We start from the raw sequence: 55,909 nt of genomic DNA on the forward strand, positions 1-55,909 counted from the left end.
TTGGCATCGATTACTTGGCACACTGTTGAGTTCTCAAAGAACGGACACTACCTTCAAAACCCTTCCGGGCCTCTCCGGGCGTTTCCCTTCGGTGTTCTGAACCTTACCAGACCTTTTTCGGTGCGAATTACCGCTCCGGATCAGGCAGTTCAGAGAGTGCTCTGTCGCGGAGTCGTCGTGCTCTCCTGCTCGAGCGACGTGAACAGTACCAGGTCAACCGCGGGCGATGCGAATCGCCCTCAGGCGTCCAGGGAGTTGGGCGGGGTGTCGAGTTCTTCGAGTTCGACACCGGGGGCCGCCAGGACCACGTCGCCGGCGAGGTGGACCTCGCCCCGATCGCCCGTTTCCAGGTCGCTGACCTGGTAGTTCACCACCCGCAGCGGCCCCGTGTCGGCCTCGTGGGTGTCCTCCCCCGTCCGTCTCCACGCCTGGTCCAGCGTGCGCGGGGCGAGGACCGGGCGGGTGAGGGCCACGAGGCGGAGGCGTTGGGGAGCCTGGGTGGGAGGGGGCCCGAGGAGGCGGGTGGTGGCGATGAGGAAGGCCGGGGAGGTCCCGGTGAATCCCTGGGCGCGGGCGTTGCCCTCGCGGGCCTGCTCGCCCGTGGGGTCCGAGCGGACCCAGGTGATGCCGTCGAGTGCCGCGCCGCGGACCTGCCAGCCGGCGGCGTGGAGTTCGAGGCGGACGGGGCGGCCGAGGTGGTCGATGGTGAGGTCCACGGAGCCTGTGGCCGTGCCGTCGGGGGCGGTGGTCCTGGCGGTGTAGCGCCAGCCGGAGGCGCCGGGGGCGCAGTGGAAGTGCTCGTCGCCCAGCGGGGTGCCGTCGTACGGGTCGTAGAGGGAATAGCGTCCGCGCGGCATGTGCCGCACCCTACGCGGCGTGCCCTCCCCCGACGCGCGGCCGCCCGCCCGGGGGTTCCCGGGCGGGCGGTGGTGGTGGTGCCGGGCTCAGTACCGGTAGTGGTCCGGCTTGTACGGGCCCCCGACCTGCACGCCGATGTACGACGCCTGCTCCGGCCGGAGTTCGGTGAGCCGGACGCCGAGGGCGTCGAGGTGGAGGCGGGCGACCTTCTCGTCGAGGTGCTTGGGCAGCACGTAGACGCCGGTCGGGTACTCGGAGGTCTTCGTGAACAGCTCGATCTGGGCGATCGTCTGGTTCGCGAAGGAGTTGGACATGACGAACGACGGGTGGCCCGTCGCGTTGCCGAGGTTCAGCAGGCGGCCCTCGGACAGGACGATGAGCACCCTGCCGTCGGGGAAGGTCCAGGTGTGCACCTGCGGCTTGACCTCGTCCTTGACGATGCCGGGCAGCTTGGCGAGGCCGGCCATGTCGATCTCGTTGTCGAAGTGGCCGATGTTCCCGACGATCGCCTGGTGCTTCATCCGCTGCATGTGCTCGGCGAGGATGATGTCCTTGTTGCCGGTGGCGGTGACGAAGATGTCGGCGGTCTCGACGACGTCCTCCAGCCGCGCCACCTGGTAGCCGTCCATGGCTGCCTGGAGGGCGCAGATCGGGTCGATCTCGGTGATGATCACCCGGGCGCCCTGGCCGCGCAGGGACTCGGCGCAGCCCTTGCCGACGTCGCCGTAGCCGCAGATGACCGCGGTCTTGCCGCCGATGAGGACATCGGTGGCGCGGTTGATGCCGTCGACGAGGGAGTGGCGGCAGCCGTACTTGTTGTCGAACTTCGACTTGGTCACCGAGTCGTTGACGTTGATGGCCGGGAAGAGCAGCGTGCCGGCCTGGTGCATCTCGTAGAGCCGGTGGACCCCGGTGGTCGTCTCCTCGGTGACGCCGCGGATCTCGGACGCGAGCTGCGTCCACTTCTGCGGGGTCTCGGCGACGGTGCGGGTGAGGAGCTGGAGGATGACGCGCTCTTCGTCGCTCTCCGCGGTGTCGGGCGAGGGGACCTTGCCGTCCTTCTCGAACTCGACGCCCTTGTGGACGAGGAGCGTGGCGTCGCCGCCGTCGTCGAGGATCATGTTCGGCCCGCCGGTGTCGGTGCCGGGCCAGGTCAGCGCCTGCTCCGTGCACCACCAGTACTCCTCCAGCGTCTCGCCCTTCCAGGCGAAGACGGGGACGCCGCGGGGGTCGTCCGGGGTGCCGTCGGGGCCGACCGCGATGGCCGCGGCGGCGTGGTCCTGGGTGGAGAAGATGTTGCACGAGGCCCAGCGGACCTCGGCGCCGAGGGCGGTCAGCGTCTCGATGAGGACCGCGGTCTGCACGGTCATGTGGAGCGAGCCGGTGACGCGGGCGCCGGCGAGCGGCTGGGCCTCGGCGTACTCCTTGCGGATGGACATGAGGCCGGGCATCTCGTGCTGGGCGAGCTGGATCTCCTTGCGGCCGAAGGCGGCCAGGGACAGGTCGGCGACCTTGAAGTCCGGGCTCGTGGCGGTGGTCGTGGAAGTCACGTCGCAACTCCTTGAGGGTGGTCGGATTCCCTGAGCGCAGACGGGACGTGCGCGCGGCGCCCCTGCGCACGCACGCGTGCGGACACACCGGTCCCTCTGCGGCTCAGTCCGCCGGAGGCCCTCTCTCCCCCTCGGCCGGCCCGCTGGCGGGCCACCCGATCGCCATCAGCAGCGACGTCTGGCTCTGCCCCACGAATCTACCGCAGGCCGCGCTCGCCGCGTGGGCATGTGGAGAACGGGAACTGGCCATCCCGCGGACCGGACAACCGGTGAGACGCCCGGCCCCTGGTGGGGGCGCGGCGGCCGCTTTCAAGCCGGACCCGGACTCGTTACTTGTCCGCCTGTGCGCGGGCGATGTCCGGCTCCAGGTAGATCATCCTCGCCACCGGCACCGCCTCCCGTACCCGCGACTCCGCGGCGTCGATGGCGCGCGCCACCTCGCCCGCGGTGTCGTCGTGCTGCACCGCGATCTTCGCGGCGACCAGCAGCTCGTCCGGACCGAGGTAGAGGGTCTTGAGGTGGATGACCCGGGTGACGGCGTCGCCGTCGACGAGCGCGGTGCTGATGGCCTCGACGTCGGCCTCGCTGGCGCCCTCGCCGAGCAGGAGGCTCTTGGTCTCGATGGCGAGTATGACGGCGATGATCAGCAGCAGGACGCCGATGCACACGGTGCCGACGCCGTCCCAGACGCCGTCGCCGGTGGCGAGGGCGACGCCGACGCCGAGGAGCGCCAGGATCAGGCCGACGAGCGCGCCGAGGTCCTCCAGCAGCACCACGGGCAGTTCGGGCGCCTTGGCGCGGCGGATGAACTGCCACCAGCCCTGGCTGCCCCGTACCTCGTTGGACTCCTTGATGGCGGTGCGGAAGGAGAAGGTCTCCGCGATGATCGCGAAGACGAGGACGCCCACCGGCCAGTACCAGTGGTCGATCGCGTGCGGGTCCTCGATCTTGTGATAGCCCTCGTAGATCGCGAAGAGGCCGCCGACCGTGAAGAGGACGATGGAGACGAGGAACGCGTAGACGTACCTCTCGCGGCCGTAGCCGAAGGGGTGTTCCTTCGTGGCGGCGCGCTTGGCGCGCTTGCCGCCGAGGAGCAGCAGCGCCTGGTTGCCGGAGTCGGCCAGGGAGTGCACGGCCTCGGCGAGCATGGAGGACGAGCCGCTGAAGGCCCATGCCACGAACTTCGCGACCGCGATCGACAAGTTGGCGCCGAGCGCCGCGAGGATCGCCTTCGTACCGCCGCCTGCAGCCATGTGCCGCCGGTTCCCTTCCGTCCGCCGCCGCGGGGCGCGGCGGGAGGCCGCGCCCTTCACGGCGGCACATTCTGTCAGCACCGCGGCCGGTGGGCGCAAGCCCTGCCGGCCGCGGTTGTGGACGACCTGCGGCGGAGCGCGGAGATCCGTCCGGCGGCGGTCAGTTGTCCGTGGTGGCACGGAAGAGCGTGCCGGAGCCGGTGGCGTGCAGCGTGCCGTCGGCGACCGGGACGAAGGCCGACTCGCCGCGGTGCAGGGCCAGGTGCTCGCCGGCGGCGTTGGTCAGCTCGGCGCTGCCGTCGGTGCACAGCAGGATCTGCGGGCCCGCGCCCTCCGTCTGGGCGACGGTGACGGGGCCGTCGTCGAGGTCGTGGCGGTACAGGCGGAAGTCGTCGACGGGGACGGGGTAGCGGCCGTCGGGGCCGGCCCGCAGCACCTCGGGGGCGCCCGGGGTGAAGGAGACGATCTTCAGCAGCTCCGGCACGTCGACGTGCTTGGGGGTGAGGCCGCAGCGCAGCACGTTGTCGGAGTTGGCCATGATCTCGACGCCGACGCCGTCCAGGTAGGCGTGCGGGACGCCGGCGCCGAGGAAGAGCGCCTCGCCGGGCTGCAGCCTGATGACGTTGAGCAGGAAGGCGGCGACGACGCCGGGGTCGCCGGGCCAGGAGCGGGCCAGGGCGCCGTAGGCGGCGTAGTCGGCGGCGTACGGGCTGTCGGTGGTGCCCAGCTTCTCCGCCGCCCGGCCCGCGGCCTCGACGGTGGCCGCCAGCTCGTCGCGGTCCGCACGCAGTACGCCGGCGAACACCTCGCGCAGCGCGTCCTCCTGGGGCTGTGCGCGCAGGGCGTCGGCGTACGGCTTGAGGCCGTCGACGCCGAGGCCGTCGAGCAGGCCGGCGGCGTCCGCGGGCGGGCGGAAGCCGCACAGGCCCTCGAAGAGGGTGAGGGCGCAGATCAGCTCGGGCTTGTGGTTGGCGTCCTTGTAGTTGCGCTCGGGGGCGTCGGCGGGGACGCCGTGCTCCTCCTCTTCGAGGTACCCGACGCGGGCCTGGGCGAGGTCGGGGTGGACCTGGAGGGAGAGCGGGGCGGCGGCGGCGAGCACCTTGAGGAGGAACGGCAGCCGGGGCCCGAAGCGCGCCACCGTCGCCGCGCCCAGCTCGCCCTCGGGGTCGCCGTCGATCACCTGGTCCAGGGGGACGGGCCCGGCGCCGCGGTCGAGGCGGGAGGGCGCGCCGGGGTGGGCGCCCATCCACAGCTCTGCCTGCGGCTCGTCGGTCGGGTCGGTGCCGAGCAGCTCGGGGATGGCGGTGGTGGAGCCCCAGGCGTACGGGCGGACGGTGTTGTTCAGGCGATCCATACGGCCATCTTGGTACGGGTCAGGCGGAACCTGCAGCCAGGGCGAGGTAAACGGCGGTGAAATCGGCGGTGGCGATCAGCTCGCCCGCGGCCTCCAGGGGATCCCCGTCGGACGGTTCCAGCTCGCTGACGGGGGTGCCCTGGGCGGAGGCCAGCTCGCGGGCCGCGGGGGCGGCCTCCCGGGGGGTGCGGGCGGTGTCGGCGGACTCGTCGTGCAGCAGGACGATCCGGGCGCGGAGCGCGGCGGGCTCCTCGACGCGGTCGCGGAAGATGTCGTCCGGGTCGGCGCCGGAGGTGAAGGCCCCGGACAGCAGCATGCCGTGGGCGGCGAGCGCGTCGGGCAGCGTCGCGGGCAGCGCGGGGCGGCCGGCGACGGCGGCCAGTTGGCGGGCGAAGTAGCGCGCGGCGACGCCCGCGAGGGGGCCCTCGCTCCACAGCAGCGGCAGCGACTCGGCCAGCTCGGCGGCGAGCGTCTTGGCGGGGTTCGCGTACGTCTCGATGGCGGGCCCGCAGCGCTCGGCGACGATGTCGAGGCGGTCGGCGACCCGGGAGAGGGCGTCGTCGGGGGCGTCGATCAGGTCGATGCGGTCGGCGAGCGCGAGCAGCGGGGTGAGCAGCGGCCACAGGCCGCCGGTCTCGATCTGCTCGCCGGGGGCGCGCAGCAGCGGCATCGCGAGGCCGCGGGAGGTGACGATCTCGGTGACCGCGGAGGTGCGGGGGGCGACGGCGGCGACGGTGCAGCCGCGCCGGTACGCCTGCTCGACGAGCGCGGTGAGGCCCGGCTCGCGGCCGTAGTCGGTGGCGATGAGCAGCAGGTCGTACGGGCCGGCCCAGCCGGGCAGCGTCCAGTTCAGGGCGCTGGGCTCGGGCCGGGCGCCGGTGGGGCGCAGGGCGGTGACGGGGCTGGCGCCCGCGGTCAGCGCGCGCAGCAGGTCGGCGGTGGTGTTCGCGACGGGTCCCGGGGCGGCGACGAGCACCGCGCGGGGGCGGCCGTCGGGCCGGACCCGGGCGAGGTCGGACTCGGCGGCCTGGCGGGCGGCGATGCGCATCTGGGCGCCGGCCTGGGCGGCGCTGCGCAGCAGGCCGCGGGCGTCGGCGCGGGCGAGTTCCCCGGGGTCGTCGAGCAGCGACTCGTCGAGCATGGCGGCGGGGCCTAGGCGGGGCGGCGGGCTTCGTCCACGAGCAGGACGGGGATTTCGTCGCGTACGGGATAGACGAGGCCGCAGGTGTCGGAGGTGCACTGCAGCTCGGGCTCGCCGGGGGCCTCCGAGGCGCCGCCGGCCGCGCCGTCCTTGCTCTCGCGCAGCGGGGCGTGGCACGCCGGGCAGGCGAGGATCTCCAGGAGGCTGGCGTCGACCGGCATGTGCGTCCCCTTCGGCTGGCTGCTGCGGTGCTGGGCTCGGCTGTGCGTACGAGCAGCAGGCGCCAGCCTACCGCCGGGCGTACGGGCCCGCCTGCCCGCGTCGGGGCCTGTGGACGGGCGCGGGGGCGGGCGGCGTCCGGGCGGTGGTGAGGGCGGTGCGGGGCGGGGGTAAGGGCCGTACGCCTAGGGACGCTGCCCCTTACCGGCCCGCCTGCCGCGCCCCGCGGCCTCAGCCGCGTACCAGCGCCAGCGCCTCGTCCCGCACCTGCGCCATCGTGTCCGCGTCGTCCGCCTCCACGTTCAGCCGCAGCAGCGGCTCGGTGTTGGACGCCCGCAGGTTGAACCACCAGCCGTCGCCGGTGACCGTCAGCCCGTCCAGCTCGTCGATCGTGACGCCCTCGCGCCCGGCGTACGCGGCCCTGACCGCCGCGAGCCGGGCGTCCTGGTCGTCGACGGTGCTGTTGATCTCGCCGGAGGCCGCGTACCGGTCGTAGGCGGCGACGAGCTGCGACAGCGGGCCCTCCTGGCCGCCGAGGGCGGCGAGGACGTGGAGCGCGGCGAGCATGCCGGTGTCGGCGTTCCAGAAGTCGCGGAAGTAGTAGTGCGCGGAGTGCTCGCCGCCGAAGATGGCGCCGGTCTTGGCCATCTCCTCCTTGATGAAGGAGTGGCCGACGCGGGTGCGCACGGGCGTGCCGCCCTGCTCCTTGACGACCTCGGGCACGGTCCAGGAGGTGATGAGGTTGTGGATGATCGTGCCGCCGCCGTTGCGCTCCAGCTCGCGCGCGGCGACCAGCGCGGTGATCGCGGACGGCGGGACCGGGTCGCCCTTCTCGTCGACGACGAAGCAGCGGTCGGCGTCGCCGTCGAAGGCGAGGCCGGCGTCGGCGCCGGTCCTGCGGACCTCGGCCTGGAGGTCGACGATGTTCTTCGGATCGAGCGGGTTGGCCTCGTGGTTGGGGAAGGTGCCGTCCAGCTCGAAGTACATGGGGACGACCTCGACGGGCAGCGGCTCGAAGACACTGGGCACGGTGTGGCCCGCCATGCCGTTGCCGGCGTCGACGACGACCTTCAGCGGCCGGATGGCGCCGAGGTCGACCAGGGAGCGCAGATGGGCCGCGTAGTCGGCGAGGAGGTCGGTCTCCGTGACGCTGCCGGGCTTCGCGACCGGGACGGGCGCCCCTTCTGCCTGCCACCGCTCGACCTTGGCGCGGATCTCGGCGAGCCCCGTGTCCTGGCCGACGGGGGCGGCACCGGCGCGGCACATCTTGATGCCGTTGTACCGCGCGGGGTTGTGGCTCGCGGTGAACATGGCGCCGGGCAGGCCGAGATGGCCGCTGGCGAAGTAGAGCTGGTCGGTGGAGCACAGGCCGATGAGGACGGCGTCCGCGCCGCGGGCGACGGCTCCGCGCGCGAAGGCGGCGGCCAGCGCGGGCGACGAGGGGCGCATGTCATGGCCGACGACGATCTTGCCGGCGCCGGTGGTCTCGGTGAAGGCGGCGCCGAAGAGCTCGACGAGCGGCTCGTCGAGCTGCTCGGGGAAGACGCCGCGCACGTCGTACGCCTTCACGATCGTCGAGAGATCGGTCACGGTTTACCGCCCTTTCGCACGCTGCTGAGGCTTGCACAGTACGCGATGGGGCGGACACACGCCGTCCGGGGCCGGGGCGGCAGGGACCGTACGGGAGCAGCCCGGCGGGCGGGCGGCGGTCAGCCTTCGGGAGAGCGGAGCACCCGCAGGTGGGCGCGGCGCGCGACCTCCATGGGGTCGGCGTCGCGGCCGCCGGGGGCCACGGCGCGCGGGGCGGCCATCCCGTCCCTGTCGGCCGCCGCGCGGGGCGGGCGGGCCGCTTCGCGCACGGCGTTGGCCAGGGCCTCCAGGTCGTCGCTGCTGGGCCGCGCGGGTCCGGTGGGGACCGCGAGCCGGACGACCTCCCAGCCGCGCGGGGCCGTGAGCCGCTCGGAGTGCTCCGTGCACAGGTCGTAACAGTGGGGCTCGGCGTACGTCGCGAGAGGGCCGAGGACGGCGGTGGAGTCGGCGTAGACGTAGGTGAGCGTCGCGACGGCGGCTCGGCCGCATGCGGTGCGCGAACAGCGACGTACAGGGCTCACGACGTTGGACGGTACCGCACTCCTGAGCGGGCCGCGACGACTCACCATCGCGTCACCCACCCGTGTCGCCCGCCGTGCGGTGCGAAGCCGGTCGCGTATGGCCGAGTTGACCTGCGACGTCGGTCACATCGGCGGTGGCTACGACGTTGCAAGTGATCAGCCCTGGCTGCAAATCATGTCAATCCAACCGGTTTCGGCGGACTTCGGCCCGTTCATCTGCGAGCCGATTCCTGTGCCGACCGTTCACTTCGCGACATTCCCGGGGTTGCCCCGGGATGGTCTGCGGCGGGCCCGGCGCGGGCTACGCTCATCGGTGATGGAGCACACAGAACGACCGGCGCCGCCCCCAGGGCCCCCGCCGCGCCCGCGCGGCCGCACCCGCGACCGTCATGGCCGCGGCATGCGGGGCCCCGTGGCGCCGCCGCAGGTACCGCTGGCGGTCAGCCGCTCGGACGCCTTCGTCGACCTGGTGCACGAGTCCGCCACCCGGCTGGAACGCCGCTGGCCCCAGCTTGCCGGCGTCGAGTTCGCCGTCCTCGACGTCCCCGGCGGCGGCAACGGCCCGGCCGGCTGGGAGGACGACGGCGCGGTGCCGCTCGGCCGGCTCGTCACCGGCGGCGGGGGCCCGGACCGCATCGTCGTCTACCGCCGCCCCGTCGAGATCCGCACGAAGAACCGCGACGAGCGCGCGCTGCTGGTGCACGAGGTGATCGTCGAGCAGGTCGCGGAACTCCTCGGCGTCGCCCCGGAGTCGGTCGATCCGCACTACGGCCAGGACTGACGGCGGCACCGTACGTCAGTCCGTGAGGACGCCCAGGTCCTGCTCGGCGTCCGGGACTTCGACCATCCCCTTGTCGTCGGGGAGGGTCTGGATCGTGAACATCGGGATGCCGCTCTCCTTCGTCGCCAGCGTCCGCGAGGCGTAGAGCTCGCCGCCCGAGACACGCTCGACGGTGAGCGCGAAGGTGCCCTCGGTGCCGGACGTCTTCGGCGGCTCGATGGTCAGCGTGGTGCGCGGCTTGACCGTGTACGTCTCCTCCGCCGCTTCACCGCCCTCGCTGCCCGGCGACGCGGTGACCTTGACCTCGACGGCCTTGCCCGGCGCGGCGAGCGACAGGCTCGCGGCCTTCGGCCAGTTCCCCGAGGCGGTGGTGCGCTCCTCGACCGGCGCGGCGGAGGGGATGAACGCCATCTCCTGCTCGGTGTTCTTGCCCCGGGTCACCCGCAGGGCCGCGACGATGGGTGTGCTGCTGCCGTCCTCCGGCTCCAGGATCAGCGAACCCACCTCGCCCTGGGTGAGTTTCTGCATGTCGATCGCCGTCGTCATGCCGCTCTTGGCGTGTATCGACTCGTACCCGGCGGGGGTGATCGAGCCGTTGGGCCCGGCGAGCTTCACGGCGAGGTCGGCGTCGTCCTCGCCCGGGACGTAGACGACGAGGCGTACGGAGGTGGCGTCACCGGGGATGCCGGGGAGGACCGCGCCGGGCGCGGGTTCTGAGACGGGCTGGAGCCAGTCGCCGCCGACCTGCTCGTCGGCGGCGTGCACGGCGGCGCCGACGCGGCCGGAGCGCACGGCGACGTGCAGCGCGACGTTGATCGACGGCTCGTCGGCGAGCGTGGAGAGCAGCACCGAGACGCTGGAGCGGGCGGGGACCTGGATGCCGTTGCCCGTCTCGCTCTCGACCGGGCCGTCCTTGTCGAACAACTGAAGGTCGACGACGGCGGCCTCGTCGTCGGGGTTGGTGAGCTGGACGTAGTCGCGGCGCTCGTCGATCGTGCTGGCGCCGGCGAACCAGAACTCGCTGTCCGGGGCCGTGCAGCGCGCGCCGGACAGGCCGCGGCCGTCGCCCGCGGTGACGAGGGTCGTCTGCTGCACGCTCCAGCCGGGGGCGAAGTCGCCCTCGGCGGTGCCGACGAGCGCGGGGGCCTCGGCCTCGTCGGTGGTGGCCTCGGCGGGGGTGCCGGCGCGCTTCAGGGGGGCGACGGGGTCGGGTCCGTCGTCCTTCTTTTGTCCGTCGCCCTCGTCCTCGCCGTCGCCCTTGTCCTCGCCGTCGTCCTTCTTCTCTTGCTGGTCCGCGGCTTCGGACTCCGTGGTGGCGGGAAGCAGTTCGGCGCTTCCTTCGTCGCCCTCGCCGCCGGGCACGAAGGAGGTGTACGTCGTCTCGCCGAGCTCCGTATCGCCCGGCTGCGGGCACAGCAGGGAGGAGCGCTCGACGGCGATGCGCGCCGCGGCGGGCGCGGCGTTGCCGCCGTCGTCCTCGTCACCGGGGACGGTGAGGGTGGCGACGCCCGCGGTGACGGCGAGTGCGGCCGCGGCGGCGATCAGGGAGAGGGGGCCGGTCTTCACGCGTTGTCGCTCCCGTCCCGCTCGGCGCCCGCGCCGTGGTTCCGTTGGTCGTAGTACGGGCCGGAGTACTGCCCCGCGCCGTACGGGTCCTGCCCGCCGTCGCCGTAGCCCTGGCCGCCCTGCGGCGGCACCGCGGGGGCGCCGGGCCGCTGTTCGCCCTCGTACGCATCCGGGTCGTACTGCGGCTCGTAGGGCGCCTCGTACGCCGTCCCGCCGTACTGCCCGCCGTAGCCGGTGCCCTCCCACTCGTAGCCCTGCGGCGGGGCCGCGTACGGGTCGGCGACCGCCGTGTCCCCGTAGCCCTGCTCCACCTGCCCGGCACCGGCCACCGGCGCCGCGGCCCAGGCCGGCTGCTCGTCGGGCGAACCGGTCGCCCCGGAGGACCCCGGCGGAGCCGGCGGCATCGGCGGCGCCTCGGGCACGGCACCCGGAGCGCCCTCGCCCGCGCCCTCGGCCTCCGCCGCGGCGGCCTGCGCCCGCAGCCGCCGTGCGCGCCGCCCGTCGCCCTCCAGCGCCTGCGCCGGGATCGCCGGGACGCCCGCCTCCGGCAGGTCGTCGTCCACGTCGCGCCGCCGTCCGGGCAGCGCCAGCACCAGCAGGACGAGCAGCGCCGCGCCGCGCGCCCAGGTCCACGCCGTGTGCGTCACGGCGGTGTCGTACGTGACGTCCAGCCGCCCGCCGCCCGCAGGCAGTTCGAAGCCCTGCGCCCAGCCGTCGACCGTCGTGGCCTCCAGCGGCTCGCCGTCCAGGGTGGCCTGCCACCCGGCGCTCGCCGCGTCCGCGAGGCGCAGCACGCGGCCCTCGGGACCCTCCTTGAGGTCCGTGTGCACCTCGACGGGTCCGGCGGCCACGGGCACCGGCTCGGCGGCACCCCGGGCCTCGTCGTCACCCGCGACGACGGTCGCGCGCGAGACCCGCGCGTCGACGCGCCAGAGCGCGCCGCCGTCCTGCTGGCTGAGCCGGGTCAGCCCGGGGGTGGCGTCGAGTACGCGGCCGAAGGTGCGCGGGGCGTCGTTGCGTACGAGGACGTAGCGCACGGCGTACGCGCCCAGCTCCGCCGACTGGTCGGCGCCGGAGCCGGCCACGAGCCCGGAGACGGTGCCGGACAGCCGCGGGTTGCCCCCGTCGGCCGCGGCCAGTTCGGCGTCGCCGAGGCGGGTGCCCGCGCCCCGTACGAGCATGTACTCGACCTGGCCGACCGACCCGCCGACGACCAGCGTGCGCGGCTGGTCAGGCGTGCGGCTCTCCTCCGCGACGAACGCGGGCACCTGGTCGGCGCCGCCGCGCTCCAGCGGGCCGTCAGCCCCCCGCCACATCCAGCCGACGGCCAGCACCAGCGGCCCCACGGCGCAGGCGACGGCGACGAGCACCGCGGCCGGCTGCCGCCAGCCGAAGGACTGCTCGGCGACGCGGTGGCGGGCGCCGTCGGCGCCGATGACGGCGGCGGCCAGCAGCGCGATCCCGTAGACGAGCGTCTGCGGCCCGGTCCAGCCGTCGCCCGCGCCGGCCGCGGCGAGCAGCCCGGCGACGGCGGCGACGACCCACGCGGCACCCACCGGCAGCCGCCGGTCGGAGCGCAGCAGGGCGGCCAGCGCGGCGAGCACCACGCCGGCGAGAAACACGCCGCCGCCCGCGTTGGGGCCGCCGGGCGAGGCGAGCAGCAGGCCCAGCGGGGTCACGTCGTCGGCGGCGGTGTCCAGTCCGGCCTCGGTGAAGAAGCCGGACGGTGCCGTCAGCAGATCGAGGGACCAGGGCGCCAGCAGCACCACGGGGGTCACCAGGACGGCCAGTTGACGCAGGACGGGCCCGAGGGGGCTCCGGCCGCGTACGACGGTCCAGACGACCAGCGCACCGGCCAGCAGGGCGGCCAGCGGCCAGACGACGGGGGTGAAGGCGGTGGTGACGGTCAGCAGCAGCGCGTACGCCCAGGCGCCGCGCCAGCTCGCCCGGCCGCGCAGCCCGCCGGCGGCGACGGCCGCGCGGGCGAGGAGCGGCAGCAGCACGGCGAGCACCGCGGTACCGATGCGGCCGGCGGCGAGCGCGCCGGTGGCGGCGGGCAGGAAGGCGTACGCGACGCTGCCCCAGGCGCGCAGCAGCCGGGAGCTGACGAGCGGCCGGGAGGCGAAGTACGCGGTGAAGCCGGCCAGCGGCACGGAGCAGACGAGCAGCAGGGTCAGCGCGGCGTTGGTGCTGCCGAACAGGATGGTGCCGAGACCGGCGAGGAACGCCAGGTAGGGCGGTGCGTCCTGGGTGCCGCCGGTGCCGACGGGGTGCCAGGAGTCGGCGTACGACGACCAGAGGTCGCCGGCGTCGGCGGGGGCGGGCAGGAGCGCGCCGCCGATGAGGGCGCCGCCGCCGATCAGCTCGCGGCAGGCGATGAGGGCGACGAGCAGCAGGACGGCGAAGAGCACCGGGCCCGGCTTGCGCGCCACCCGCTTCATCCGGGCGAACTGCTCGACTTCGAGAAAGTCGGCATCGTCGTCGCCCGGGCCGGACTCGACGGCACCGCCGTGCCGGCCGCCGCCGGACAGCTCGGGCTCAGAGCGGCCGCTGAAGTTGCTGAGCACCTGCTCGACGGTGGCGCGTACGGTCGCGCCGCGGCCGGGGAAGAGCGGCTTGAGGTCGCCGGGCGGCACGGCGGGCTTGCCGCGCCTGCGGCGGGCGGCGGCGATGCGGTGCGGCCGCAGCAGCACGGCGCCGAGTCCCGCGACTTCGTCGAGGGCCTGCCGCGGGACCTTGCCGACGAGGTACGCCAGCGTGCGCAGCAGGGTGCCGAGGACGAGCCGGAACGCGATGTACGGCAGGGCCGCGGTGCTGGAGTTGACGAGCAGGGTGTAGGCGGCGCCGGCCTTGTCGACGCGGTGCGGGCTCGCCCCCTTCGCGGTCTGCCCCGATCTGCCCATGCAGTCGATGGAGCGCCGCTCGCGGGCGGCGGCCTCGGCGTGCCGCATGACGGCGTCGGGCTGGACGACGACCCGGTGGCCGGCCTTGTGGGCGCGCCAGCACAGGTCGACGTCGTCGCGCATGAGGGGCAGCCGGGCGTCGAAGCCGCCGAGTTGGTCGAAGACGTCGCGGCGGATGAGCATGCCGGCGGTGGAGACGGAGAGCACGTCGCGGATGCCGTCGTGCTGGCCCTGGTCCTGCTCGCGGCGGTCGACGCCGGTCCAGCGGCGGCCGCTGTGGGCGATGGAGACGCCGGCCTCCAGCAACTGCCTGCGGTCGTACCAGCTCCGCAGCTTGGGGCCGATGATCGCGGCGGAGGGCATGTCGTCGGCGAGGCGGAGCATGGCGGCGAGCGCGTCGGGCTCGGCGGCGCAGTCGTCGTGCAGCAGCCAGAGCCACTGGACGGGCTCGCCGTGCGGGAACTCCGGCATGTCGTACGCGTCGTCGCGCCAACTGCGGCTGACGGGGTCCCAGCCGCTGGGGCGGCGCAGGTAAGGCAGTTGGTCGGGGGTGAGCACGCCCGCGGTGCGGGCGGCCTCGGCGGCGGCGGTGCCGAAGCCGGTGCGGCGGGCGAGGTGGAGCACGCGCTCGGCGCCGAGGGCTTCGGTGAGGATGCGGGCGGAGCCGTCGGCGCTGCCGGTGTCGGCGGCGATGACGCTCTGCACGGGGCGCTCCTGCGCCGTGAGCGCGGCGAGCGCGTCGGGCAGCCACCGTTCGCCGTCGTGCGAGACGAGCACGGCGGTGACGACGTGCCGCGGGAAGGCGGGGGTGCCGCCGCCGGGGGCGGCCGCGGTCGTCCCGGGCCGGCCTGCTCCGTCGGCTGCGGCGGCCGGGTAGCCGGCCGCGTAGTCAGCGTTGCTGTGCTCGGACATCGAGGTGCGGACCCCTGGTGGAGTCCGGGTCACCTCCCGGGAATGTGGCGGCTGTCGTGGACGGTGCCCCACACTAGAGGGTCCCTCCGTCACAGGGCGACTTGGCGGACGATCCCCGGGCCGCCGCCGGGTTCCGCCGAGGTCACGTACGCCGTACGGGCGCCGGGCGCACGCCCGCGCGAATCCCGTGGCGCCGCGCTCGCCGCCGCGGGCCCGCCCGGCGCGCGGCTGCGCCGCCGGTGACAGCGCCCGCTACGGCACGGTCACGGCACCGGCTAGAGGGCCGCCTTCTTCAGCCGGCGCCGCTCCCGTTCGGACAGGCCGCCCCAGATCCCGAAGCGCTCGTCGTTGGCGAGGGCGTACTCCAGGCACTCGGACCGGACTTCGCAGGCGAGGCAGACCTTCTTGGCCTCGCGTGTGGATCCGCCCTTCTCCGGGAAGAAGGACTCGGGATCGGTCTGGGCGCACAGCGCGCGCTCCTGCCACCCGAGCTCCTCGTCCGCCTCCTCGACCAGCACCTGCTGGAACAGCTCGGTCATGTGCGCCCCTCGTCTTTGCTTCCCCGTGATGTTGCCGTTACTGAATCGCCTGAACGGACACGTGTGAAATTACAGGTACGCCGCTCTGGCACAGTCAAGCCGGGATCTGCTATTGGACCTCTTATTCACCCTGCGGCACCAAGCCCTCGTGAATAGTGTTCATATCGGCCAAGACCATGACAGTCCGATAGACCGCGATCCCGGCAGGCACCCCTACCGGGGGAGACGATCGGGGCTACGGCGCCGTTGCGGCCCGCCCGGCAAAGCGAAGAAGATCACAGTCGCGTCACGGATGCACAACGGCACCCCGGCCCCGATGGTCGCCCTGCGGTTGGTCGCCGTCTCTCCGTACAACGGGGTGAATAAACCTTTCGCCACGCCCGGCAACCGGAAGGTGTGAATCCTTGCGGTCAACCCGGACATCCAGTTGACAACCACCCCCCGGATCCGCTCTGCTGATGCGCATGTCGGGCCCGTGGCCGTACCGGCCGAGCGAGGAGTGTCCGAGCTGTTGTAGCCGCTGAGGCTCCAGCTCCGCTCCCTGCTGCCTGCCCCGCAGGCCACCCCTTCGCCACTCTCCGCACTCCTCGCGCACCACAGACGCCAAGGACTCCCGAGCCCCATGCTCAGCGACATCCAGATCGGCGGCGACCCGCTCGCCTTCCCCCACCTCCTCCCGCCCGCGCCCGCCCACCCCGTCACGGTCGCCGACTTCGCCGGCCTCGCCCGCGCGCTCGCCGCCGACCGGGACGCCTGGGCGCTCCTCGTCGGCTACGACCCCGTCACCCGCTGGTACCACCGGCTGCGTACCGGCCCCGGCTACGAGGTGTGGCTGCTGAGCTGGCTGCCGGGACAGCGCAGCGGGGCGCACGGCCACGGCCCGTCCTCCGGCGTACTCACCGTGCTGGAAGGGGAGTTGACGGAGCGCGCGAACCACACCGCGCGCACCCTCACGCCCGGCGCGCAACGCGTCTTCGCGCCGGGGTACGTCCACGAAGTCGTCAACGACGCGCTGACGCCGGCCGTCAGCCTGCACGTCTACTTCCCCGCCCTGACCGAGATGCCGATGCACGAGGACCGTCCCGCCGAAACGACGGTCGCCTGCTGCGCCGCCCGCCAGGGGTACGAGCCCGCCCGCCGCTGAGCCCGGCCTGCAAGACTGGGCTCCATGCGCATCGTTGTACTGGCCGGCGGGATCGGCGGCGCCCGGTTCCTCCGCGGCCTGAAGCAGGCAGAGCCGGACGCGGACGTCACCGTCGTCGGCAACACCGGCGACGACATCCACCTGTTCGGCCTCAAGGTCTGCCCCGACCTGGACACCGTGATGTACACGCTCGGCGGCGGCATCCACGAGGAGCAGGGGTGGGGCCGGGCCGGCGAGACGTTCGCCGTCAAGGAGGAGCTGGCCGCGTACGGCGTCGGGCCCGGCTGGTTCGGGCTCGGCGACCGCGACTTCGCCACCCACATCGTGCGCACCCAGATGCTCGGCGCCGGCTTCCCGCTCAGCGCCGTTACCGAGGCGCTGTGCGACCGCTGGCGGCCGGGGGTGCGGCTGGTACCGATGACCGACGACCGGGTCGAGACGCACGTCGCCGTCGAGTTGGACGGCGAGCGCAAGGCGATCCACTTCCAGGAGTACTGGGTGCGGCTGCGCGCCTCCGTGCCCGCGCTCGCCGTGGTGCCCGTCGGCGCCGAGCAGGCCAAGCCCGCGCCCGGCGTACTGGAGGCCATCGGCGAGGCGGACGTGGTGCTCTTCCCGCCGTCCAATCCCGTCGTCAGCATCGGCACGATCCTCGCCGTGCCCGGCATCCGCGAGGCCATCGCCGACGCCGACGTGCCCGTCGTGGGCCTGTCCCCCATCGTCGGCGGCGCCCCGGTGCGCGGCATGGCGGACAAGGTGCTGGCCGCGGTCGGCGTCGAGTCCACCGCCGACGCGGTCGCGCTGCACTACGGCTCCGGGCTCATCGACGGCTGGCTGGTCGACGAGGTGGACGCGGGGGCGGTGCCGGCGGTGGAGGCCGCCGGGATCCGCTGCCGGGCGGTGCCGCTGATGATGCGGGACACGGACGCGACCGCGCGGATGGCCGCGGCGGCGCTGGAGCTGGCTCAGGAGGTACGGGCATGACGGCGGACGCGGGTACGGGCACGGAGGCCGGCGCGGCCACCGCCACGGCGGTGGCCGCGGGCGAGGCGGCGGCCCCGGAGTTCCGAGTGCGGGCCCTGCCCGGCATCCCCGAGGTCCGTCCCGGCGACGACCTCGCCAAGCTCGTCGCCGCCGCCGCGCCCGGCCTGGCCGGGCCCCCGCTCGCCGACGGGGACATCCTCATCGTCACCTCCAAGATCGTCAGCAAGGCCGAGGGCCGGGTCCGGCAGACCGCCGTGCCCGGCGACCGGGAGGCCGCCATCGACGAGGAGGCCGTACGCCTCGTCGCCCGCCGCGGCCCGCTGCGCATCGTCGAGACCCGGCACGGCCTGGTGATGGCCGCCGCCGGTGTGGACGCCTCCAACACCCCGGCCGGCACCGTCCTGTTGCTCCCCGAGGACTCCGACGCCTCCGCCCGCGCGCTCCGCGCCGGGCTGCGCACGGCCCTCGGCGTCAACGTCGGCATCCTGGTCACCGACACCTTCGGCCGCCCCTGGCGCAACGGCGTCACGGACGTCGCCATCGGCGCCGCCGGCGTCCGGGTGCTGGACGACCTGCGGGGCGCCCCGGACACGTACGGCAACGCCCTGGAGGGCACGATCGTCGCCGCCGGGGACGAACTGGCCGCCGCCGGCGAGCTGGTCAAGGGCAAGGCCGACGGGCTGCCGGTCGCGGTGCTCAGCGGGCTGCCGCAGCTCGTCGCCCCGGCCGGCGAGGACGATGGTCCGGACGCGCGGGCGCTGGTGCGGGAGCCGGCCGAGGACATGTTCCGCCTCGGCACCTCGGAGGCGGTCCGCGAGGCGGTCACGCAGCGGCGCACGGTGCGCGAGTTCAGCGCGGAGCCGGTGGACCCGGCGGCGGTGCGGCGGGCCGTGGCCGCCGCGGTGACGGCGCCGGCGCCGCACCACACGACGCCGTGGCGGTTCGTGCTGCTGGAGTCGCAGGCGGCGCGCACGGAGCTGCTGGACGCGATGCGCGAGGCGTGGATCCGGGACCTGCGGGAGCTGAGCGACTTCACGGAGGAGTCCATCGCCAAGCGGATCCGCCGCGGGGACGTGCTGCGCAAGGCCCCGTATCTGGTGGTGCCCTGTCTGGTGATGGACGGCTCGCACACCTACCCCGACGACCGGCGCAACGCCGCCGAGCGGGAGATGTTCGTCGTCGCCACCGGGGCAGGGGTGCAGAACTTCCTCGTGGCGCTGGCCGGCGAGGGGCTGGGCTCGGCGTGGGTGTCGTCGACGATGTTCTGCCGGGACGTGGTCCGCGAGGTGCTGGACCTGCCGGCGGACTGGGACCCGATGGGTTCGGTGGCCGTGGGCCACGCGGCCGCCCCGCCGCGGCAGCGGCCGCCGCGGACGGCGGACGAGTTCACGGTGGTGCGCTGAGCGCGGCGCGCTCCCCGAGGCGTACGACGGCGGGACTCCGGCCCACCGCGGGCCGGGGTCCCGTCCGACTGATCAATCTGCTCGGTTGGCCGGCGCTCAGTCCGCCGAGACGGTGACCTTGTCGTCGTTCTTGAGCTGCTCGAAGAGCTGCTTGGCCTTCGCCTCGTCCCACTTCTGTACGGAGCCGAGCCGCGGGTCCGTGCCGCCGGAGACGACCGGCAGGTTCATCGACTTGCCGTCGCCGCCCGAGACGCCCTTCATGGCCCAGAACATCTGGGCGACGTTGAACAGGCTCATGTCCTTGTCGACGATCAGCGAGTCCAGGCCCGCACCCATCGTCGGGTAGAGCTTGAACGGGTTCATGATCGTCGTGAACTTCGCCGACTCGCTGGCCAGCTTCGACAGCAGCTTCTGCTGGTTCTTCGTCCGGTCCAGGTCACCGCCCGGCAGCGCGTAGCGGTTGCGGACGAAGGCAAGGGCCTCGGCGCCGTCGAGGTCCTGGCAGCCCTTCTCGAAGTCGGCGCCGGAGTTCTTGTCCTTGACCGCCTCGTCGAAGCACATCTCGACGCCGCCGAGTTCGTCGACGATGTTGGCGAAGCCGCCGAAGCCGATCTCGGCGTAGTGGTCGATCTTCAGGCCGGTGTTGTACTCGACCGTGCGGACCAGCAGTTCCGGGCCCTCGATGGCATACGCGGCGTTGATCTTCTGCGTCTGCTCCGGGATGCGGTTGCCGGTCTCCGAGCCGGTGAAGGACGGGATGGTGACCATCCAGTCACGCGGGAGGCTGACCATCGTGTTCCCGTTGTCACCGGTGTGCAGGATCATCATCGAGTCGGTGCGCTTGCCCTCGACGGAGCCGGTGTGCAGTTCCTGCTGCCGCTCCTTGGACATGCCCTCGCGGCTGTCGGAGCCGACGATGAGGTAGTTCGTGCCCTCCCCGCCGCCCGGGCGGTCCTCGACCTTGCTGAGGTCCACCTCGCGGCGCAGCTTGGAGTCCGCCCAGAAGTACGTGGCGACGGGCACCACTATGAGGATGACGAGCGCGACGATGGCGCCGATCTTGATCCGCTTGCGCCAGTTCGGCGGCGGCTTGCCGTAGCCGCCGGCCTGGCGGCTGCCGCCGTCGTCGCCGTACGGTCCCGAGGGGTCGCCGCCGCCGCTGCGGTAGACCTGTCCCTCGTTGTAACCGTCGCCGTACGGACCGTGCCCGTCGTCGTCGTAGCCCCGGGATCGCTGCGGCGGCACCCCGCCGCCGCCCACGACGGGCATGACGCGGTGGGGCTCCGGATCGGACGCGCGGCTGCCGCGCCCGTACCGGTCCCGGCTGTCTGCAGTCCATCCCTCGGGCCAGTCATTCATGCGGGAAGTGTGCCCTGCCCGCCCGGCCGACCTGAAGGGGGGTTCCGAATCGGGCCGGGCTTGTAGCGGTTCTGATGCAAAGCGGCGCGCCGCATACAGTGACACACATGAACGATCAGGCACGGCTGCCGGCGGGTGAGGCGAAGCCCACCTCGGCCTCCCGCACCACGTTGTCGTCCATCATGACGGCGAACGACGCGAACCTGCTGGGCACCGTGCACGGCGGCGTGATCATGAAGCTGGTGGACGACGTGGCGGGGGCGGTCGCCGGGCGGCACTCGGGCGGGCCCGCGGTGACGGCGTCCATGGACGAGATGGTGTTCCTGGAGCCGGTCCGCATCGGGGATCTGGTGCACGTCCTGGCGCAGGTCAACTGGACCGGGCGGACCTCCATGGAGGTCGGGGTACGGGTGATGGCGGAGCGGTGGAACGAGTCGACGCCGGCGAAGCAGGTCGCGAGCGCGTACCTGGTCTTCGCCGCGGTCGACGACCAGGGCCGCCCGCGCCCGGTGCCGGCGGTCGCGCCGGAGACGGAGCGCGACGAGCGGCGCTGCCAGGAGGCGCAGATCCGGCGCACCCACCGGCTGGCCCGCCGGCGCGCGATCAAGAACCTCCGCGCGGGCGGCGGCACGGCCTGACGGCGGCCCGCCCCACGCCGTCCCCCGCGGGCGGCGTCACGTGCAGAGGACTTCGTCGCCCGAGACGGCCGACCAGACGTCCGCGCCGTCCAGGATCGGGTCCGCGGGCCGTACCCGGTGCACCTTCTCGTGGTCGTCGCCCAGCGTGACCGTCATGAGCGCACCGTGGCCGCGGTCCGGGACCAGCTTCGCGTGCGGCAGGGCGGCGGCCAGGGAGCGGGCGGAGCGGTCCCACTCCGGGTCGTACGTGATGACCGTGCGGTCCGTCCGCGCCGCCGTCGTGGGCGCCCCGGTGGTGTCGAAGCCGGTGCGGGCCAGCGTGCGGTCCACCCGGCCGCCGAGGCCGTCCTGCCCCGTGCCGTTCGCCACCTGCACCCGGACCCGCTCCGGCGGCACCTCCACCGGCGTCGCCTTGCCCTTCCCCCTGCCCTGCCCCTTCCGGCCGTCCGGGCCCCCGCGGGCCTTGAGCGGCCTGTCCTCGCGCAGCCTGTCGAAGAGCCGCCGGGCCCGCTCCTCGTCCCACCTGACCGTCGCGCCGAGCCCCGGCACCTCGTAGTCCATGTCCGCCACCGGCACCGTCGCGAACTCCGACGACCCGGGCGAGAACCCGTGCAGCGCCTTGCCCAGCGAGAACACCGCGCCGGTGTCCAGCGCCGCGTCCGTACGCACCGAGCCCAGGAGCGTCGAGCCGACCTCGCGGAAGCGCAGCGGGTTCATCAGGCCGCTGGTGCCGGTGAGCTTGTCGATCACGGCCGCCAGGAAGCGCTGCTGGCGCTTCATCCGGCCCATGTCGGACGCGCCGTCCAGATGCCGGGCGCGTACGTACGCCAGCGCCTCGCCGCCGTCCAGGCTGCTGGTGCCGGCGGGCAGGTCGAGACCGGAGTACTTGTCGCGCAGCGGGCGCTGCGTGCACACCTGCACGCCCCCCACCACGTCGACCGTCTTCATGAACGCCGCGAAGTCGATCTCCACGTAGTGGTCGATGTGCACCCCGGACAGCTTCTCCACGGCCCGTACGGTCAGCGGCGGGCCGCCGTGCGTGTACGCCGCGTTGACCTTCGCCGCGTGCGCGGTGCGCCGCTCGCCGAGGGCGCGGTTGGTGTGCGGCGGCAGTTCGACGTAGCTGTCGCGAGGAATGCTGACCACGCTCGCGCGGTCGCGGTCCTTCGACAGGTGGACGAGCATCAGCGCGTCCGTACAGTTGCACGGCTCCCCGCCGAGGCGGTACTTGCGCCGCTCCTCCTCGCTCACGCTGTCGCGCCGGTCGACGCCGGCGACGAGGAAGTTGAGCCCGTGGCCCTCCCGGGGGCGGTCGGAGATGCCGCCGAAGGCGTCGACCCGGTGGATGCCGGAGCCGATGGAGCTGAGCAGGAAGTACCCGGCCCCGCCGGTGGCCAGCAGCAGGAGGGAGAGTGCGGTGGCGATCCGCAGAACCCAGCGCGGGCGCTTCACGGACGGGGCTGGCACGGTGTGGGGACCTCCGCGGGGCTCGGGTGCGGGCGTCGGCTGCCGCGTGCACATGCGTGCACGGGCGCGTCTGTGCCTGCGTGGCAGGGCGGTGGCACGCGCACGGACCCGACCACGGTAGGGACGTAGGCGCCGTCCTTCCCCGCACACGCCGTCCGTACGCTTAACGCCACCCTGCGGGCACGCCCCGATCCCCCGTTCGCGGTAACCTGAGCGGCGCCATGAACGACTTTGCGACTCCCCCCGCGGTCTCCGTGATCATGCCGGTGCTCAACGAGGAGCGGCACCTCCGTGAGGCGGTGCGGCACATCCTGGAGCAGGACTACGACGGCGAGCTGGAGGTCGTCATCGCCCTCGGCCCGTCCACGGACGGCACCGACGCCATCGCCGCGGAACTGGTCCGCGAGACCGCCGACGGCGCCAGGACCAGGGTCCAGACGGTGCCGAACCCCACGGGCCGTACGCCCGCCGGGCTCAACGCCGCCATCGCGGCCTCCTCGCACCCCGTCGTCGTCCGCGTCGACGGCCACGGCATGCTCTCCCCCGGCTACATCTCCACCGCCGTCCGGCTGCTGGCCGAGACCGGCGCGCAGAACGTCGGCGGCATCATGCACGCCGAGGGCGAGACGAGCTGGGAGCAGGCCGTCGCCGCGGCGATGACCGCGCGCATCGGGGTGGGCAACGCCGCGTTCCACACCGGCGGCGAGGCGGGGCCCGCGGACACCGTGTACCTCGGCGTCTTCCGCCGGGAGGCGCTGGAGCAGCAGGGCGGGTACAACGAGGAGTTCATCCGCGCGCAGGACTGGGAGCTGAACTTCCGGATCCGTTCGGCCGGCGGGGGGGTCTGGTTCTCGCCGGAGCTGAAGGTCTCGTACCGGCCGCGGCCGAACCTGCGGGCGCTGGCCAAGCAGTACAAGGACTACGGCCGCTGGCGCCGCGTCGTCGCGCGGTACCACAAGGGCTCGATCAACCCGCGCTACCTCGCGCCGCCCGCCGCCCTCGCCGGGATCGTCGCGGGCGTGCTGGTCACCCCGCTGACGCCGCTGGGTCTTGCGGTTCCGCTCGCGTACACCGTGGGGATCGCGGCCGGCTCGGTGCCCGCGGGCCGCGGTCTGCCGGTACGCGCGCGGCTGCAGATCCCGGTGGCGCTGGCCACGATGCACATGACGTGGGGCTGGGGGTTCCTCACCAGCCCGCGGTCGCTGGCGCAGAAGGTGATCGCCAGCCGCCGCCCCGCGGTCACGGCAGGCTGAGCCGCATCACCCACCGGCTTCCGGTTCCGTACGGCCCCGCCCGCGCGCGCGAGCGGGGCCGCGGCGTCACCAGGTGTAGGACGGATTGACGTCCATGCACGCCTTCTTGTTGCTGCCCGCCAGCGGGTTGGAGCTCTCGGGTGCCTTCTCCGGCCCCTCCTCCTCGCCGCCGTCGCCGGCGTCGCCGCCCGCGCCCGGCGGGTAGGCGTCGCCCTCCCGCCAGTCGGCGCCGACCACCAGCGTCACCCCGTCGACGCCGCTGGACTCCTTCACCGCCCGGTCGGGCAAGCCGATGGACTTGGCCACCGCCAGGGCGTTCGCGTGCTGCTCCTCGGTCGCGTACGAGATGGTGGTGTCCGCCTGCGACTTGGGCGTGGCGTCGGTGGCGGCCTGGGTGAAGCCGTCTTCCGCGAGCACCTCGGCGATGTCGCCGGCCCGCCCGGTGACGGGGGCGTACATCGCGGTGCCCGTGCCGTTCTGGACGAGGACGGGGATGTCCGCCTTCGGCTCCGCCTGGGCGACGAGGTCGTCCGGCTTCTTCTTCTTGGGCTTGTCCTTGCCGTCGAAGGCGACGTCGTTGCGGATCATGGACCAGATCTGCGGCGCGTCCTCCTCGTTGGGCACGACGTGCGCGTTGTTCTGCGGGTCCGGCACCCACGGCATGGTGGTCATGGTGATGCGCTCGGGCGGCACCCGCTTGATGTCGTTCCCGAGGTCGTAGAGCTTCTTCAGGTCGCCCAGGCCGTCGTCGACCGTGAGCGCGTTGGTCGCCGCCTCGGCCAGGCGGCGCAGCTTGCCGGGGTCGGAGAGCTTGGCGCCCTCCTTGAGCTGGCGGGCCATCGAGTTCATGTACTGGTGCTGCGCGTGCGTGCGCCCGATGTCGCTGCCGTCCTCGAAGCCGTGCCTGGTACGCAGCCACTGCAGCGCCTGCTCGCCCTTGATGGTCGTCTCGCCCTCTTCGAGGCGCAGCCCGGAGTCCTCGTCGTAGACGTTGTCCCGTACGCACACGGGGACGCCGCCCACCGCGTCGGCCATGCTCACCACGCCGGCGAAGTCGATCATCATGAAGTGGTCGATGGAGACGCCGGTCATGGCCTCCCAGGCGGCGACGGTGCAGCCGGGACCGCCGTGCTGGAGGCTGGTGTTGATCGTCTCGCTGGTGGTCTCCGGGTAGACCGTGCCGTCGTCCGGGTCGGTGCACTCGGGGATCGTCACCCGGGTGTCGCGCGGGACGGAGACGACGGACATGTTGCTGCGGTCCGCGGAGACGTGGAGCAGCATCTGCACGTCGGCGAGCGGCTTGCGGCCGCGGTCGGCGCGGGAGCCGCCGAGGCGGACGTTCTCGTCGGAGTTCCGGCTGTCGGACCCCAGGAGCAGAATGTCCAGCGGGGTCTGGCCCTCCGCGTTGGGCTGCTTCTCGTCGAGCTTGTTCTTGCCGAGGTTGAGGGGGTCCTTCTCCAGGTTGTTGTTCAGGTCGCGGTAGTAGAGGTAGCCCGCGGCCGCGGTGCCGAGTATGAGGAAGGCGACGATGCCGAAGAACCAGCGGGCGATACGCATCCCGCGGCGCCGCGGCGGTGGTCCGGCGTCGCCGGCTCCGTCCGCGTGGCTCCCGGGGCGGCCGTCGGGGCCGGGCCCTTCGTGGCCGTCGTCGTGGTGCGGGTCGTGGTCGCCGGTGTGACGCGCGTAGCCTCGCTGCCGCGGCATGCCCGGCGCGCCCGCGTCTTCGTACAGACTGTCGTCCCAGCCGAGCTCGCCGGCTCTGTCGGGGCGACCGTCCGCTCCGCTACCGCGGACATTGCTGCGGCGCATGGGGCCTCCTGGTCGATCGCGGACGTGCGGTGTCCAGTCCGCACGTACGCCTCACTTCGCACAGACGTTCTTGTCTCCGGCCTTGACGTTCTGCACCCCGTCCGGCGCCTTGTCCGGCGCCTCGACGGGGGTGCCCGGCGCGGCGAAGTCCTCGCCGAGCGTGAGCGTCATGGTTCCCTCGGCCCCCGCGTTCTCCCCCGTCTTCTTCATGGCCGACTTCGGCAGCCCCATCATGTCGGCGAGCCGAGCGGCCTGTTCGGCCTGGTCAGGACCGTACTCAAGCCGGGTCTCCGGCTGGAGATCCGGGGTGTTGCCGGCCTCGGCGGCGTAGCCCGCGCCCTCGTCGAGAAGCCACCCGGCGGTGGCCGACGCCATGCCGGACTCCCCGCCGCCGTTGACGACGTCGACCCTCACCTCCCCGGGCTCCGACTTCTTCACCGGCTTGCCCTTCTTGCCCTTCTTCGCCCCGTCGAACGGCTTGTCCGCGGCCAGCAGCTTGAAGAGCGGCTTCGCCTTGGCCTCATCCATGAGGACTGTTGCGTCGTCCTCAGGGTTGTCCAGGACAGGCAAAGTCGCGAAAGTTATGTCGTCCTGGGGGACCTTCTTGAGGTCGTTGGCCAGGTCCATGAGCTTCTTCGCGCTGCCGATGCCGGAGTCGACGGTGAGCGCCTTGGTGGCGGCATCGGCCAGGTCGTACATCTTCTTCGGATTGCTCAGCGAGCCGCCCGACTTCATCTTGCGGATGAGCGAGCTGAGGAACTGCTGCTGGAGCTCGATCCGGCTCAGGTCGCTGCCGAAGCCGACCGAGTAGCGGGTGCGGACGAAGGCCAGCGCCTCCTCGCCCTCGATCGTGTGCCGGCCGGCGGGGAGGTTGAGCTTCGACTTGGGGTCGTCGATGTCCTCGGCGAGGCACACCTCGACGCCGCCGACCGCGCTGGACAGGTCCTTGACGGCGTTGAAGTCCGCGAGGATGAAGTGGTTGACGTCGAGCCCGGTCAGTTGCTCGACGGTCTTCCAGGTGCAGCCCGGGTCACGGCCGAACTGGCCGAGGCTCTCGTTGAACTTGGTCTCGTACGTCCCCGGGATGGTCTTCCAGCTCCCGTCCTCCTGCTTGGTCTTGCAGTCCGGGATGTCGGTGATCATGTCCCGTGGGATGCTCATCGCGGTGGCGTTGGTGCGGTCCTCGGAGACGTGGAACAGCAGCGTGGTGTCGGCGTGCCCGGGGCTGTTCATGTCGCCGTAGCCGTCGTTGCCCTTGCCGGTGCGCTTGTCCGTGCCCATCACGAGGATGTTGACGGGGCCGTCGATGACCGCCGCGTGATCCTCGCCGGCGACCTCGACCTTGTCTATGTTCCCGTTGAGCTTGCGGTAGATGAGGAACGCGGCGGTGCCGACGGCGAAGAGCACGACCGCGAGGCCGCCGGCGACCCAGATCAGCGCCTTCTTCTTCTTGCTCTTGCGGGGCTTGGGCCGGCGGCGGCTGCGCGGCCCGTCCGCGTCCGGCCCCGGGCCCGTACCGGAGCCGCCCGGGCCGCCTGAGCCGCCCGCCGCGCCGCGGCGGCGCTGGGACGGCAGGCGGGGCTCCTGGAGGCTCTCGGGGGCTTCCGCGGCGGACGCGTGGGACTGGTGCCTGCCGCCCGGCTGGGGAGGTGCCTGGCCCGGATGCCGGCCGCCTGGCTGCGGCGGGCCCGGCTGAGGCGGCTGGGGCGGGCCCGGGTGCGGCTGCCCGTGCTGCGGCTGCCCGTGCTGTGGCTGCGCGTGCTGCGGCTGCGCGTGCTGTGGGCCTGGGGCCTGGCCGTGCGGCGGCTGCCCGTTCTGCTGCGGGATGTACTGCTGCGGCTGCTGCGGCGGGCCGCCGTACCCGTGCGGGGCGTGACCGTGCGGACCCGGTGCGTGTTGGCCGTGGGGCTGGGGGCCCTGTCTGCCCGGGATCTGCGGGTCGAGACGCAGCTCATAGCTGCCAGTCTCGGGATTGAACACCCACTGATCGGCGGGGTCGACCTCGCCGGCGTGTCCACGGCCTCGCCCATCCACGGTCGCTTGGGTTCCTCACATCGCTCGGTCAGCGCCTCCCCCTGCCGGCGCCGGTCTTCCTGCCATACGCTCGACGACCGCCTGTCAGGCGGCCGGTCGGCTCACACTAGCCGCCTCTTTCGACGACTGGCGACGCCCGTGACAAATTCCACGCACTCGTAACAGGACATCCCGCGCATCCCCTCCATACACCGTGCCCCCCTTGTGCGCGTTGATCCGCTCTATCGGCAGATGTCATCCACAGGGGTTGTCCCCTTGAAGACCGACGGCGCGCCGGAGTCCCGTTTCTGCTTGGCTTTCCTGCCTTCGGAGACGAAGCGAACCACGCTGTCGGTTCGCAGTGCGCCGAACAATTCTCGCGCCGCCGGCTGCGCCAGTTCGTCGCGGTTGGAGTCCAGGCGGTACGGGCGGCGCGGCACGGTCATGAAGTGCACACGCTCTTTGGGCACGTCACGGACGACGCGCACGAGGTCGTACAGCTCGGTGAGCGACGACAGCTCCTTGTTGGCGGTGAGCGCGGAGGTCACCGCATCCAGCAGCGGGGCCAGGCGCATCGGGTTGAAGAGCACGCCGTTGCTCTGGACCTTGTTGACGAGCGAGGCCATGAACTCCTGCTGCCGCGACATGCGTTGCGTGTCGCTGCCGCCGTCGAGGGACTTGCGTGCCCGTACGTATCCGAGCGCGTGCTCTCCGTCGAGCACCTGGCGGCCCCTGGGCAGTTCGAGCTTGGCCGATTTGTCATGCATCGCCGCCGGCAGGCATACCTCGACGCCGTCCACGGCGTCCACGACTTCCTTGAAGCCCTGGAAGTCGGCGATGACGTGGTGGTCGACGCGTACGCCGACGAGCTTCTCCACCACGCGGATCGTGCAGGCGGCGCCGCCGTAGGCGAAGCTGAAGTTGAACTGGTTGACCTGCTTGCCGCTCGTCCCGCCGCCGGGGCGGCGGCAGTCGGGGATCCTGACCATGAGGTCGCGCGGGATGCTCACGGCGGTGACGCTGTCGCGGTCGCCGGCGAGGTGCAGGAGCACGGTGCTGTCGGAGCGTTCGACGCCGGTGTCGTGGCCGTAGCGCTCACTGCCCGCGCGGGAGTCGGAGCCGATGACGAGGATGTTGGTGGCCCCGCCGGTGGCGGGCGGGGGGCGGTCCTCCTCGTGGCGCTTCAGCTCGCGGGCGGTGGCGGTGTCGACGGTGATGTTGCTGTCGAAGCGCTGGTAGAAGTACCAGCCGACGCCGGAGAGGGCGAGGACGAAGACGGCCAGACCGAGGCCGACGCGGCGGGCGAGGACACGGCGCCGGCTGCGGGGACGGCGGGGCGGCCGAGGGTCTGCCGGGTACAGGGATGCGTCCTCCCGCGGGCCGGTCTCGTCTGCGCCCATCCCTCACACTCATTCGGCCGTTGTCCACGTGTGCGGACGGCCGCGCACCCCCGGGGTCGTACGGCCCGCCGCATTCGGTACATCGCATCACGAATGAGGCGCTACGCCCGATAACTTCGCCCGCGCGCGTCGCCCGGGGCGGCGGCGCGGTACGGCGTTACGAGACGCGCTCGTCGGCCCTGCGCTTCTCCTGCTGCTCGGGGGTGAGCCGGTCCAGGTACGGGCAGAGCACGACCCCCGCGCCGGCGGCCAGGGGGGCGTAGAGGCCCGCGGAGAGCCCTTCCCACGTGTCGTACCCGAGTGTCGAGAGCGCGCGGGAGCCCGGTGCGAGCGCACGCGACTCCGCGTCCGCGCGGGCGCGGGCGACCAGCTCGGCGGCGGTGAACCGGGCGCCGGGCGCTTCGAGCGCCGGCGTGGCCGGGTCGGCGGGGGCGTACGGCTGGAAGCGGTCGCCCTGTCCCGGCACCTCCACGGCGTAGTCGAGGAAGCCCTCCGGGGGCTGCGGGAAGCGGGCGCCGAGCGGGCGCAGGCTGAGGGCGACCCGCTCGCCGGTGCATGCGCGGGCCCGCTCCAGGGCGTCGGGGCCGCTGACGACGAGGTCGGCGGCGGCCGGGTCGGGGTCGGCGGGCACCGCGGTGACGCCGGTCGCGGCGCAGGCCAGCAGCCAGACGGCGGTCTGCCAGTGGGCGGGCAGGAGCAGCGCGAGCCGGTCGCCGGGCTCGGCCGCGAGGTCGCCCTGGAGGAGGTTCGCGGTCTTGGCGACCCAGTTGGCGAAGGTGGCGACGGACAGCTCGACGCGCTCGCCGGTGGTGTCGTCGTAGTACGTGACCAGGGGGCGGGCCGGGTCGGCGGCGAGGGCGGCGTCGAGCAGGGCGGCGGGGGTGGCGGCGGTGGGGTTCATCGCCGTCAGGTTACGCCGTCGCGTTACTCCGTCCGGCAGGGGCAAATGGACAGCGGTGGGGGGTGTGGAAAGGATGCGTCATATGTGCGCATTTTCTACTTCGGTCGTCGCGATATCCGCCGCCGCGCTGCTCGCTCCGCTGACGCCGCTCGCGGCACCGCCCGCTTCGGCGGGCGTGGTCCCCCGGGCGGAGCGGGCTGCCGCGAGGGCGGAGCAGCCCGGCGGCCGTACGCAGTCGCTGCCGCTCGCGCCGCTCGGCTCGTCCTCGCGCGGGCCCGGTGCGGGCACGATGGTCCTGTCGAAGCCGGACACCGGGCCGTTCACCATGGTCGGCGTCGTCTGGGAGGACCCGGAGGCGGAGCTGGCCGGGCGCGTGCGGGTACGGGCCAGGTCGGCGGAGACGGGCCGGTGGTCCGGCTGGCAGGACCTGGACGCCCACGCCGCGGACGCACCCGGCCCGGAGCCCGGCGCGGAGTCGGGTGCTGAGTCCCGTGCCGCGGCCGGAGGCGGGTCCGGGGGCGAATCCCGTGGTGGCCCGGCGGGCTGGCGCGGGGGCACGGCGCCACTGTGGGTGGGTGACTCGACGGGGATCGAGGTCCGGGTCGTCCCCGCGCGGTCGCGGGCGGCGGACGCGGCGGGCGCGGCGGGGCTCCCGCGAGGGCTGACCGCCGAGTTGATCGACCCGGGCGGGGCGGGGGCGGCAACAGACAAGGCGCGGGCGGCGGACCCGGCAGCCGCGGGCCGGATCGCCGAGCAGACCAAGGCCGCGTCGGAAGGGGATGCCGTCCGCCTCAACCCCGCCCTGCCCGCCGCCGCCCGGCCGTTCGTCGGCCCGCGGCCGAAGATCGTCACGCGGAAGGGGTGGGGCGCGGACGAGGGGAAGCGGGCGAAGGGGTACCGGTACACGAACACCGTGAACATCGCCTTCGTCCACCACTCGGCGACGGGCAACGGCTACCGCTGCACCGAGGCACCCGGCCTGATCCGCGGCATATACCGCTACCACACGCAGAGCCTGAACTGGGCCGACCTCGGCTACAACTTCCTCGTCGACAAGTGCGGCCGCGTCTACGAGGGCCGGGCCGGCGGCGTCACGCGCGCGGTCCTGGGGGCGCACACGTACGGCTTCAACCACAACAGCATGGGCATCGCCGTCCTCGGCACCTACGACTCGGCGGCGCCGTCCGAGGCCGCGGTCAACGCGGTGTCGCGGGTGACGGCGTGGAAGCTGGGCCTGTTCGGCAAGAACCCGGAGAGCAAGCAGACGAAGGTGTCGGGCGGCGGCAAGTACACCAGCGGGACGCGGGTCAGGCTGAACGTCATCTCGGGGCACCGGGACGGCTTCGCGACGGACTGCCCGGGGGTGCGGCTGTACGACAGGCTGGGCGCGGCGAGGGCGAGTTCCGCGTCGTACCAGGGGCGCCGCTGAGAAGGGGCGCGCACCGGTCGCCGAAGGCGCGGCCGCGGTCCGCGCGGGCGGGGCGCCGCGGCACGGGCAACTCCCGGCACCGGCCGCCGCCGTGGCTGTCGGTGGCGGCGGCTAGAGTCGTGCGACGTGTCCGCCGCCCCCGACCACCGCGCCCGTACCCGGACCTGGGCACCCCCGGGTCCGTACGACCTGTGGCGCACCCTGGGCGTGCTGCGGCGGGGTCCCGGCGATCCGGCGATCCGCGTCGCGGACGGCGCGGTCTGGCGGGCGAGCCACACCCCCGCGGGCCCCGGCACGCTGCGCGTCGCCCCGGCGGGCGGGGCGGTCGCCGCCGAGGCGTGGGGCCCGGGCGCGGAGTGGCTGCTGGACGGCCTCCCGGCACTGCTGGGCGCGGAGGACGACCCGGAGCCGTTCACGCCGCGCCACCGCGTCGTCCACGAGGCCCGCCGCCGCCACCCGGGGGTGCGCCTGATCCGCACCGGTGTGGTGCTGGAGTCGCTGATCCCGTCGGTGCTGGAGCAGAAGGTCACCACGGACGAGGCGTACCGCTCCTGGCGCCTGCTGCTGTACCGCTACGGCACCGAGGCCCCGGGTCCCGCGGGGCCGGAGCTGCGGATGCGGGTGATGCCGGACGCGCGCGGCTGGGCGATGATCCCGTCCTGGGAGTGGCACCGCGCGGGCGTCGACGGCAAGCGCGCGGCGACGATCGTACGAGCCGTCCGCCGGGCCCGCGCCCTCCAGGCGGCGGCGGACATGGACCTCGAAGCCGCCACCCGCCGCCTCACCGCCATCCCGGGCATCGGCCCCTGGACGGCGGCGGAAACCCTCCAGCGCGTCATCGGCGCCGCCGACGCGGTCACCGTCGGCGACCTGCACCTGCCCCGCATCGTGGGCTACACCCTGGTTCGCGAACGCAACGCGGACGACGAGCGGATGCTCGAACTGCTCGCCCCGTACGAGGCCGCGGGCCAGCGCCACCGCGCCACGCGCTACATCTGCCTCCTGGGCCGCATGCCCCCGCGCCGCAAACCGAAGGCCGCGATCCCGGACATAGCCCGCCTCTGACCCCGCCGCGCACGGCGGGGTCGGGCGGCGCCCGTATCAGGGCAGGTTGCGGGCCATGACGATGCGCTGGACCTGGTTGGTGCCCTCGTAGATCTGGGTGATTTTTGCGTCGCGCATCATGCGCTCGACCGGGTAGTCGCGCGTGTAGCCGTAGCCGCCGAGGAGCTGGACCGCGTCCGTCGTCGCCTCCATCGCCGTGTCGGAGGCGAAGCACTTGGCCGCGGCGCCCTGGAAGGTGAGGTCCGCGTCGCCGCGTTCGGACTTGGCGGCGGCGGCGTACGTCAACTGGCGGGCGGCCTCGATCTTCATGGCCATGTCGGCGAGCATGAACTGGACGCCCTGGAAGTCCGCGACCGGCTTGCCGAACTGTTTGCGTTCGCGGACGTAACCCTTGGCGTAGTCCAGCGCGCCCTGGGCGATGCCGAGGGCCTGGGCGGCGATGGTGATGCGGGTGTGGTCGAGGGTCTTCATCGCGGTGGCGAAGCCCGTGCCCTCGGCGCCGATCATGCGGTCCGCGGGGATGCGGACGTTGTCCAGGTAGACCTCGCGGGTGGGCGAGCCCTTGATGCCGAGCTTCTTCTCCGGGGCGCCGAAGGAGACGCCCTCGTCGGACTTCTCGACGACGAAGGCCGAGATGCCCTTGGAGCGCTTCTCCGGGTCGGTGACGGCCATCACCGTGTAGTACTCGGAGATGCCCGCGTTGGTGATCCACCGCTTGACGCCGTTGAGGACGTAGGAGTCGCCGTCCCGTACGGCGCGGGTCTTCATGCCGGCCGCGTCGGAGCCGGCCTCGGGCTCGGAGAGGCAGTACGAGAACATCGCCTCGCCGCGCGCCAGCGGCGTCAGGTACTTCGCCTTCAGCTCCTCCGAGGCGGAGAGCATCAGGGGCAGCGACCCCAGCTTGTTGACGGCCGGGATGAGGGAGGACGACGCGCAGACGCGGGCGATCTCCTCGATGACGATGACCGTCGCCAGCGCGTCCGCGCCCGCGCCGCCGTACGCCTCGGGGACGTGGACGGCGTGCAGGTCGTTGGTGACGAGCGCGTCCAGGGCCTCCTGCGGGAAGCGCGCCTCCTCGTCCACCTCGGCCGCGAAGGGCCCGATCTTCGCCTCGGCGAGCGAGCGTACGGCGTCGCGGAGCATGTCGTGCTCCTCGGCCGGGCGGTACAGGTCGAATTCGGGCGCTCCTGCCAAGGCTCTCTCCCATTCCCGCGCATGCTAATTACCGTTAAGTAGTTCCGATGGTATGCCGTGCGCGGCGGGCGGACCTACGTGACGTTGGCGACAGGGGGCGCGGCCGGCTCAGGGTGCGGTGCCGCCCAGGCGGTCGGTCGGGTACTTCTCGACGTACTGCGCCATGGTGTCGTTCCGCATGGCCTCCCACAGGGGGTCGCCCGCCTTGTCGTCCAACAGCACCACCGACTGGCCGTCGATCATGTCGAGGCCCGCGACCGGCGCGTTCATGAACACCAGGTCGCTGGAGCGCACCCCCTTCATGTCCCACATCAGGTCGCGCATCGCGCCGTCCGAGAACCGGTCGTCGACGCTGACCGTGGCGGTGACCGCGTCCAGCAGGCGCTTGACCTTGAGCGGGTTGGAGAAGTTGTCCGAGGACATCGTCTCGGTGATGACGGCGCGCAGGAAGTTCTGCTGCCGCTGGGTGCGGTCGAGGTCGCCGCGGGGCAGGCCGTGGCGTTCGCGTACGTAGTCGAGGGCGGTCTTGCCGTCCATGTGGTGGGTGCCGGCGGTCCACTCGCCGCCGCCGTTGCGGCGCGGGGTGGTCTCGTCGATGGTGATGTCCACGCCGCCGACGGCGTCGGTGAGCCGCTTGAAGCCGCTCCAGTCGATCACCGCCAGGTGGTCGATCTTGACCTTCGTCATGCGCTGCACGGTGTCGATGAGCAGCGGGGGGCCGCCGTAGGAGAAGGCCGCGTTGAGCTTGGCGTCGCCCCGGCCGGGGATGTCCACCCAGGAGTCGCGGGGCAGGGAGACGACGTAGCCGCCGTCACGGCCCTCGGGGAGGTGGACGAGCATCATCGTGTCGCTGCGCTGCGCGCCCGGCTGCCAGGTGTGCTCGCCGGCGCCGTCGCCGGTGAGCGGGAGGTCGGAGCGGGCGTCGACGCCGATGAGAAGGTACGTTTCGCCGCCCTTGGACGGCGCCGGCTGGTGCTTCTCGGGGACGTTCGTCGGGAAGGCGTTCGGGATGCGGTCGACGCGCCCCGTGTAGTGCTCGTACGCCCACCAGAGGCCGCCGGCGAGCATGAGCACGCCGGCGAAGAGCATGATCACGGCGCCGAGGAGCACCTTGCGGCCGCGGCGCATGCGGCGGCGGGGCGCTGCGTGCGAGGGGGCGCCGGCGGGGTCTTCGGGGCCGTCCGGGCCATCCGGGCCGTCCGGGCCATCCGGGCCGACGGGGCCGGTCGCGGGACCGGTCGCCGGGTCGGCCGCCTGGTGGGCGAACAGGTCCGGACCGTCCGCTCCCTTGGGCCCGCCGTCCGCGGCCGTGCCCTCGGCTCCCGGTGTTCCTTGCGCTCCGGGTGTTCCCTGCGCGCCCGGAGCGAACGCCGCGTCCACGTACGCCGCGTGCGCCGCCGTCGACATGTCCCCGGCGTACGGCGCCTCCGGCTCGCGGGCGCGCGGCGTACCGGGCTCGTCGGTTCCGCTGCCCGCTCCGTCCAGATGCTGCCTCGCCACGATTCCCACTCCTTTAGGTGCACGTTCATGAGTCAGACTCCGCACCCGGGCCCATGGTTGCCCAGGTGGGTGTGTCGGAGCCCGCCGTTATGCTCGGGACCATGACCTTGAAGATCACCGTGATCGGCACCGGCTACCTCGGGGCCACGCACGCCGCCGCGATGGCGGAGCTGGGTTTCGACGTGCTCGGCCTGGACGTGGTCGAGGAGAAGGTCGAGCTGCTGTCGGCGGGCAGGGTGCCGATGTACGAGCCGGGCCTTGAGGACCTGCTGCGCAAGCACGTCTCCGGGGTCGGGGGCTCGTCCGGCCGGCTGCGGTTCACCACGTCGTACGCGGAGGCGGCGGCCTTCGGCGACGTGCACTTCGTGTGTGTGAACACGCCGCAGAAGCAGGGCGAGTACGGCTGCGACATGAGCTACGTCGACGCCGCGATCGACACCCTGGCGCCGCACCTCGACCGCGCGTGCCTGGTGGTCGGGAAGTCGACGGTGCCGGTGGGCTCCGCGGCCCGGCTGGCGCGCCGGCTGGCCGAACTGGCGCCGGCGGGCGAGCAGGCCGAGCTGGCCTGGAACCCGGAGTTCCTGCGCGAGGGCTTCGCCGTCGAGGACACCCTGCGCCCCGACCGCATCGTCGTCGGCGTCGCGAGCGAGCGCGCCGAGAAGGTGCTGCGCGAGGTGTACGCCGCGCCGCTGGACTCCGGTACGCCGTTCGTGGTCGCCGACTACCCGACTGCCGAGCTGGTGAAGACGGCCGCCAACGCCTTCCTCGCCACGAAGATCTCGTTCATCAACGCCATGGCCGAAATCTGCGAGGCCGCGGGCGGCGACGTGGTCAAGCTGGCCGAGGCGATCGGCTACGACGACCGGATCGGGAAGAAGTTCCTGCGTGCCGGGATCGGCTTCGGCGGTGGCTGCCTGCCCAAGGACATCCGGGCGTTCATGGCCCGTGCCGGTGAACTCGGTGTCGACCAGGCGCTGACGTTCCTGCGCGAGGTCGACTCGATCAACATGCGCCGCCGCGCCCACATGGTCGAACTCGCCCGCGAAGCCTGCGGCGGGACCTTCCTGGGCCGGCGGATCGGCGTCCTGGGCGCCGCGTTCAAGCCCGACTCCGACGATGTGCGTGATTCCCCCGCGCTCAACGTCGCCGGGCAGATCCACCTCCAGGGCGGCCAGGTCACCGTCTACGACCCGAAGGGCATGGACAACGCCCGCCGCGTCTTCCCCACCCTGCGCTACGCGGAGTCGGCGGAGGACGCGCTGCACGGCGCCGACCTGGTGCTGCACCTCACCGAGTGGCCGGAGTTCCGCGCCCTCGACGCCGGGCGGCTCGCGAAGGCCGTCTCCCGGCCGCATCTGATCGACGGCCGGAACACGCTCGACCCGGTGCCGTGGCGCGCCGCGGGATGGACGTTCCGCGCGATGGGCCGCCCGGCGGCGTAGCGCGCGCCGGCCGACGCCCGCCCGCGCGCCGCCGCCCACGCGCCCGCGCGCCGGACACGGCGAACCCCCCGTTCCGCCGGAAACGGGGGGCAACGCCGTGCGGGGGACCCTCAGATGGAGACGCCGTTGTCGCGCAGGTACGCGACCGGGTCGACGTCCGAACCGTAGTCCGGGCTGGTGCGCACCTCGAAGTGCAGGTGCGGCCCGGTGGAGTTGCCGGTGGAGCCGGACAGACCGATCTGGTCGCCGGCGCCCACGCTCTGGCCCACGCTCACCGAGGTGGACGACAGGTGGGCGTACTGGCTGTAGCGGCCGTCGTCGTGCTTGATCACGACGGCGATGCCGTACGCGCCGCCGTCGGCGCCGTTGCCGGCCTTGACGACGGTGCCGGAGGTGACGGCCTTGACCGGGGTGCCGGTGCCGGCGGAGAAGTCGACACCGGTGTGGTAACCGCTGGACCACGAGCCGCCCGCGGCCCGGTACGCCGTGGAGAGACCGGCGTCGATCGGGGCGGAGAACCCGCCCGCGGGAGCGGCCTCCGCTGCCGGCTCCTCCGCGGCCGCCGGCTCCTCCTGCTGCGCGGAGGACGGCTCGGCCGAGGTGGTCTCCGGCTCTTCGAGGGTGACCTCTTCGCCGCCGTCGAACTCGTACTCCTGACCGGGGAAGATCAGGTCCGGGTCGTCGCCGATGACGTCCTTGTTGCCCTCGTAGATCGTCTGCCAGCCGCCCGCGATGCCGTGCTTGCGAGCAATGTCCCACAGGGTGTCACCGGAGACGACGGTGTAGTTGCCGGCCTTCTCGAACTTCTTCTCCGGCGCCTTCTCCTGCTTCGGGGCCTCGTCCTTGGCGGCCTGCTGTGCGGGCTGCCCGGACTCGGTCTGCGCCTCGGGCTCGCTCTTCCCGGCACCGCCGGTGGAGAGGTCGGGGGCGGGGCCGCCCTGGGTGAGCCCGGCCTGCACCGAGCAGACCGGCCAGGCGCCGGGGCCCTGCGAGGCGAGGACCTTCTCGGCGATCTCGATCTGCTGCTCCTTGGTGGCCTGGTCGGCGCGCGGGGCGTACTGCGTGCCGCCGTAGCCCTCCCAGGTGCTCTGCACGAACTGCAGGCCGCCGTAGAAGCCGTTGCCGGTGCTGATGCTCCAGTCCCCGCCGCTCTCGCACTGGGCCACGCGGTCCCAGGTGTCGACGGAGGCGGCCTGGGCGTGGCCGCCGGCGATGAGCGGAATGGCGACGCCGGCGCTGCCGGCGGTGACGATGAGGGCCCTGCTGCCCCGGGCTATCCGGCCCAGGCGACGGTGACGTCCGCGTGCGGACATGGACATGCTCCTCTCCGACGCCTGCGAGGTGAGCTGTCGGGTTCGAGCTGGAGATGCCCGGCCACGCGGAGCATGGCTTCACCCCAAGCCGTACCGCGCTTGCGCACGGTGCGGCACTTACCTGGGTCCCCCGCTCCTGCCGTGAAAGCTGAAGTGCCTGCCCGTCGCCGCCGACAGGATTCGGCGTTACGGCGACGAGGTACCCGCATCGGTGGCGCGAGCACGGCGAGCACCGTAAACACACAGCCGAAAACAGAACAAGCTGTGAACCGCCATCAAGGCCGTTCCCCACATCACATCGGAATCAGCCCGACAATCGCCCCATCCCGCGCCGCTCCTCAATTCCCCCTACCCGGTGGAGACTTGTCGACATATGAGGAGTCGGACACATCGCCCCATGGCGTGAGAATTCTGTGAGTGACTTATGTCACTCTGCTCACACCTGGACCTTCGCGGGGCCGTCGAGCTGTTCGATGGTGGCGATCGACGGGCCGCGCCGAGCGGCCACTTCGCGCGCCGCCGCCTCGGCGTCGCGCAACACCCGCAACGCGTTGGCCCACAGCAGCCTGGCCAGGTCTTCTTCCGACCAACGGCGGTACAGCAGCTCGGCGACGAGGTGCGGATAACCCGCGACGTCGGCGAGGTCCTCCGGCGTGAACGGCGTGCCGTCGAAGTCGCCGCCGATACCGATATGGTCGATTCCCGCCACTTCGCGCATATGATCCAGATGATCCGCCACGGTCGCGGCCGTCGCCTGCGGCCGCGGATGCGCCTCCTCGAACGCACGCCGTACGCGGACCGCTTCGCCGTCCGCGCCGAACGGGTCGAGGCCGCGGGCGGTCATGTGCTCGTCCACCTCCGCGGTCCACGCCACGGCGGCGGGCAGGACGAACTTCGGCACGAACGTGGCCATCGCCACACCGCCGTTGGCGGGGAGCAATTCCAGCACATCATCCGGAATGTTGCGCGGGTGGTCACACATGGCGCGAGCGGATGAATGGGAGAAAACGACCGGCGCCTCGGTGACGCGCAGCGCGTGGCGCATGGTCGAGGGCGCCACGTGGGAGAGGTCGACGAGCATGCCGACCCGGTTCATCTCGCGCACCACCTCCTCGCCGAAGGCGGTGAGCCCGCCGTGCCGCGGCTCGTCGGTCGCGGAGTCGGCCCAGTCGGTGTTGTCGTTGTGCGTAAGCGTCATGTAGCGCACGCCGAGCCGGCGGAAGGCGCGCAGCGTGGCGAGCGAGTTGGCGATGGAGTGCCCGCCCTCGGCCCCCATCAGCGAGGCGATCCGCCCGTCGGCCCGCGCCGCCTCCACCTCGTCGGCGGTCACCGCGAGCCGCAGCTCCCCGGGATAGCGGTCGACGAGCCGGCGCACCACGTCGATCTGCTCCAGACACGCGCTCACGGCGGCGTCCCCGGCCAGCTCGGCGCTCACGTACACGGACCAGAACTGCGCCCCCACCCCGCCGGCCCGCAGCCGCGGGATGTCGGTGTGCAGCCGCGCGCTCTGGTCGACGGCGATGTCACGCCTGTCGATGTCGTACGTCACCTGCTCCCGCAGGGCCCAGGGAAGATCGTTGTGCCCGTCGACGACGGGGTGCGCACGCAGCACCTCGCGCGCACGCGCGAGCAGTTCGCCGGTCATAAGGTCGTCCTCCCTGCGCGGATAGCGTGGGCCCCACGCTATCCGCGCAGGCTGACAGCCGGACGACCGGCCCCGGATCGGACGGTGTGTCAGCCCGCCCGGGTGGTCTTGCGGCGGAGGCGGGCGCCCTTTTCGCGGGCCTGGTGGTTCAGGTCCTCCTGGAACGCCGACATCCGGGCGCGGAGGTCCTCGTCGTGGGCGGCCAGGATGCGGGCGGCCAGGAGGCCCGCGTTGCGGGCGCCGGCCACGGAGACCGTGGCGACGGGGACGCCCGCGGGCATCTGGACGATGGAGAGCAGCGAGTCCATGCCGTCGAGGTACTTCAGCGGGACCGGGACGCCGATGACCGGGAGGGGCGTGACGGAGGCGAGCATGCCCGGGAGGTGGGCGGCGCCGCCGGCGCCGGCGACGAGGGTGCGCAGGCCGCGGGGCGCGGCCTGCTCGCCGTAGGCGATCATCTCGTGCGGCATCCGGTGCGCGGAGACGACGTCGACCTCGTACGGGACCTCGAACTCGTCCAGGGCCTGCGCCGCCGCCTCCATCACCGGCCAGTCGGAGTCGGAGCCCATGACGATGCCGACCAGCGGGCCGTTCTCCGCGCTCATACGCTGCTCATTCCGTGATCGTCCCCCGCAGGTAGTCGGCGGCGTGGCGGGCGCGGGCGCGCACGTCGGCCAGGTCGTCGCCGTAGGTGTTGACGTGGCCGACCTTGCGGCCGGGCTTCACGTCCTTGCCGTACATGTGGATCTTCAGCCCCGGGTCCCGGGCCATGCAGTGCAGGTACGCCGGGTACATGTCGGGGTAGTCGCCGCCGAGGACGTTCGCCATCACCGTCCACGGGGCGCGCGGGCGCGGGTCGCCCAGCGGCAGGTCGAGCACGGCGCGCACGTGGTTGGCGAACTGCGAGGTGACGGCGCCGTCCTGGGTCCAGTGGCCGGAGTTGTGCGGGCGCATGGCCAGCTCGTTGACGAGGATCCGGGGCTCGCCGTCCGGCCCGTCCGCCTCGAACAGCTCCACCGCGAGGTGGCCCACCACGTCCAGCTCCATCGCGATCCGCAGCGCGAGCTGCTGCGTACGCACCGCGTCCTCGGGCGCGAGCCCGGGCGCCGGGGCGAGGACCGTGTCGCAGACGCCGTCGACCTGGATGGACTCCACCACCGGGTACGCGACCGCCTGGCCGCTCGGCGAGCGCACGACGTTCGCGGCCAGCTCGCGGCGGAAGGCCACCAGCTCCTCGGCCAGCACCGGCACCCCCGCGCGGAACGGCGGCGCGGCGTCCTCCTCCGTACGGACGACCCACACGCCCTTGCCGTCGTACCCGCCGCGGACCGTCTTCAGCACGACCGGGAAGCCGCCGCCCTCGCGCGCGAAGCGCGCCACGTCCGCCGGGTCCGCCACGATCCGGTGCCGCGGGCAGGGGATGCCCAGCTCCGTCAGCCGGGCCCGCATCGCGCCCTTGTCCTGCGCGTGGACCAGCGCGTCCGGGCCCGGTCTGACCGCGACGCCCTCCGCCTGGAGGGCCCGCAGATGCTCGGTCGGCACGTGTTCGTGGTCGAACGTGATCACATCGCAGCCGCGGGCGAACTCACGCAGCGTGTCCAGATCGCGGTAATCCCCGACGACCGTGTCACCCGCCACCAGAGCGGCCGAGTCCGTACGGGTGCCGCTGAGAAGCTTGAACCTGATGCCGAGGGGGATGCCCGCCTGGTGGGTCATCCGGGCGAGCTGTCCCCCGCCGATCATGCCGACTACCGGGAATGTCACGCGTCCCAGCGTATCGGCAGGCCGGGCGGAGCCGCCCCCTCCGTCGGCCGGCCCGGTTAGCATGAGGTCTCCGGCCCGCCGGAGATGACCATGACCAGGGGAACACCACCGACCATCGGAGTCTGACGATCTTGATGAGTGCACGGCAACCGGGGGCAACGCGGCTGCGCCGCCTGAGCCGCGAGGTGGCCGAGTTCGCCGCGGTCGGGGGCATCGGCGTCCTGGTCAACCTGGCGGTCTTCAACCTCGTGCGGAACTCCACGGAGCTCCCCGTGGTCCGCTGCAGCATGATCGCGACGGCCGTCGCGATCATCTTCAACTACATAGGCTTCCGGTACTTCACCTACCGCGACCGGGACAAGACCCGGCCCCCGCGCGAGTTCACCCTGTTCCTGGTCTTCAGCGCCGCCGGGCTCGTCATCGAGAACGGCCTGCTGTACGTGGCCACGTACGGGTTCGACTGGGACACCCCGCTGCAGAGCAACATCTTCAAGTTCCTGGGCATCGGGGTGGCCTCGCTGTTCCGCTTCTGGTCCTACCGGAGCTGGGTGTTCCGTGCGGTGCCCGCGGCCAGGCCCGCCGCCGCGCCCGCGGATGCCGGGGAGGCCGGTGACATAGCCGCGGCCGCCGAGGTGCGGATCCCGGGCACCCGGCGGAAGCCGCGGGAGGCCAAGGAGCCGGAGGAGCCGGGGGAACCCGAGGCGCAGGAAGAGGCGGTCGGAGCGCGGCGGTAGCGTTCGCGTCCCGTACGAGCCGTCACGTATCGCGTACGCGCCCCCTCCACCCCCGCGAGCCCGCCCGCACGCCCCGTACCCAGGCGGCCCGTACCCAGGCGGCCGTGTGCCCCGTACCCGAGCCGGTCGCGGACCCCGTACGCCCCCTCAGTGGTCCTCGTGCTCCCGCGCGAGGAACAGCGCGAACGTCGTCGGCTTCTGCTGCACCAGCTCCAGCCGCCCCCCGTCCGCCTCCGCCAGGTCGCGGGCGACCGCCAGCCCGAGACCCGTCGAGTTGCGCCCGCTGACCGTGCGCTCGAAGACCCGCGAGCCGAGGTCCGCGGGGACGCCGGGGCCCTCGTCGGTGACCTCCGCGACCACCTGGTTGCCCGTGACCCGGGTGCGCAGCGCGACCGTCCCCGCGCCGTGCATCAGCGCGTTCTCGATCAGCGTCGCGAGCACCTGCGCCACCGCGCCCGGCGTGCCCACCGCGCGCAGGTCCTTCTTGCCGGAGCGGACGATCGCCCGCCCCTCGCCGCGGTACGCGGGCCGCCACTCCTCCAACTGCTGCTTGACGACCTCGTCCAGGTCGAAGCCCATCCCCGAGCCGGCCTTGGGGTCCCGGGACTTGGTCAGCAGCCGCTGCACCACGTCCGTCAGCCGCTCCACCTGGGTGAGCGCGACCGCCGCCTCCTCCTTGACCGTCGCCGGGTCGTCGGTGAGCGCGATCTCCTCCAGCCGCATGGACAGCGCGGTCAGCGGCGTACGGAGCTGGTGCGAGGCGTCCGCGGCCAGCCGCCGCTCGGCGGTGAGCATCCGCGCGATCCGCTCGGCGCTGGCGTCCAGCACGTCGGCGACGCGGTCAAGCTCGGGGACGCCGTAGCGGCGGTGGCGGGTGCGCTGGTCGCCGGAGCCGAGGCGCTCGGCGGTCTCGGCGAGGTCGGTGAGCGGGGCGGTGAGCCGGTTGGCCTGGCGGACGGCGAGCAGCACGGCGGCGCCGACGGCGAGCAGCGCCACGGCGAAGATGATCAGCAGGGTCTGGCCCAGCTCGTCGTTGACCCGGTCGCGGGCCTCCATGACCGTGACCCGCTCGCCCCTGCTGCCGCTCTCGGTGGCCTCGATGACCGAGCCCTCGGGCCGCTCACCGATCTTGACCGGCGGCCCGCCCGGCAGCTCCACCTCCGCGAAGCGCCCGTCCGTGACCTGCGCGGCGAGCGCCTGGCGGGTCACCCGCGCATCGTCGGCGATCTTGCCTTCCACGACGCTGAACAGCCGCACGGCCTCCGACTGCACCCGGTCGCGCGCGGCGGCCTCGATGGTGCGGGTCTCGACGATGACGAGCGAGACGCCGAAGACGGCGATGACGACGAGCACGACCGCGAGGGTGCTGTTGATGAGCCGTCTGCGCATGGCTGCCGGAGGCCGCGGGCGGCCTAGCTCTTCTCGAAGCGGAAGCCCACTCCGCGGACCGTCGCGATGTAGCGGGGGTTCGCGGCGTCGTCGCCGAGCTTCTTGCGCAGCCAGGAGATGTGCATGTCGAGCGTCTTGGTCGACGACCACCAGGTGGTGTCCCACACCTCGCGCATCAACTGCTCGCGCGTGACCACCCGGCCCGCGTCCCGCACCAGCACCCGCAGCAGGTCGAACTCCTTCGCCGTGAGCTGCAGTTCCTCCTCGCCGAGCCAGGCGCGGTGCGAGTCGGTGTCGATGCGCACGCCGTGGGTGGCCGGCGGCTGCGCCTCGGTGGAGCCGCGGCGCAGCAGGGCGCGGACCCGGGCGAGCAGCTCGGCGAGGCGGAAGGGCTTGGTGACGTAGTCGTCGGCGCCCGCGTCGAGGCCGACGACGGTGTCCACCTCGTCAGCGCGGGCGGTGAGCACCAGAACCGGGAAGCCGTGCCCGTCGGCGCGCAGCCGCCGGCACACCTCCAGGCCGTCCATCCCGGGCAGGCCCAGGTCGAGCACGAGGAGGTCGACGCCGCCGCGGAGCCCGGCACCGAGCGCCGTGGGACCGTCTTCTCGGACCTCCACCTCGTAGCCCTCCCGGCGCAGCGCGCGGGCCAGCGGTTCCGAGATGGCCGCGTCGTCCTCGGCCAGCAGTACTCGGGTCATGGTGCGATGGTAGACCTCCCGTCACCGAGAGTGGGCCGGTGGCGTCGGGTTCGCTCACCGCCCGGCACGCGGTCGAACGTCTCGGCGGCGCCCGTGCGCCGGTTCGCGCCGTCCGCCGGATCGCGGTCGCCGGATCGCGGTGCGTGGCGTTGTCGGCGACCATGAGGTCACCGGGCCGGCCGGTCCGCGGGGAGGCGGGTGCGATGGCTGCGGTACGGGTCCGGTGGCGGCGGCGGCTCGTGGCCGCGGCGCTGGGGACCGTCGCGGCGCTCACGGCGGTGGTGCTGCAGCCGGCCGGGACCGTGCCCGCGGAGCGGACTGCGGAGCGGACTGCGGAGCAGCGGCCCGGCGCAGACGGGGCGCTCAGGCGCAGCGTCGAGGCATACGGGGAGCATCCGGGGCAGCGCGTCACCGTCCACTGGCAGCCGCGGCGGGCGCTCCGGGGTGCCCTGGTCGTGCTGCACGGGGGGTACTGGTCGTACGACACCGACTGGGAGCACTGGGCGCGGGCCTTCGCCCGGCGCGGCTACGCGGTCTTCGACGCCGGTTACCGCCTGACCCCCGAGGTGCCGTGGCCGGCGCAGCGGGACGACGTGCTGGCGGCGCTGCGGTGGGTGCGGGACAACGCCGCGGGGTACGCCGTGGATCCGGCGCGGGTGGGGGTGCTGGGCTCGTCGGCGGGCGGGCAGCTCGCCGTGGCGGCGGCCACGTACGGGGCGGGGGGCGAGCTCAGCGCCGGGGTGGTGGCGCTGTCGCCGGTGGCGTCGCCGTACCGGGCCTGGCTGGACGGCGGGGGGCCGGGGGCGACGGCGGCGGAGCGGCGGCTGCGGGCGAGCACGGAGCGGCTGGCGGGGTGCGTACCGGACGGCACGCCGTCCCTGTCGGCGGACCCGGGGTGCCGGCGGGCGTGGTGGTCGCTGGATCCGCGGAGCACGGCGTCCGGGCGGGACGACGCCCCGATGCTGCTGCTGCACTCGGCGCACGACTTCGCGCCCGCGTACCACTCGGAGGAGGTGGCGGCGGCGGAGCTGGCGCAGGGGATGCCGGCGGAGGACGTACGGGTGCGGGTGGTGCCGGGCAGCGCGCACGGGATGCGGCTGCTGACGCGGCCGGGGGTGGTCGGGGAGATCGAGGGGTGGCTGCGGGGGCGGATCGGTTAGGTGTACGCGCCGGGCGGGGGCGTAAGACGATCGGCTCGTACGACGTGCGGCGGGCGGGATACGTACGACGTCACGGCAAGCGGCCCGTACGACGAACCGGCGGTGCCGCGTGCGGCGCTTCAGAGCGGCGCGGACAGCTCCGCCCACACCGTCTTGCCCGCCACTCCCGCCTCCCGCTGCACGCCCCAGTCGAGGCACAGCCGCTGCACGATGAACATCCCGTGCCCGCCCGGCCTGCTGGCCCGGTGCGGGTTGCGCGGCTCGGGCGTACCGGTGCCGGAGTCGCTGACCTCCAGCCGCAGCACCTTGCCCGCCGTGCGCAGCCGCAGTTCGTCCGGGCCGCCGCCGTGCAGGCAGGCGTTGGTGACCAGTTCCGAGACGACGAGCAGGACGTCCTCCGCGGCCGCGCGCTGCTCCGCGTTGACCGCGGGCAGCCAGCCCCAGTCCTCCAGCGCCCGGCGGGCGAAGTCGCGGGCGCGGGGCACCATGCCGCTGGCGCCGACGAGCCGCAGCCGTCGCACCTGTCCCGCGGGGGCGGGCTCGCCGGCCGGATCGGCCGCGGCGGCACCGCCGTCGGGGCGCGCGGGCGCGGCGGCGCCGCTGCCGGCCTCGCCTTCCGGTGGCAGTGCACCCGGCGGCAACGACCTGAAGCTCATCGCCTCACGACACCCCCTTCGCGCAACCGCACGCCCGCTCGCGCACCCGTCCGCGCATTCGTGCCCTTCCTGCCCGTTCCAGAAGTTTCGCCTGGGCTTCTGCCCTACGAGATCGCGGAAACACCCCCGAGTTTCCCCGGGACGCTGTGACGCGCATCACCTGACGCACCGGCCCCACCCGGCTTCCGGTGACCGGGAGGTCACTCCACGAGGGCGGCCTCCAGGGTGTCGTGCAGCGAGAAGACCGCCTCCGCACCCGTGATCTCGAAGACTCTGGCCACCACCGGCTGCAGGCCCGCGAGGTGCACCGCTCCCCCGCCGGCCTCCGCTTTCAGGCGGGCGCCGAGGAGCACGTTCAGCCCGGTCGAGTCGCAGAACTCCAGGCGCGAGCAGTCGAGTACGAGCCGGCTGCGGCCGCCGGCGATACATCGCTCCAGCGGCTCCCGCAGCACCTCGGCCGTGTGGTAATCGAGTTCACCCGCAGGTGTGAGGACAGCGCTCCCGCCATGGACCCGCACGTCGACGTGCAGTCGGCCGCGGCTCTGGCTTCCGGCGGTTCCGGCGTCCATGCGCGCTTGTCTCCTGACCCTCGGGCTGACGTGCAATGCAGCTCCGACCCTACGCCTTTGGTCACACGTTCGGCACCCGAACAGCCAACATAATAGGGCAAATATGGACACCTGATTCTTGCACCGGAGGAGAGAAGCGGGTAGGGCTAGAAGAACTCACCACACGTGGCCTTGGGAGGCGCCGCAGACCACAAGCGGACAAGAACTGGCATCGGCAGCCGCATTGCCGAGAACGATGGAGGACAAATGTCAACCCGGCTCGACGCCGCGGCGAGCACGCCGCCGGCACGACCCCACGCCGAGCACGGCAACGACCACACTGAGCACCACGGCGCGGACACCGTCGTCTCCCGTGGCGGGCCCGGCGGCGAGAACGCCGCCGACCAGGCCACCGAGGACACCGCGAACGCCGCGGACGGCGCCGGCGGCGCGGCCGCCTCGTTCACGGGGAGCATCGACGAGCTGGAGGGCATCGCCTTCGACGAGGTCGCCCCCGCGGACGCGCGGGCCATGTCGAAGACCCTCTTCGACCGGCTCGGCACCCTCGAAGAGGGCACCCACGAGTACTCGTACGTGCGCAACACCCTGATCGAACTCAACCTGGCCCTGGTGAAGTTCGCCGCATCCCGGTTCCGCTCGCGCAGCGAGCCGATGGAGGACATCATCCAGGTCGGCACGATCGGGCTCATCAAGGCGATCGACCGCTTCGAGCCCGCCCGCGGGGTGGAGTTCCCCACCTTCGCGATGCCGACGATCATCGGCGAGATCAAGCGCTTCTTCCGCGACACCTCCTGGTCCGTACGCGTCCCGCGGCGGCTGCAGGAGCTGCGCCTCGACCTGGCGAAGGCGGGCGACGAGCTGGCGCAGCAGCTCGACCGCGCCCCCACGGTCGACGAGCTGGCCGAGCGGCTGGACATCGGCAGGGACGAGGTCGTCGAGGGCATGGCCGCCTCGAACGCCTACACCGCCAGCTCGCTGGACGCGCAGCCCGAGGAGGACGACTCCGAGAGCACCCTCGCCGACCGCATCGGCTACGAGGACCACGGCCTGGAGGGCATCGAGTACGTCGAGTCCCTCAAGCCGCTGATAGCGGAGCTGGCGCCGCGCGACCGGAAGATCCTCTCGCTGCGCTTCGTGGCCAACATGACCCAGTCGGAGATCGGCGAGGAGCTGGGCATCTCGCAGATGCACGTCTCCCGGCTGCTGTCGCGGACGCTGGTGCGGCTGCGCAAGGGGCTGATGGTCGAGGAGTGAGCCGCGGGCCCGGCACCGGGCCGAGAGCCGCCTCCCCGGGTTTCCGGGGAGGCGGTGCCATGATCGGCCCATGGCCTCCCCCCGGCGGCGGCCCGGCCGTCAGGCCCCGGTGCTCGCCCTGCTCACGGCGCTGGCGCTGGCGTGGACGGGCGCCTGTGCGATGCCGGGCGTGGACGGCCGGGAGCCGCCCGGCGCCGGCACCTCGCCGTACGAACCGGACGCCCGCGGCGACGAGTGGACCCCCTGCCCGCTGACGGGCATGGAGCGGCGCGAGTGCCGCGGCGTCACCGTGCCCGTCGGCGGCGGCAGCCGCGAGACCCTCCGCCTCGCGCTCTCCCGGCTGCCCGCCCGTGACCCCGGCCGCCGCGTCGGCGCGCTCGTCCTCGCGCCCGGCGGGCCGGGTCTGTCGGGCCTCCAGGAGGCCGTGTCCGCAGGCGTCGACTACCCCCGCGCGCTGCGCGACCGGTTCGACATCGTCGGCTACGACCGCCGCGGCACCGGCCGCAGCCACCGCGTCGACTGCGGCGAGCCCCGCGGCGCGCTCGACCGCCTCGGCACCGCGCGCAGCCTCCGGCTCGTCCGGGACGCCACCGCCGTCGACGCCGCCGCCCGCGACTACGTCGAGGGCTGCCGCCTCTCCTACGGCCCGCTGCTGGCCCGCCTCGGCTCCCGCGCGGCCGCCACGGACCTGGAGCGGGTCCGGCGCGCGCTGGGCGAGGAGCGGATCAGCCTGCTGCTGCACTCGTACGCCACGGTGGCCGGCCAGGTCTACCTCACCCGCCACCCGGAGCGGGTGCGCGCGGCGGTCTTCGACGGGGTCGTCGACCCGGACCGGCCGGGCACGTCCTACGTACTGAGGACCCTGCACACCCGCCAGGAGCTGGACGACGAACAGGTGCCGGAGCCGGGGCCCAGGGCCGTACCGAAGGCGGTGCCGTCCGACGTGCGGGCGGCGTTCGACGAACTGGACCCGGGACCGCCGCCGCTCGCGCTCTTCCTCGGGGTCCACTGCACGGACTTCCGGTGGCCGGGGAACCTGCGGGCACTCCTGCGGGAGCTGGACGACGCGCAGGAGGCACGGTGGCGTACGCGGACGGTGGCGCGCGACTACGCGCCCTGCGTGCACTGGCCGGGGCGCGGCGAGCCGCTGGGCGCGGTCCGGCCCGGGGACGGTGAAGGGAACGGTGACGCGGGCGGTGACGGGGACTACGGCGCGGCCGACGGGGCGGATCTGCTGCTGATCAACAGCGAGGACGACATCCGCACCCCGGCGGCGGGCGCGGAGCGGGTGGCGATGCGGTTCCGTGCGCCACTGCTGACGGTGCCGGGCGGGCGGCACGGGCTGGTGGGCTTCGGCAACGAGTGCGCGGAGCGCGCGGCGGTGGAGCATCTGACGGCGCGCCACGCGGCGGACCCGGACGCGAGCCTCGGTTGCTGACCGGCCCGGCGGGACCAGCCGCCGCTCCTCGGTTGCCGGCCGGCCCGGCGGGACCGGCCGCCGCTCCTCAGTTGCCGCCCGGGGCGCTCGCGCCCGTCGTCGCTCCTCAGTTGCCGCCCGCCGTCACCCGCTCCCCCCGCTGCCAGACCTCCGCCACCAGCGGCACCCCCGGCCGGTACGCCAGGTGCACGTGGCTCGGCGCGTCCAGCAGCGCCGCGTCCGCCCGCGCACCCGGTGTGAGGCGGCCGACGTCCGTGCGCCGCAGCGCCGCAGCGCCGCCCGCCGTCGCGGACCACACCGCCTCGTCCGGCGTCATGCCCATCTCCCGTACCGCGACGGCCACGCAGAACGGCATGGAGCTGGTGAACGAGGAGCCCGGGTTGCAGTCCGTCGACAGCGCCACCGTCGCGCCCGCGTCCAGCACCCGCCGCACGTCCGGGTAGACCGCCCGGGTCGAGAACTCGCAGCCCGGCAGGAACGTCGCCACCGTCACCCCCGACCCCAGCGCCGCCACGTCCGCGTCGGTCAGGTGCGTCAGGTGGTCTGCGGACGCCGCCTCCAGCTCGACGGCGAGCTGCACCCCCGGCCCGTACGACAGTTGGTTCGCGTGCACCCGCGGGGTCAGGCCGCGTACCTTGCCGGCCGCGAGGATCGCGCGCGCCTGGTCGCCGTCGAACGCCCCCTTCTCGCAGAAGACGTCGATCCACCGTGCGTACGGCGCGCAGGCGTCCAGCATCTCGCCGGTGACCAGGTCGACGTACGCGCCCGGATCATCCGCGTACTCCGGTGCGACGACATGCGCACCGAGGTACGTGACCTCCTCCACCTGCTCCGCCGCGACCCGCAGCCCCCGCGCCTCGTCCGCCGCCGTCAGCCCGTAGCCGGACTTCGTCTCCAGCGTCGTCGTGCCCTGGTGGCTCATCTCGCGGACGAACCGGCCGAGGTTGGCCGCCAGTTCCCCGTCCGTGGCGGCGCGCGTGGCGGCGACCGTCGTGCGGATGCCGCCCGCGGTGTAGGGGCGGCCCGACATCCGGGCGGCGAACTCGCGGGTGCGGTCGCCGGCGAAGACGAGGTGGGAGTGCGAGTCGACGAAGCCCGGGAGCAGCGCCCGCCCCGCCGCGTCGTACGCCGTGTCCGCGGCCGGCGCCGCGTCCGCCGCGCCGACCCAGGCGACGCGGTCGCCGTCGAAGACGACGGCCGCGTCCTCCAGCAGGCCGAGCGGCCCGTCGCCGAGGGCCGGGTCGTTGGTGACGAGGCTGCCGATGTTGACGATGGCGGTGGCGGTCATGTTCCTGCCCTCGTGGGTCGGGGTGGCGTGCGGGAAGGGGATACGGCCCGTGGCGTGCGGGAAGGGGATACGGCCCGGTGGCCCGTGGGACCTGGATGCGGGAGTCAGCCGCGCAGTGCCGCGATCGCCGCCGCCAGCGCCCCCGGTACGTCCTCCACGAGCGCGTGCACCCCGTCCCGTACGACGTGCCTGCCCCCCACCACCGTGTGCCGCACGTCCGCCGCCGTCGCCGCGAACACCGCCGTCTCCGCGCCCAGCCGCGGCACCGCGCCCGCCGTGCGCACGCTGTCGAGCGCCACGGTGGTGAAGTCCGCGAGCCCGCCCGGCTCCAGCCGGGCCGGCGCGGCCCAGCCGAGGGCCTCGTAGCCGCCCTCGGTGGCGGCGCGCAGCAGTTGGTGGGCGGTCCAGTGGCCGCGGCGGCGGGTGCGCAGCCGCTCGTTCAGCTCCAGCGCCCGCGCCTCCTCGAAGAGGTCGATCACGGCGTGGCTGTCGCTGCCCAGCGACAGCGGGCTGCCCGCCCGCTCCACGGCCCCGGCCGGGCCGATGCCGTCCGCGAGGTCCCGTTCGGTGGTGGGGCACATGCACACGCCGGTGCTGCTGCGGCCGAGGAGGGTGAGGTCGTCGGCGGTGAGGTGGGTGGCGTGCACGGCGGTGGTGTGGAGGCCGAGGACGCCGTGGTCGGCGAGGAGGCGGGCGGGGGTGACGCCGTGGGCGGCGACGCACGCCTCGTTCTCGGCGGGCTGCTCGGAGAGGTGGACGTGGAGCGGGACGCGGCGGTCCGCGGCCCAGCCCGCGACGGTGGCGAGCTGGCCCGCGGGCACGGCGCGTACGGAGTGGACGGCGGCGCCGACGCGGGCGGCGTCGTCGTCGGGTTCGAGGGCCGCGGCGCGCTCCGCCCACGCGTCGGCGTCGCCGTCGCTGAAGCGGAGCTGGTGCCGCCCGGGCGGCTGCCCGAAGCCCGCGGCCAGGTACGCGGTGTCGAGCAGGGTCAGCCGGATCCCGGCCGCCGCCGCGGCGGCGATCAGCGCGTGGCCCATGGCGTTGGGGTCGTCGTAGCGGGCGCCGCCGGGCGCGTGGTGGACGTAGTGGAACTCGCCGACGCAGGTGATGCCGGCCAGCGCCATCTCGGCGTAGACGGCGCGGGCGAGGTCGTAGTACGTGCCGGGGGTGAGCCGGTCGGCGACGCCGTACATCACCTCGCGCCAGGTCCAGAAGGTGCCGGAGCCGACCTGGACGGTGCCGCGCAGCGCACGGTGGAAGGCGTGGCTGTGGGCGTTCGCCAGTCCGGGGAGGGTGAGGCCGCGCAGGACGGTGGCGCCCGGCGGCGGCTCGGGGACCGCGGTCCGTACCGCGGCGAGCAGCCCGCCGGACGCCGCCGCCTCCAGGACGACACCGGGTTCCACGACCCCGCCGACCCATGCCTGTTCCGCCCAGTACGTCGTCACGCGGCCCCTTCCGACCGAGGTGCGGAGCTGCCGTCGCCGGCCAGGTCCGCCAGCACGTCCGCGAGCGCCCTCACGCCCGCCGCGCAGTCGTCCTCGGCCGCCGACTCGGCCGGCGCGTGCGAGACGCCGGTCGGATTCCGTACGTACAGCATGGCCGCCGGCACCGCCCCGGACAGGATCCCGGCGTCGTGTCCCGCCCCCGTCGGAAGCAGGGGCGCGCCGCCGAGGCGCGCGGCGAGGCGGTCGCGCAGGGCGTGGTCGAAGTCGACGACGGGCGTCAGCGACTCGCGGGTAACCTCCAGCGCCGTGCCGTCGCGGCCGGCGCGCTCGCGCGCGGCCTGCTCGACGGCGGCGACGAGGGTGTGCAGGGTCTCCTCGTCGGCGGCGCGGGAGTCGAGCCAGCCGCGGACGAGCGAGGGGATGGCGTTGACGCCGTTGGGCTCGACGGCGACCTTGCCGAAGGTGGCGCGGGCGCCGGCCTGCGCGGCCTTCTTGCGGGCGGACAGCACGGTGTGGGCGTAGGTCAGCATCGGGTCGTGGCGGTCCTCCATGCGGGTCGTGCCCGCGTGGTTGGCCTCACCGCGGAAGTCGAAGCGCCAGCGGCCGTGCGGCCAGATCGCCGACGCCACCCCCACCGCGTGGTCCGTGCCGGCGAGGGCCACGCCCTGCTCGACGTGCAGCTCGACGAAGGCGCCGATGCGCGCCAGCCGCCCGGGGTCGGGCCCGATGCCGTCGGGGTCCTGCCCCGCGCGCTCCATCGCCTGCGGCAGGGTGACGCCGTCGGCGTCGCGCAGCTCGTGCGCGGCGGTGGTGGTGAGCTGCCCGGCGGTGAGCCGGGAGCCGACGCAGGCCAGGCCGAAGCGGGCGCCTTCCTCGTCGCCGAAGTTGACGACGCCGAGGGGGCGGCCCGGGCGGGCGCCGCGGGCGCGCAGCTCGTCGAGGGCGGCGAAGGCGGAGACGACGCCGAGGGGGCCGTCGAAGGCGCCGCCGTCGGGTACGGAGTCGAGGTGCGAGCCGGTGACGACGGCGCCGCCCGCGGCCGGGTCGCCGAGCCAGGCCCACTGGTTGCCGTTGCGGTCGGTCTCGTACGCGAGCCCGCGCGCGCTCGCCTGTGCCCGGAACCAGGCCCGGCAGTCGGCGTCCGCCGCCGTCCAGGCGAACCGGCGGTAGCCGCCGGAGGGCGCGTACCGCCCGAGGGGGCGCAGCTCGCGCCACATCTCCTGGAACGAGGACGGGCTCACGCGGGTCCGCTTTCCGCGTTCTCCCGCATCGGTACGCGCACGCCCCGCTCGGCCGCGATCTCCTCGGCCCGCTCGTAGCCCGCGTCGACGTGCCGGATGACGCCCATGCCCGGGTCGTTGGTCAGCACCCGGCGGATCTTCTCGCCCGCGAGCGCCGTGCCGTCGGCGACGGTGACCTGCCCCGCGTGCAGCGAGCGGCCCATGCCGACGCCGCCGCCGTGGTGAATGGAGACCCAGGAGGCGCCGGAGGCGACGTTGACCATGGCGTTGAGCAGCGGCCAGTCCGCGATGGCGTCGGAGCCGTCGCGCATGGCCTCGGTCTCGCGGTACGGGGACGCCACCGAGCCGCAGTCGAGGTGGTCGCGGCCGATGACCAGCGGCGCGGCCAGCTCGCCGCTCGCGACCATGTCGTTGAACCGCTCGCCGGCCCGGTCGCGCTCGCCGTAGCCGAGCCAGCAGATGCGCGCGGGCAGCCCCTGGAACTGCACGCGCTCGCCCGCCAGCCGGATCCAGCGGGCCAGCGACTCGTTCCCGGGGAAGAGGTCGAGGATGGCGCGGTCGGTGGCGGCGATGTCCTTCGGGTCGCCGGAGAGCGCGGCCCAGCGGAAGGGGCCCTTGCCCTCGCTGAACAGGGGGCGGATGTAGGCGGGGACGAAGCCGGGGAAGTCGAAGGCGCGGGCGTAGCCGGCCAGCTTGGCCTCGCCGCGGATGGAGTTGCCGTAGTCGAAGACCTCGGCGCCGGCGTCCTGGAAGCCGACCATGGCCTCGACGTGCCGGGCCATCGACTCGCGGGCGCGGACGGTGAAGTCGGCGGGCTTCTCTGCGGCGTACGCGGCCATGTCGGCGAAGTCGACGCCGAGCGGGAGGTACGCGAGCGGGTCGTGGGCGGAGGTCTGGTCCGTGACGATGTCGATCGGGGCGCCGGCGGCGAGCAACTCGGGCACCAGCTCGGCGGCGTTGCCGAGGACGCCGACGGAGAGCGGGCGGCGGGCGTCGCGGGCCTCGGTGGCCAGCCGCAGGGCGTGCTCCGGGCTGTCGGCCTTCGCGTCGAGGTAGCCGTGCTCCAGGCGGCGCTCGATGCGGGAGGGGTCGCACTCGACGCAGAGCGCGACGCCGTCGTTCATGGTGACGGCGAGCGGCTGGGCGCCGCCCATGCCGCCGAGTCCCGCGGTGAGGGTGATCGTCCCGGCGAGCGTGCCGCCGAACCTCTTCGCGGCGACGGCGGCGAAGGTCTCGTACGTGCCCTGGAGGATGCCCTGCGTGCCGATGTAGATCCACGAACCGGCGGTCATCTGGCCGTACATGGTCAGCCCCAGGGCCTCCAGCCGGCGGAACTCCTCCCAGGTGGCCCAGTCGCCGACGAGGTTGCTGTTGGCGATGAGGACCCGGGGCGCCCACTCGTGGGTCTGCATGACGCCGACGGGGCGGCCGGACTGGACGAGCATGGTCTCGTCGGGGCCGAGGGTCGTCAGCGTCCGCACCATGGCGTCGAAGGAGTCCCAGTCGCGGGCGGCCTTGCCCGTGCCGCCGTAGACGACGAGCTTGTCGGGGTGCTCGGCGACCTCGGGGTCGAGGTTGTTCTGCAGCATCCGCAGGGCGGCTTCCTGCTGCCACCCGCGGGCGCTCGGCTGGTTGCCGCGCGGGGCCCGCACGGGTCGGGGTCCTGCCATGCCTGCCTCCTGGCGCGCCGTCCGGCTCCGAAGCCGTTCTGAATGAACAGAAACACATCCTGACGCGACTGAATTAGCCTAGTCAAGGCCGCCTCGCGTCCGACAGTTGGACGCCGTACGACAGCATTTGCGGACGGATGATTGACTGCCGCCATGCCTGACGACGAGCCCGTTCCCGTGCCGCAGAACCTCCCGCTCGCCGCCCGCCGCGACCTGGCGGTACGCGCGGCGCTGGCCGAGGGACTGGTGTCCGGGGACGAGCCGGTGGTGGGGCTGCTGGACGTCGCGGGCATCCGCGCGTCGGCGTCGGCGCTGACGGCCGCGTTCGACGAGGTGGTGGCGCCGGGGACGCCGGTGCTGCACTCCTTCGCGGTCAAGGCCGCCTCGCTGGTGCCGGTGCTGCGGCTGCTCGCCGACGAGGGCCTGGGCGCGGAGGTGGCCAGCCCCGGGGAGCTGGAGCTGGCCCGCGCCGCGGACGTACCCCCGGAGCGGACCGTGCTCGACTCCCCCGCCAAGACCGCGGCCGAGCTGCGCGGCGCCCTGGCGCTGGGCATCGCGGTCAACGCCGACAACCCCGAGGAACTGGCCCGCATCGACGCCCTGGTCCGCTCGGCGCCGACCCGCTCGACGATCGGCGTACGGATCAACCCCCAGGTCGGCGGCGGCAGCATCGGCGCGATGAGCACGGCGACGGCCACGTCGAAGTTCGGCGTGACGCTCCAGGACGAGGGCGCCCGCGACTGGCTGATCCGCGCCTACACCGACCGCCCCTGGCTCACCGCGCTGCACACCCACACGGGCTCGCAGGGCGTGCCGCTGCCGCTGATGGCGGCGGGGGTGCGGGCGGCGTACGACCTGGCGGAGGAGATCAACGCGGCGGCGGGCCGGCGGCAGGTCACGACGCTGGACATCGGCGGCGGCCTGCCGGTGAACTTCGGCTCCGACGAGGTCACGCCGTCGTTCGCGGACTACGCCCGACTGCTGCGCGCGGAGATCCCCGGCCTGTTCGACGGCCGCTACGGGCTGATCACGGAGTTCGGCCGCTCGCTGCTGGCGAAGAACGGCCTGGTGCTGGCCCGCGTCGAGTACGCCAAGTCCGCCGGCGGCCGCCCCATCGCGGTCACCCACGCGGGCGTCCAGGTGGCCGTGCGCACGGTCTTCGCGCCGGACTCCTGGCCGCTGCGCGTGACGGCGTACGACGCGGCCGGCCACCCCAAGACGGGCACCCCGGTCGTCCAGGACGTGGCGGGCCCGTGCTGCTTCGCCGGCGACCTGGTGGCCCGCGCCCGCGAACTCCCCCCGCTCGCGGCGGGCGACCACGTGGCACTCCTCGACACGGGCGCGTACTACTTCTCCAACCCCTTCTCCTACAACAGCCTCCCCCGCCCGGCAGTCCACGGCTTCACGACGGACGGCACCGAGGTCCGCTTCGCGACGGTCAGAACGGCCCAGACCCTCCC

General features: G+C 73.5%; 45 protein-coding genes and 1 riboswitch (1 of these 46 cut by a window edge). Of the genes, 14 read left to right on the forward strand and 31 right to left on the reverse strand.

All coding sequences use genetic code 11. The features are described 5' to 3' along the window. Positions 1-239: 239 nt before the first annotated feature. The 8 genes from ACFYVJ_RS07190 to ACFYVJ_RS07225 all read right to left on the reverse strand — a co-directional run bounded on the left by ACFYVJ_RS07190 (position 240) and on the right by ACFYVJ_RS07225 (position 8,534). Positions 240-857 carry a hypothetical protein gene (locus tag ACFYVJ_RS07190; RefSeq protein ID WP_388887385.1) on the reverse strand — a complete coding sequence of 206 codons (618 nt, stop codon included), beginning with the start codon at positions 855-857 and terminating at the stop codon, positions 240-242. A gap of 87 nt (positions 858-944) precedes the next feature. After that, on the reverse strand, positions 945-2,408 hold the full coding sequence (gene ahcY / locus ACFYVJ_RS07195; protein ID WP_388887386.1) for an adenosylhomocysteinase: 1,464 nt from the start codon (positions 2,406-2,408) through the stop codon (positions 945-947). Positions 2,409-2,737: 329 nt separating this feature from the next. Continuing rightward, entirely contained in the window at positions 2,738-3,661 is a 924-nt protein-coding gene (locus ACFYVJ_RS07200; protein ID WP_388887388.1) for a cation diffusion facilitator family transporter, read from the reverse strand. Between the two features lie 160 nt (positions 3,662-3,821). Then, positions 3,822-5,015: a mannose-6-phosphate isomerase, class I gene (gene manA / locus ACFYVJ_RS07205; RefSeq protein ID WP_388887390.1), complete on the reverse strand. Its 1,194-nt coding sequence runs from the start codon at positions 5,013-5,015 to the stop codon at positions 3,822-3,824. Positions 5,016-5,034: 19 nt separating this feature from the next. Next, on the reverse strand, positions 5,035-6,156 hold the full coding sequence (locus tag ACFYVJ_RS07210) for an SIS domain-containing protein (RefSeq protein WP_388887392.1): 1,122 nt from the start codon (positions 6,154-6,156) through the stop codon (positions 5,035-5,037). 11 nt (positions 6,157-6,167) lie between these two features. Then, positions 6,168-6,377, reverse strand: a complete 210-nt coding sequence (locus ACFYVJ_RS07215) for a Trm112 family protein (protein WP_388887393.1) — start codon at positions 6,375-6,377, stop codon at positions 6,168-6,170. 229 nt (positions 6,378-6,606) lie between these two features. Next, positions 6,607-7,965: a phosphomannomutase/phosphoglucomutase gene (locus tag ACFYVJ_RS07220; RefSeq protein WP_388887395.1), complete on the reverse strand. Its 1,359-nt coding sequence runs from the start codon at positions 7,963-7,965 to the stop codon at positions 6,607-6,609. A 119-nt stretch (positions 7,966-8,084) separates the two neighbouring features. After that, the gene (locus ACFYVJ_RS07225) at positions 8,085-8,534 is read right to left on the reverse strand and encodes a DUF3499 domain-containing protein (protein WP_388887397.1); all 450 of its coding nucleotides are present in this window, start codon (positions 8,532-8,534) and stop codon (positions 8,085-8,087) included. A gap of 352 nt (positions 8,535-8,886) precedes the next feature. On the opposite strand from ACFYVJ_RS07225, the gene ACFYVJ_RS07230 reads away from it, so the two are divergent. Beyond that, positions 8,887-9,267 (forward strand): metallopeptidase family protein, encoded by a 381-nt coding sequence (locus ACFYVJ_RS07230; RefSeq protein WP_388887399.1) that lies wholly within the window; start codon positions 8,887-8,889, stop codon positions 9,265-9,267. 15 nt (positions 9,268-9,282) lie between these two features. Here the strand turns inward: ACFYVJ_RS07230 and ACFYVJ_RS07235 are convergent, their stop codons facing one another. From ACFYVJ_RS07235 to ACFYVJ_RS07245, 3 genes are all read right to left on the reverse strand, one after another. Then, positions 9,283-10,833: a DUF5719 family protein gene (locus ACFYVJ_RS07235; protein ID WP_388887401.1), complete on the reverse strand. Its 1,551-nt coding sequence runs from the start codon at positions 10,831-10,833 to the stop codon at positions 9,283-9,285. Continuing rightward, positions 10,830-14,648 (reverse strand): glycosyltransferase family 2 protein, encoded by a 3,819-nt coding sequence (locus ACFYVJ_RS07240; RefSeq protein WP_388887403.1) that lies wholly within the window; start codon positions 14,646-14,648, stop codon positions 10,830-10,832. Before ACFYVJ_RS07240 ends, ACFYVJ_RS07235 begins: the two co-directional genes overlap by 4 nt. A 275-nt stretch (positions 14,649-14,923) precedes the next feature. Continuing rightward, entirely contained in the window at positions 14,924-15,187 is a 264-nt protein-coding gene (locus tag ACFYVJ_RS07245) for a WhiB family transcriptional regulator (protein WP_018840771.1), read from the reverse strand. Positions 15,188-15,809: 622 nt separating this feature from the next. On the opposite strand from ACFYVJ_RS07245, the gene ACFYVJ_RS07250 reads away from it, so the two are divergent. The 3 genes from ACFYVJ_RS07250 to ACFYVJ_RS07260 are packed head-to-tail and all read left to right on the forward strand — an operon-like array spanning position 15,810 to position 18,715. After that, positions 15,810-16,331 (forward strand): cysteine dioxygenase, encoded by a 522-nt coding sequence (locus tag ACFYVJ_RS07250; protein ID WP_388887405.1) that lies wholly within the window; start codon positions 15,810-15,812, stop codon positions 16,329-16,331. Between the two features lie 24 nt (positions 16,332-16,355). Next, entirely contained in the window at positions 16,356-17,312 is a 957-nt protein-coding gene (cofD, locus tag ACFYVJ_RS07255; RefSeq protein WP_388887407.1) for a 2-phospho-L-lactate transferase, read from the forward strand. Beyond that, a complete protein-coding gene (locus tag ACFYVJ_RS07260) occupies positions 17,309-18,715 on the forward strand; it encodes a coenzyme F420-0:L-glutamate ligase (RefSeq protein ID WP_388887409.1) in 1,407 nt (468 codons plus the stop codon). The genes cofD and ACFYVJ_RS07260 overlap by 4 nt, the downstream gene beginning before the upstream one ends. A 96-nt stretch (positions 18,716-18,811) precedes the next feature. On the opposite strand, the gene ACFYVJ_RS07265 is transcribed toward ACFYVJ_RS07260, so the two are convergent. Next, a complete protein-coding gene (locus ACFYVJ_RS07265) occupies positions 18,812-19,984 on the reverse strand; it encodes an LCP family protein (protein ID WP_388887890.1) in 1,173 nt (390 codons plus the stop codon). Positions 19,985-20,181: 197 nt separating this feature from the next. On the opposite strand from ACFYVJ_RS07265, the gene ACFYVJ_RS07270 reads away from it, so the two are divergent. After that, positions 20,182-20,712: an acyl-CoA thioesterase gene (locus tag ACFYVJ_RS07270; RefSeq protein WP_388887411.1), complete on the forward strand. Its 531-nt coding sequence runs from the start codon at positions 20,182-20,184 to the stop codon at positions 20,710-20,712. A gap of 36 nt (positions 20,713-20,748) precedes the next feature. Here the strand turns inward: ACFYVJ_RS07270 and ACFYVJ_RS07275 are convergent, their stop codons facing one another. Next, a complete protein-coding gene (locus ACFYVJ_RS07275; RefSeq protein WP_388887891.1) occupies positions 20,749-22,164 on the reverse strand; it encodes an LCP family protein in 1,416 nt (471 codons plus the stop codon). A gap of 236 nt (positions 22,165-22,400) precedes the next feature. Here ACFYVJ_RS07275 and ACFYVJ_RS07280 point away from each other — a divergent pair, with 236 nt between their 5' ends. Next, positions 22,401-23,432 (forward strand): glycosyltransferase family 2 protein, encoded by a 1,032-nt coding sequence (locus ACFYVJ_RS07280; protein WP_388887412.1) that lies wholly within the window; start codon positions 22,401-22,403, stop codon positions 23,430-23,432. Positions 23,433-23,498: 66 nt separating this feature from the next. Here ACFYVJ_RS07280 and ACFYVJ_RS07285 read toward each other — a convergent pair whose 3' ends face one another. From ACFYVJ_RS07285 to ACFYVJ_RS07300, 4 genes are all read right to left on the reverse strand, one after another. Then, entirely contained in the window at positions 23,499-25,241 is a 1,743-nt protein-coding gene (locus tag ACFYVJ_RS07285) for an LCP family protein (protein ID WP_388887414.1), read from the reverse strand. Between the two features lie 51 nt (positions 25,242-25,292). Continuing rightward, complete coding sequence (locus ACFYVJ_RS07290) at positions 25,293-27,221, reverse strand: LCP family protein (RefSeq protein ID WP_388887892.1); 1,929 nt, start codon at positions 27,219-27,221, stop codon at positions 25,293-25,295. 275 nt (positions 27,222-27,496) lie between these two features. Next, positions 27,497-28,654 (reverse strand): LCP family protein, encoded by a 1,158-nt coding sequence (locus ACFYVJ_RS07295; protein WP_388887416.1) that lies wholly within the window; start codon positions 28,652-28,654, stop codon positions 27,497-27,499. 157 nt (positions 28,655-28,811) lie between these two features. Further along, positions 28,812-29,555, reverse strand: coding sequence for a TIGR03089 family protein (locus ACFYVJ_RS07300; RefSeq protein ID WP_388887418.1), 744 nt, complete (start codon positions 29,553-29,555; stop codon positions 28,812-28,814). Between the two features lie 82 nt (positions 29,556-29,637). On the opposite strand from ACFYVJ_RS07300, the gene ACFYVJ_RS07305 reads away from it, so the two are divergent. Together ACFYVJ_RS07305 and ACFYVJ_RS07310 are read left to right on the forward strand one after the other, a co-directional pair. Then, entirely contained in the window at positions 29,638-30,984 is a 1,347-nt protein-coding gene (locus ACFYVJ_RS07305) for a peptidoglycan recognition protein (RefSeq protein ID WP_388887420.1), read from the forward strand. Between the two features lie 126 nt (positions 30,985-31,110). Next, positions 31,111-32,049, forward strand: a complete 939-nt coding sequence (locus ACFYVJ_RS07310; protein ID WP_388887422.1) for a DNA-3-methyladenine glycosylase family protein — start codon at positions 31,111-31,113, stop codon at positions 32,047-32,049. A 36-nt stretch (positions 32,050-32,085) separates the two neighbouring features. Here the strand turns inward: ACFYVJ_RS07310 and ACFYVJ_RS07315 are convergent, their stop codons facing one another. Beyond that, positions 32,086-33,243 carry an acyl-CoA dehydrogenase family protein gene (locus ACFYVJ_RS07315; RefSeq protein ID WP_388887424.1) on the reverse strand — a complete coding sequence of 386 codons (1,158 nt, stop codon included), beginning with the start codon at positions 33,241-33,243 and terminating at the stop codon, positions 32,086-32,088. 108 nt (positions 33,244-33,351) lie between these two features. Further along, entirely contained in the window at positions 33,352-34,743 is a 1,392-nt protein-coding gene (locus ACFYVJ_RS07320) for an LCP family protein (RefSeq protein ID WP_388887426.1), read from the reverse strand. A gap of 101 nt (positions 34,744-34,844) precedes the next feature. Between ACFYVJ_RS07320 and ACFYVJ_RS07325 the strand changes: the two genes are divergently transcribed. Beyond that, positions 34,845-36,185: a UDP-glucose dehydrogenase family protein gene (locus tag ACFYVJ_RS07325; RefSeq protein ID WP_388887427.1), complete on the forward strand. Its 1,341-nt coding sequence runs from the start codon at positions 34,845-34,847 to the stop codon at positions 36,183-36,185. 110 nt (positions 36,186-36,295) lie between these two features. Here ACFYVJ_RS07325 and ACFYVJ_RS07330 read toward each other — a convergent pair whose 3' ends face one another. The 4 genes from ACFYVJ_RS07330 to ACFYVJ_RS07345 form a co-directional block, all read right to left on the reverse strand. After that, on the reverse strand, positions 36,296-37,498 hold the full coding sequence (locus ACFYVJ_RS07330) for a transglycosylase family protein (RefSeq protein ID WP_388887429.1): 1,203 nt from the start codon (positions 37,496-37,498) through the stop codon (positions 36,296-36,298). 3 nt (positions 37,499-37,501) lie between these two features. After that, positions 37,502-37,694: riboswitch (cyclic di-AMP (ydaO/yuaA leader) on the reverse strand. A 240-nt stretch (positions 37,695-37,934) separates the two neighbouring features. Then, on the reverse strand, positions 37,935-39,143 hold the full coding sequence (locus tag ACFYVJ_RS07335) for a dipeptidase (RefSeq protein WP_388887431.1): 1,209 nt from the start codon (positions 39,141-39,143) through the stop codon (positions 37,935-37,937). A gap of 89 nt (positions 39,144-39,232) precedes the next feature. After that, entirely contained in the window at positions 39,233-39,748 is a 516-nt protein-coding gene (gene purE, locus ACFYVJ_RS07340; protein ID WP_388887432.1) for a 5-(carboxyamino)imidazole ribonucleotide mutase, read from the reverse strand. A 7-nt stretch (positions 39,749-39,755) separates the two neighbouring features. Next, entirely contained in the window at positions 39,756-40,886 is a 1,131-nt protein-coding gene (locus tag ACFYVJ_RS07345; protein ID WP_388887894.1) for a 5-(carboxyamino)imidazole ribonucleotide synthase, read from the reverse strand. 155 nt (positions 40,887-41,041) lie between these two features. Here ACFYVJ_RS07345 and ACFYVJ_RS07350 point away from each other — a divergent pair, with 155 nt between their 5' ends. Next, entirely contained in the window at positions 41,042-41,641 is a 600-nt protein-coding gene (locus tag ACFYVJ_RS07350) for a GtrA family protein (RefSeq protein ID WP_388887434.1), read from the forward strand. A 147-nt stretch (positions 41,642-41,788) separates the two neighbouring features. Here ACFYVJ_RS07350 and ACFYVJ_RS07355 read toward each other — a convergent pair whose 3' ends face one another. After that, on the reverse strand, positions 41,789-43,030 hold the full coding sequence (locus ACFYVJ_RS07355; protein ID WP_388887436.1) for an ATP-binding protein: 1,242 nt from the start codon (positions 43,028-43,030) through the stop codon (positions 41,789-41,791). Between the two features lie 23 nt (positions 43,031-43,053). Continuing rightward, entirely contained in the window at positions 43,054-43,728 is a 675-nt protein-coding gene (locus tag ACFYVJ_RS07360; RefSeq protein WP_047016091.1) for a response regulator transcription factor, read from the reverse strand. Between the two features lie 203 nt (positions 43,729-43,931). Here ACFYVJ_RS07360 and ACFYVJ_RS07365 point away from each other — a divergent pair, with 203 nt between their 5' ends. Next, positions 43,932-44,888: an alpha/beta hydrolase gene (locus ACFYVJ_RS07365; RefSeq protein WP_388887438.1), complete on the forward strand. Its 957-nt coding sequence runs from the start codon at positions 43,932-43,934 to the stop codon at positions 44,886-44,888. Positions 44,889-45,007: 119 nt separating this feature from the next. On the opposite strand, the gene ACFYVJ_RS07370 is transcribed toward ACFYVJ_RS07365, so the two are convergent. Both ACFYVJ_RS07370 and ACFYVJ_RS07375 read right to left on the reverse strand, forming a co-directional pair. Then, entirely contained in the window at positions 45,008-45,544 is a 537-nt protein-coding gene (locus ACFYVJ_RS07370; protein ID WP_234380428.1) for an ATP-binding protein, read from the reverse strand. Positions 45,545-45,744: 200 nt separating this feature from the next. After that, a complete protein-coding gene (locus tag ACFYVJ_RS07375; RefSeq protein ID WP_388887440.1) occupies positions 45,745-46,113 on the reverse strand; it encodes an STAS domain-containing protein in 369 nt (122 codons plus the stop codon). 246 nt (positions 46,114-46,359) lie between these two features. Between ACFYVJ_RS07375 and ACFYVJ_RS07380 the strand changes: the two genes are divergently transcribed. Further along, complete coding sequence (locus ACFYVJ_RS07380; protein ID WP_388887442.1) at positions 46,360-47,367, forward strand: RNA polymerase sigma factor SigF; 1,008 nt, start codon at positions 46,360-46,362, stop codon at positions 47,365-47,367. A 70-nt stretch (positions 47,368-47,437) separates the two neighbouring features. Further along, on the forward strand, positions 47,438-48,805 hold the full coding sequence (locus tag ACFYVJ_RS07385; RefSeq protein WP_388887444.1) for an alpha/beta fold hydrolase: 1,368 nt from the start codon (positions 47,438-47,440) through the stop codon (positions 48,803-48,805). Between the two features lie 106 nt (positions 48,806-48,911). On the opposite strand, the gene hutI is transcribed toward ACFYVJ_RS07385, so the two are convergent. The 4 genes from hutI to hutU all read right to left on the reverse strand — a co-directional run bounded on the left by hutI (position 48,912) and on the right by hutU (position 54,449). Continuing rightward, on the reverse strand, positions 48,912-50,093 hold the full coding sequence (gene hutI / locus ACFYVJ_RS07390; RefSeq protein WP_388887445.1) for an imidazolonepropionase: 1,182 nt from the start codon (positions 50,091-50,093) through the stop codon (positions 48,912-48,914). A 104-nt stretch (positions 50,094-50,197) separates the two neighbouring features. Then, positions 50,198-51,538 carry a formimidoylglutamate deiminase gene (locus tag ACFYVJ_RS07395; RefSeq protein ID WP_388887446.1) on the reverse strand — a complete coding sequence of 447 codons (1,341 nt, stop codon included), beginning with the start codon at positions 51,536-51,538 and terminating at the stop codon, positions 50,198-50,200. Continuing rightward, positions 51,535-52,755, reverse strand: coding sequence for an allantoate amidohydrolase (locus ACFYVJ_RS07400; protein ID WP_388887895.1), 1,221 nt, complete (start codon positions 52,753-52,755; stop codon positions 51,535-51,537). The genes ACFYVJ_RS07395 and ACFYVJ_RS07400 overlap by 4 nt, the downstream gene beginning before the upstream one ends. Before the next feature lie 20 nt (positions 52,756-52,775). After that, a complete protein-coding gene (hutU, locus tag ACFYVJ_RS07405) occupies positions 52,776-54,449 on the reverse strand; it encodes a urocanate hydratase (RefSeq protein ID WP_388887448.1) in 1,674 nt (557 codons plus the stop codon). A 153-nt stretch (positions 54,450-54,602) separates the two neighbouring features. Here hutU and ACFYVJ_RS07410 point away from each other — a divergent pair, with 153 nt between their 5' ends. After that, positions 54,603-55,909: the 5' portion of a diaminopimelate decarboxylase gene (locus tag ACFYVJ_RS07410; protein WP_388887450.1), read on the forward strand. Its footprint extends 58 nt past the window's final position; the window shows 1,307 of its 1,365 coding nt (coding positions 1-1,307); its start codon is at positions 54,603-54,605; the stop codon falls past the right edge of the window.

The organism is Streptomyces sp. NPDC004134 (assembly GCF_042874195.1).
Lineage (GTDB): Bacteria > Actinomycetota > Actinomycetes > Streptomycetales > Streptomycetaceae > Streptomyces.

What these genes read in the sequence shown, in the direction of transcription:
- purE (WP_388887432.1), bottom strand. Translation starts at nt 39,748, where the DNA reads ATGAGCGCGGAGAACGGCCCGCTGGTCGGCATCGTCATGGGCTCCGAC.
- ACFYVJ_RS07330 (WP_388887429.1), bottom strand. Translation starts at nt 37,498, where the DNA reads ATGTCCGCACGCGGACGTCACCGTCGCCTGGGCCGGATAGCCCGGGGC.
- ACFYVJ_RS07190 (WP_388887385.1), bottom strand. Translation starts at nt 857, where the DNA reads ATGCCGCGCGGACGCTATTCCCTCTACGACCCGTACGACGGCACCCCG.
- ACFYVJ_RS07355 (WP_388887436.1), bottom strand. Translation starts at nt 43,030, where the DNA reads ATGCGCAGACGGCTCATCAACAGCACCCTCGCGGTCGTGCTCGTCGTC.
- ACFYVJ_RS07365 (WP_388887438.1), top strand. Translation starts at nt 43,932, where the DNA reads ATGGCTGCGGTACGGGTCCGGTGGCGGCGGCGGCTCGTGGCCGCGGCG.
- cofD (WP_388887407.1), top strand. Translation starts at nt 16,356, where the DNA reads ATGCGCATCGTTGTACTGGCCGGCGGGATCGGCGGCGCCCGGTTCCTC.
- ACFYVJ_RS07345 (WP_388887894.1), bottom strand. Translation starts at nt 40,886, where the DNA reads ATGATCGGCGGGGGACAGCTCGCCCGGATGACCCACCAGGCGGGCATC.
- manA (WP_388887390.1), bottom strand. Translation starts at nt 5,015, where the DNA reads ATGGATCGCCTGAACAACACCGTCCGCCCGTACGCCTGGGGCTCCACC.
- ACFYVJ_RS07260 (WP_388887409.1), top strand. Translation starts at nt 17,309, where the DNA reads ATGACGGCGGACGCGGGTACGGGCACGGAGGCCGGCGCGGCCACCGCC.
- ACFYVJ_RS07230 (WP_388887399.1), top strand. Translation starts at nt 8,887, where the DNA reads ATGCGGGGCCCCGTGGCGCCGCCGCAGGTACCGCTGGCGGTCAGCCGC.
- ACFYVJ_RS07250 (WP_388887405.1), top strand. Translation starts at nt 15,810, where the DNA reads ATGCTCAGCGACATCCAGATCGGCGGCGACCCGCTCGCCTTCCCCCAC.
- ACFYVJ_RS07305 (WP_388887420.1), top strand. Translation starts at nt 29,638, where the DNA reads ATGTGCGCATTTTCTACTTCGGTCGTCGCGATATCCGCCGCCGCGCTG.
- ACFYVJ_RS07210 (WP_388887392.1), bottom strand. Translation starts at nt 6,156, where the DNA reads ATGCTCGACGAGTCGCTGCTCGACGACCCCGGGGAACTCGCCCGCGCC.
- ACFYVJ_RS07215 (WP_388887393.1), bottom strand. Translation starts at nt 6,377, where the DNA reads ATGCCGGTCGACGCCAGCCTCCTGGAGATCCTCGCCTGCCCGGCGTGC.
- ACFYVJ_RS07240 (WP_388887403.1), bottom strand. Translation starts at nt 14,648, where the DNA reads ATGTCCGAGCACAGCAACGCTGACTACGCGGCCGGCTACCCGGCCGCC.
- ACFYVJ_RS07265 (WP_388887890.1), bottom strand. Translation starts at nt 19,984, where the DNA reads ATGCCCGTCGTGGGCGGCGGCGGGGTGCCGCCGCAGCGATCCCGGGGC.
- ACFYVJ_RS07245 (WP_018840771.1), bottom strand. Translation starts at nt 15,187, where the DNA reads ATGACCGAGCTGTTCCAGCAGGTGCTGGTCGAGGAGGCGGACGAGGAG.
- hutU (WP_388887448.1), bottom strand. Translation starts at nt 54,449, where the DNA reads ATGGCAGGACCCCGACCCGTGCGGGCCCCGCGCGGCAACCAGCCGAGC.
- ACFYVJ_RS07270 (WP_388887411.1), top strand. Translation starts at nt 20,182, where the DNA reads ATGAACGATCAGGCACGGCTGCCGGCGGGTGAGGCGAAGCCCACCTCG.
- ACFYVJ_RS07300 (WP_388887418.1), bottom strand. Translation starts at nt 29,555, where the DNA reads ATGAACCCCACCGCCGCCACCCCCGCCGCCCTGCTCGACGCCGCCCTC.
- ACFYVJ_RS07335 (WP_388887431.1), bottom strand. Translation starts at nt 39,143, where the DNA reads ATGACCGGCGAACTGCTCGCGCGTGCGCGCGAGGTGCTGCGTGCGCAC.
- ACFYVJ_RS07360 (WP_047016091.1), bottom strand. Translation starts at nt 43,728, where the DNA reads ATGACCCGAGTACTGCTGGCCGAGGACGACGCGGCCATCTCGGAACCG.
- ACFYVJ_RS07375 (WP_388887440.1), bottom strand. Translation starts at nt 46,113, where the DNA reads ATGGACGCCGGAACCGCCGGAAGCCAGAGCCGCGGCCGACTGCACGTC.
- ACFYVJ_RS07295 (WP_388887416.1), bottom strand. Translation starts at nt 28,654, where the DNA reads ATGGGCGCAGACGAGACCGGCCCGCGGGAGGACGCATCCCTGTACCCG.
- ACFYVJ_RS07350 (WP_388887434.1), top strand. Translation starts at nt 41,042, where the DNA reads ATGAGTGCACGGCAACCGGGGGCAACGCGGCTGCGCCGCCTGAGCCGC.
- hutI (WP_388887445.1), bottom strand. Translation starts at nt 50,093, where the DNA reads ATGACCGCCACCGCCATCGTCAACATCGGCAGCCTCGTCACCAACGAC.
- ACFYVJ_RS07280 (WP_388887412.1), top strand. Translation starts at nt 22,401, where the DNA reads ATGAACGACTTTGCGACTCCCCCCGCGGTCTCCGTGATCATGCCGGTG.
- ACFYVJ_RS07370 (WP_234380428.1), bottom strand. Translation starts at nt 45,544, where the DNA reads ATGAGCTTCAGGTCGTTGCCGCCGGGTGCACTGCCACCGGAAGGCGAG.
- ACFYVJ_RS07325 (WP_388887427.1), top strand. Translation starts at nt 34,845, where the DNA reads ATGACCTTGAAGATCACCGTGATCGGCACCGGCTACCTCGGGGCCACG.
- ACFYVJ_RS07200 (WP_388887388.1), bottom strand. Translation starts at nt 3,661, where the DNA reads ATGGCTGCAGGCGGCGGTACGAAGGCGATCCTCGCGGCGCTCGGCGCC.
- ACFYVJ_RS07285 (WP_388887414.1), bottom strand. Translation starts at nt 25,241, where the DNA reads ATGCGCCGCAGCAATGTCCGCGGTAGCGGAGCGGACGGTCGCCCCGAC.
- ACFYVJ_RS07380 (WP_388887442.1), top strand. Translation starts at nt 46,360, where the DNA reads ATGTCAACCCGGCTCGACGCCGCGGCGAGCACGCCGCCGGCACGACCC.
- ACFYVJ_RS07225 (WP_388887397.1), bottom strand. Translation starts at nt 8,534, where the DNA reads ATGGTGAGTCGTCGCGGCCCGCTCAGGAGTGCGGTACCGTCCAACGTC.
- ACFYVJ_RS07385 (WP_388887444.1), top strand. Translation starts at nt 47,438, where the DNA reads ATGGCCTCCCCCCGGCGGCGGCCCGGCCGTCAGGCCCCGGTGCTCGCC.
- ACFYVJ_RS07400 (WP_388887895.1), bottom strand. Translation starts at nt 52,755, where the DNA reads ATGTGGCGCGAGCTGCGCCCCCTCGGGCGGTACGCGCCCTCCGGCGGC.